The sequence below is a fragment of the Escherichia sp. MOD1-EC5990 genome (genome assembly GCF_002965285.1).
GTDB lineage: Bacteria > Pseudomonadota > Gammaproteobacteria > Enterobacterales > Enterobacteriaceae > Escherichia > Escherichia coli_F.
Genome location: NZ_PTRV01000015.1, coordinates 57672 through 105768, shown reverse-complemented (window position 1 = coordinate 105768; position 48097 = coordinate 57672). Strand labels below are relative to the sequence as shown.

40 protein-coding genes and 4 pseudogenes (1 of these 44 running past the window's edge) are annotated in these 48097 nt (G+C 53.3%); 22 read left to right on the top strand and 22 right to left on the bottom strand.

The genetic code is table 11. The features are described 5' to 3' along the window. The 5 genes from BEB42_RS17550 to cusR form a co-directional block, all read right to left on the bottom strand. Positions 1–2738 (bottom strand): PAAR domain-containing protein (locus BEB42_RS17550; RefSeq protein ID WP_172954550.1); only part of this gene is annotated, 2738 nt, incomplete at its 3' end. A gap of 19 nt (positions 2739–2757) precedes the next feature. After that, a complete protein-coding gene (locus tag BEB42_RS17545) occupies positions 2758–3219 on the bottom strand; it encodes a DcrB-related protein (protein ID WP_001160804.1) in 462 nt (153 codons plus the stop codon). Positions 3220–3246: 27 nt separating this feature from the next. Beyond that, positions 3247–5148, bottom strand: a complete 1902-nt coding sequence (locus tag BEB42_RS17540; protein ID WP_000103438.1) for a type VI secretion system Vgr family protein — start codon at positions 5146–5148, stop codon at positions 3247–3249. Positions 5149–5892: 744 nt separating this feature from the next. Then, entirely contained in the window at positions 5893–7341 is a 1449-nt protein-coding gene (gene cusS, locus BEB42_RS17535; RefSeq protein ID WP_000157207.1) for a Cu(+)/Ag(+) sensor histidine kinase CusS, read from the bottom strand. Then, positions 7331–8014, bottom strand: coding sequence for a copper response regulator transcription factor CusR (gene cusR, locus BEB42_RS17530; protein ID WP_000770945.1), 684 nt, complete (start codon positions 8012–8014; stop codon positions 7331–7333). Before cusR ends, cusS begins: the two co-directional genes overlap by 11 nt. Before the next feature lie 156 nt (positions 8015–8170). Between cusR and cusC the strand changes: the two genes are divergently transcribed. The 5 genes from cusC (at position 8171) to pheP (ending at position 15781) form a co-directional block, all read left to right on the top strand. Next, entirely contained in the window at positions 8171–9553 is a 1383-nt protein-coding gene (gene cusC / locus BEB42_RS17520) for a Cu(+)/Ag(+) efflux RND transporter outer membrane channel CusC (RefSeq protein WP_000074258.1), read from the top strand. 23 nt (positions 9554–9576) lie between these two features. Continuing rightward, the gene (cusF, locus tag BEB42_RS17515) at positions 9577–9909 is read left to right on the top strand and encodes a Cu(+)/Ag(+) efflux RND transporter periplasmic metallochaperone CusF (RefSeq protein ID WP_000709876.1); all 333 of its coding nucleotides are present in this window, start codon (positions 9577–9579) and stop codon (positions 9907–9909) included. Between the two features lie 15 nt (positions 9910–9924). Continuing rightward, entirely contained in the window at positions 9925–11148 is a 1224-nt protein-coding gene (cusB, locus tag BEB42_RS17510) for a Cu(+)/Ag(+) efflux RND transporter periplasmic adaptor subunit CusB (RefSeq protein WP_000717101.1), read from the top strand. A gap of 11 nt (positions 11149–11159) precedes the next feature. After that, entirely contained in the window at positions 11160–14303 is a 3144-nt protein-coding gene (cusA, locus tag BEB42_RS17505) for a Cu(+)/Ag(+) efflux RND transporter permease subunit CusA (protein WP_000573895.1), read from the top strand. A gap of 101 nt (positions 14304–14404) precedes the next feature. Next, positions 14405–15781 (top strand): phenylalanine transporter, encoded by a 1377-nt coding sequence (gene pheP / locus BEB42_RS17500; protein ID WP_000786299.1) that lies wholly within the window; start codon positions 14405–14407, stop codon positions 15779–15781. A gap of 79 nt (positions 15782–15860) precedes the next feature. On the opposite strand, the gene ybdG is transcribed toward pheP, so the two are convergent. The 5 genes from ybdG to BEB42_RS17475 all read right to left on the bottom strand — a co-directional run bounded on the left by ybdG (position 15861) and on the right by BEB42_RS17475 (position 19829). Beyond that, a complete protein-coding gene (gene ybdG / locus BEB42_RS17495; protein ID WP_001153126.1) occupies positions 15861–17108 on the bottom strand; it encodes a mechanosensitive ion channel YbdG in 1248 nt (415 codons plus the stop codon). Positions 17109–17215: 107 nt separating this feature from the next. Continuing rightward, on the bottom strand, positions 17216–17869 hold the full coding sequence (gene nfsB, locus BEB42_RS17490; RefSeq protein ID WP_000351457.1) for an oxygen-insensitive NAD(P)H nitroreductase: 654 nt from the start codon (positions 17867–17869) through the stop codon (positions 17216–17218). A gap of 94 nt (positions 17870–17963) precedes the next feature. Further along, the gene (locus tag BEB42_RS17485; RefSeq protein WP_000360966.1) at positions 17964–18332 is read right to left on the bottom strand and encodes an MmcQ/YjbR family DNA-binding protein; all 369 of its coding nucleotides are present in this window, start codon (positions 18330–18332) and stop codon (positions 17964–17966) included. Positions 18333–18396: 64 nt separating this feature from the next. Then, a complete protein-coding gene (locus tag BEB42_RS17480; RefSeq protein WP_000682512.1) occupies positions 18397–18645 on the bottom strand; it encodes a DUF1158 domain-containing protein in 249 nt (82 codons plus the stop codon). A gap of 65 nt (positions 18646–18710) precedes the next feature. Then, a complete protein-coding gene (locus tag BEB42_RS17475) occupies positions 18711–19829 on the bottom strand; it encodes a YbdK family carboxylate-amine ligase (protein WP_001122261.1) in 1119 nt (372 codons plus the stop codon). Positions 19830–19887: 58 nt separating this feature from the next. On the opposite strand from BEB42_RS17475, the gene BEB42_RS27050 reads away from it, so the two are divergent. Next, positions 19888–20016: a hypothetical protein gene (locus tag BEB42_RS27050; RefSeq protein ID WP_001225241.1), complete on the top strand. Its 129-nt coding sequence runs from the start codon at positions 19888–19890 to the stop codon at positions 20014–20016. A 35-nt stretch (positions 20017–20051) separates the two neighbouring features. Here BEB42_RS27050 and BEB42_RS27215 read toward each other — a convergent pair. Beyond that, a pseudogene (locus BEB42_RS27215) lies at positions 20052–20311 on the bottom strand (hypothetical protein). Between BEB42_RS27215 and hokE (BEB42_RS17460) the strand changes: the two are divergent. After that, the gene (gene hokE, locus BEB42_RS17460) at positions 20280–20432 is read left to right on the top strand and encodes a type I toxin-antitoxin system toxin HokE (protein WP_000956465.1); all 153 of its coding nucleotides are present in this window, start codon (positions 20280–20282) and stop codon (positions 20430–20432) included. The pseudogene BEB42_RS27215 and the gene hokE (BEB42_RS17460) sit on opposite strands and share 32 nt — an antisense overlap. A gap of 119 nt (positions 20433–20551) precedes the next feature. Here hokE (BEB42_RS17460) and BEB42_RS27110 read toward each other — a convergent pair. Beyond that, positions 20552–20814 (bottom strand): annotated as a pseudogene (locus tag BEB42_RS27110) (hypothetical protein); the annotation flags it as partial. Here BEB42_RS27110 and hokE (BEB42_RS26500) point away from each other — a divergent pair. Next, positions 20783–20935 carry a type I toxin-antitoxin system toxin HokE gene (gene hokE / locus BEB42_RS26500; RefSeq protein ID WP_000956467.1) on the top strand — a complete coding sequence of 51 codons (153 nt, stop codon included), beginning with the start codon at positions 20783–20785 and terminating at the stop codon, positions 20933–20935. The pseudogene BEB42_RS27110 and the gene hokE (BEB42_RS26500) overlap by 32 nt on opposite strands. A 107-nt stretch (positions 20936–21042) precedes the next feature. Here the strand turns inward: hokE (BEB42_RS26500) and BEB42_RS27105 are convergent. After that, positions 21043–21316, bottom strand: a pseudogene (locus tag BEB42_RS27105) (hypothetical protein). Between BEB42_RS27105 and hokE (BEB42_RS17450) the strand changes: the two are divergent. Next, positions 21285–21437: a type I toxin-antitoxin system toxin HokE gene (gene hokE / locus BEB42_RS17450; protein WP_000956467.1), complete on the top strand. Its 153-nt coding sequence runs from the start codon at positions 21285–21287 to the stop codon at positions 21435–21437. The pseudogene BEB42_RS27105 and the gene hokE (BEB42_RS17450) overlap by 32 nt on opposite strands. Before the next feature lie 121 nt (positions 21438–21558). Here the strand turns inward: hokE (BEB42_RS17450) and entD are convergent, their stop codons facing one another. Together entD and fepA are read right to left on the bottom strand one after the other, a co-directional pair. Continuing rightward, on the bottom strand, positions 21559–22179 hold the full coding sequence (gene entD, locus BEB42_RS17445; protein WP_077627114.1) for an enterobactin synthase subunit EntD: 621 nt from the start codon (positions 22177–22179) through the stop codon (positions 21559–21561). Between the two features lie 174 nt (positions 22180–22353). After that, complete coding sequence (fepA, locus tag BEB42_RS17440) at positions 22354–24594, bottom strand: siderophore enterobactin receptor FepA (protein ID WP_001034928.1); 2241 nt, start codon at positions 24592–24594, stop codon at positions 22354–22356. A gap of 242 nt (positions 24595–24836) precedes the next feature. Between fepA and fes the strand changes: the two genes are divergently transcribed. From fes to wzz(fepE), 4 genes are all read left to right on the top strand, one after another. Beyond that, positions 24837–26039 carry an enterochelin esterase gene (fes, locus tag BEB42_RS17435; protein WP_105267480.1) on the top strand — a complete coding sequence of 401 codons (1203 nt, stop codon included), beginning with the start codon at positions 24837–24839 and terminating at the stop codon, positions 26037–26039. Between the two features lie 2 nt (positions 26040–26041). Next, on the top strand, positions 26042–26260 hold the full coding sequence (locus tag BEB42_RS17430; RefSeq protein WP_000885808.1) for an MbtH family protein: 219 nt from the start codon (positions 26042–26044) through the stop codon (positions 26258–26260). Continuing rightward, a complete protein-coding gene (entF, locus tag BEB42_RS17425) occupies positions 26257–30138 on the top strand; it encodes an enterobactin non-ribosomal peptide synthetase EntF (RefSeq protein ID WP_000077686.1) in 3882 nt (1293 codons plus the stop codon). The genes BEB42_RS17430 and entF overlap by 4 nt, the downstream gene beginning before the upstream one ends. A gap of 214 nt (positions 30139–30352) precedes the next feature. Beyond that, positions 30353–31486: an LPS O-antigen length regulator Wzz(fepE) gene (gene wzz(fepE), locus BEB42_RS17420; RefSeq protein WP_000096733.1), complete on the top strand. Its 1134-nt coding sequence runs from the start codon at positions 30353–30355 to the stop codon at positions 31484–31486. Here wzz(fepE) and fepC read toward each other — a convergent pair. Genes fepC through fepD form a run of 3 tightly spaced genes read right to left on the bottom strand, consistent with a single transcriptional unit; the run spans position 31483 to position 34288 of the window. Further along, complete coding sequence (fepC, locus tag BEB42_RS17415; RefSeq protein ID WP_000140629.1) at positions 31483–32298, bottom strand: iron-enterobactin ABC transporter ATP-binding protein; 816 nt, start codon at positions 32296–32298, stop codon at positions 31483–31485. The two genes, wzz(fepE) and fepC, sit on opposite strands and share 4 nt — an antisense overlap. Next, entirely contained in the window at positions 32295–33287 is a 993-nt protein-coding gene (gene fepG, locus BEB42_RS17410) for an iron-enterobactin ABC transporter permease (RefSeq protein WP_000640941.1), read from the bottom strand. Before fepG ends, fepC begins: the two co-directional genes overlap by 4 nt. Beyond that, positions 33284–34288: a Fe(3+)-siderophore ABC transporter permease gene (gene fepD / locus BEB42_RS17405; protein ID WP_001295314.1), complete on the bottom strand. Its 1005-nt coding sequence runs from the start codon at positions 34286–34288 to the stop codon at positions 33284–33286. The genes fepG and fepD overlap by 4 nt, the downstream gene beginning before the upstream one ends. 110 nt (positions 34289–34398) lie before the next feature. Between fepD and entS the strand changes: the two genes are divergently transcribed. After that, entirely contained in the window at positions 34399–35649 is a 1251-nt protein-coding gene (gene entS, locus BEB42_RS17400; protein ID WP_001041797.1) for an enterobactin transporter EntS, read from the top strand. A gap of 3 nt (positions 35650–35652) precedes the next feature. On the opposite strand, the gene fepB is transcribed toward entS, so the two are convergent. Beyond that, complete coding sequence (gene fepB, locus BEB42_RS17395; protein ID WP_001234298.1) at positions 35653–36609, bottom strand: Fe2+-enterobactin ABC transporter substrate-binding protein; 957 nt, start codon at positions 36607–36609, stop codon at positions 35653–35655. Between the two features lie 188 nt (positions 36610–36797). On the opposite strand from fepB, the gene entC reads away from it, so the two are divergent. From entC to BEB42_RS17360, 7 genes are all read left to right on the top strand, one after another. Further along, positions 36798–37973: an isochorismate synthase EntC gene (entC, locus tag BEB42_RS17390; RefSeq protein ID WP_001353366.1), complete on the top strand. Its 1176-nt coding sequence runs from the start codon at positions 36798–36800 to the stop codon at positions 37971–37973. Between the two features lie 9 nt (positions 37974–37982). Further along, the gene (gene entE, locus BEB42_RS17385; RefSeq protein ID WP_000026819.1) at positions 37983–39593 is read left to right on the top strand and encodes a (2,3-dihydroxybenzoyl)adenylate synthase EntE; all 1611 of its coding nucleotides are present in this window, start codon (positions 37983–37985) and stop codon (positions 39591–39593) included. Positions 39594–39606: 13 nt separating this feature from the next. Further along, a complete protein-coding gene (gene entB, locus BEB42_RS17380; protein WP_001007152.1) occupies positions 39607–40464 on the top strand; it encodes an enterobactin biosynthesis bifunctional isochorismatase/aryl carrier protein EntB in 858 nt (285 codons plus the stop codon). Next, the gene (gene entA, locus BEB42_RS17375) at positions 40464–41210 is read left to right on the top strand and encodes a 2,3-dihydro-2,3-dihydroxybenzoate dehydrogenase EntA (protein WP_000347645.1); all 747 of its coding nucleotides are present in this window, start codon (positions 40464–40466) and stop codon (positions 41208–41210) included. Before entB ends, entA begins: the two co-directional genes overlap by 1 nt. Before the next feature lie 2 nt (positions 41211–41212). Further along, positions 41213–41626 carry a proofreading thioesterase EntH gene (gene entH, locus BEB42_RS17370; protein WP_000637946.1) on the top strand — a complete coding sequence of 138 codons (414 nt, stop codon included), beginning with the start codon at positions 41213–41215 and terminating at the stop codon, positions 41624–41626. Between the two features lie 180 nt (positions 41627–41806). After that, positions 41807–43912: a pyruvate/proton symporter CstA gene (cstA, locus tag BEB42_RS17365; RefSeq protein ID WP_001043156.1), complete on the top strand. Its 2106-nt coding sequence runs from the start codon at positions 41807–41809 to the stop codon at positions 43910–43912. A gap of 141 nt (positions 43913–44053) precedes the next feature. Further along, positions 44054–44251 (top strand): YbdD/YjiX family protein, encoded by a 198-nt coding sequence (locus tag BEB42_RS17360; RefSeq protein WP_000460431.1) that lies wholly within the window; start codon positions 44054–44056, stop codon positions 44249–44251. Positions 44252–44260: 9 nt separating this feature from the next. On the opposite strand, the gene hcxA is transcribed toward BEB42_RS17360, so the two are convergent. After that, positions 44261–45349: a hydroxycarboxylate dehydrogenase HcxA gene (gene hcxA / locus BEB42_RS17355; RefSeq protein ID WP_105267479.1), complete on the bottom strand. Its 1089-nt coding sequence runs from the start codon at positions 45347–45349 to the stop codon at positions 44261–44263. A 108-nt stretch (positions 45350–45457) separates the two neighbouring features. On the opposite strand from hcxA, the gene ybdL reads away from it, so the two are divergent. Further along, positions 45458–46618 (top strand): methionine-oxo-acid transaminase, encoded by a 1161-nt coding sequence (ybdL, locus tag BEB42_RS17350; RefSeq protein WP_105267478.1) that lies wholly within the window; start codon positions 45458–45460, stop codon positions 46616–46618. Here the strand turns inward: ybdL and BEB42_RS17345 are convergent, their stop codons facing one another. Both BEB42_RS17345 and BEB42_RS17340 read right to left on the bottom strand, forming a co-directional pair. After that, positions 46619–47248, bottom strand: coding sequence for an IbrB-like domain-containing protein (locus BEB42_RS17345; RefSeq protein ID WP_000528558.1), 630 nt, complete (start codon positions 47246–47248; stop codon positions 46619–46621). Beyond that, positions 47221–48097, bottom strand: a pseudogene (locus BEB42_RS17340) (phosphoadenosine phosphosulfate reductase); it runs 334 nt beyond the window's last position. The gene BEB42_RS17345 and the pseudogene BEB42_RS17340 overlap by 28 nt, the downstream one beginning before the upstream one ends.

Genomic DNA, 48097 nt, shown 5'->3' with positions numbered 1-48097 from the left:
TTATCATAGCGGTACTGCCAGCGGTGACCTTCGCCGTCCGTTCGCGCCACCGGCAAATCGAACGGGCCGTATTCCATTGTCCAGTCCACACCGTTACCGTCCGTGTACGCCAGCAGGTTGCCGTGGCGGTCATAGCGGAATCCTTCCGCCCCGGTTCCCGCCCGCTCAAGACCGCTCAGTTTATGGTGTTTCTGCCACTGAAGAGTGGCTGACTGCCCGCCAGGACCGCGCATTTTCACCGGCAGGTCGTGGCCGCTGTATTCGGTGTGGTGTTCGCGGCCCATCACGTCGGTGAGTGTTTCCGGCCGGTTGTGGTGGTCGTACTCTATGCCCAGACGCCGTTCATCCTGGCGGAATATCCCCGACAGCAGCCCCTGAGCGGTGTACGCCAGCCGGGTCTCTTCGCCCTGTGGCGATACCAGACTCACCGGCAGGCCGCGTTCATCGCACTGCTGCGTCCACGTCTGCCCGGCAGGGTCGGTGATGTTGCTGAGCAGGCCGCGCTCATCATAGCGGTACTGCCACACCGCGCCGTCTGCCGCCGTATAGCGGCTTAACTGACCGTGTGCGGCGGCGTATTCAAATTTCTCCACCCGCCCGGCAGGGGAGTGGCGGGCCAGCAGGTGATGGAATTCATCCCATTCATACGTGGTGGTACTGCCGTCCGGCGCTGCTTCCCGCAGAATATTGCCGTCAGGATCATAGTAATAACGGTGAATGCCCTTGCCGTCCGTCATGGTGGTGCAGCCGTCACCATAGTCCAGCGTGGTGTTGTAATAGCCCTCCGCCCCGGTGACGGTCACACACCGGCCCTGTTCATCGTAGGTGAAACGGCTCCACGTCTGGTCGTTATCGGACCAGCGGATGATCCGGTCCGCAGCGTCGTACTCATAAAACAGGTGGTAGTCCAGCCGCGCATCCGCTTCTGTCAGCCGCCCCCGCGCATCCTGTTCGTAGGTCGCCAGCGTCTGTATGCCGTTATCCGTGCGGTGAATGGCTTTCAGGTAGCCGCTGGCGTGGTACGTCAGTTTAAGCCGGATCCCGTCGGTGTGACTGACACCCGTGATCCGGTACTGGCTGTCGCGCTCAAACGTGATGCGGTTGCTGGCGGTGTCGCTCATCCCGCCTAGCATGTACATCCGGTCTGCGGGGCTGTGTGCCAGACGGTCATCGCAGGTATCGTCAGTCACCGGGTGGCGCAGGCGCATCCCCAGAAAGGCGTCATAAAAGAACCGACTGCTCAGGGCATCCCTGTCGAATAACTCCAGATAATCGTCACGGCGGCGCAGGATGTACTGTGCGTGATATGGGTTAACTGCCGTATCACTGGCGCCGTCGAAGGCAAAGTTCAGCGTGGTTCCCTGGCTGATGATATCCACCCGGTTTCCCTGTTCACGCACCCAGGCGTATTCGCTCCAGGAGTCGCTCCAGCCCACGCCCGTCAGGCCGTGCAGCGGCAGTACAGAACTGTGGAAACGGGTGAAAGAGAGGGGGAGTGTCTGGCCCAGGGTGAAGTCAGTACGTTCGTCGCAGTACGCGCCGGTTACCGGGTCAACCGGATCTTTGATAAACTTTTTCAGGACGTTATACGTATTTTTCAGGGCATTTTTTGTTCTGCTCAACAATGCGCCGAGCTTTGCCCCCAGCAGCTTCCCGCTTTTCCCCAGCAGGTTTCCCAGTTTGCCGAGTTTCGCCAGATTCCCCAGTTTTCCCAGCAGTCCCGCGGGCGGCAGAAGATAGCTGGCTATCGTTATTCCCCCCAGGATCATTCTCTGCCACGGCGGGAACTCCGGCTGGATATCCAGATAGGTCACCTGTTCACCGCCAATAAAGACGTCCGGCGAACCTTCCACGATTGCCGCGCTGCACTCCAGTTTGTCGCCCTTGCGCGCGGCGGGCTGATTGTTGATAAAGACGTTGCTGCTGCCCTGGGCTATCCTCGGTGGTTTGTTCTCCTTGTCGCAGAGCGCCGTGTCCTTACCGGCTTCCGGGAAATCTACATCTTTTTTGATTTCGCCACGCCCGCCCACCATGGTGGCAAACTCCATTAATACCGGACCGGCGGGAAACAGAAGCGATGCGCCGGCGCTGACTCGATCCATAATACCGGCATTGCTGTCAGTCAGGGTGATAACAGCGTTCCCCCAGGCCTTCGCCAGTGGTACTGCTTTTTCCGCTGCCGATTCAAGCAGGTCAGTGGCAATATCACCCCATGAGGGATCCCCCTGTGGGACTTCAGGTATTGCTCCAGGTGGGGGAGGAGGGGGAAGGGTGACCGCTGCACGTGCGGCCAGCTCGCCGTTAATTTTTACGTTTTCAGAACCGGTATTGATGGCGCCGTCCGTGTCACAAAAGCTGTTTATCCATGATTCAAGCTGGTTCTGTTTCTCCTCCACATAATCACTCGCCTTATAGCTGGCATACATCAGTGCAGGCACCAGAACCAGCGCATAAGGGCCGGTGGCACAGGCGGCCATAATCAGGCAACCTTCTGCGATGGTCACTATCGCCCCCAGCACGGCCCCTGCCAGCGCCCCCAAAAAACTCTTGTGCTGAATTTCATCGCCCAGCCTGGCGGCGGGGGGGCCAGACTTTTTTGATGCCAACATCTGTGCAATGGCTTTGTCGTTGGCTGCCCGTTTCATCTGGCTGGCGACCATCGCCTGCTGTGACAGCATTCGCATTGCCAGCGTACCGCCTGCGGTCGCTCCCTGTGGCCCGCCTGGTCCTTCACTCATGTGTTATCCCTCGTTTATGTCAGCGCGGCTGGTCCTTTTGGATGTCATTCTCCGGTGGCAACGGGGTGAAGCTCTTTATCACCTCCAGCAGCATCGTCTTTTGACTGTTCTTCAGGGATAAGGAGGTGCTGAAAGTGAAGGTCAGCAGCGTATCTCCACGCCGCTGGAATACGGCTATCTGGCTAATCCGCCCCTGATTCCCTTCATCTTCCGGGCCGTTCCAGGAATAATCCAGCAGCCAGGCCGGGGCCTCTGCCAGAGTGATTTCCCGGCAGGCATGTTCGGTGTACCCATCAAGTTTGCCCTGGTACAGCGCCAGCGTTTCCTGGTACAGCTCTGGTGTCAGGGTTCCCTGTGGAACGGCTTCGCGGGTAATGACCAGGTTGATGCCACTGTTATCTGTGGACACCAGGACCTGCATTGACTGATCCTGCCATTGAGACGGCAGTTGAATGTGGCCTTCATTAAAAGTGAACTGCATAAAATACTCCCTGTTAATCTGAGTGAATCAGTTGATGAAAACAGAACCGCCCACGATGGTGATGCCATCCTTCGACAGCCTGATTACCGTCGATTCCCCGACCTGTAGCTGTATGCCATCCGGCGTCAGCGCAATTTTGCTTTCCTCCACGGCCAGCAAAATTTCCTTAATCGCCGTATAAGCCTGGATACCGTCGCCTTCGCCACCATTGTTTACAGCGTCAACATGCACCGAACCGGCAATCGTGCCTCTGTCCTGAAAAACATCCTCAGATAAAGACCCTTTCAGTACTCCGGTGATTTTGTGGCCTTTTTCCACCGTAAGAAGGCGGTTACCTTCCTGGATCGTGACCGTCTGGTCATTTTTTACGGTTTCGCGATGATCGTGTTTTACGGTGGTGGTACGGTCGTTGAGTACCTCGGTATCCATGTTCTTCTGGGCGTGGATGTAGACCTGTTCTTTCCCTGTCGCATCGTCAAACTTCAGCTCGTTAAACCCGCTGCCCATATATGTTTTGGAGCGGATGGTCATCTGCGTCTTCGTTCCCGGCAGGCTGCCCGGCGAGCGGTTATCTTCGTGGTAGGTGCGCCCCATAATGATCGGCTGGTCCGGATCGCCGTTGAGGAAGTCCACAATCACCTCTTGACCCACGCGCGGTATCGCCAGGTTGCCAAATCCCGGCCCCGCCCACGCCTGCGCCACCCGTATCCAGCACGAGCTGTCCTGATTGGCCGGGTTATAGCGGTCCCAGTTGAATTTCACCCGCACCCGGCCATGCTCGTCGCAGAAGATTTCCTCTCCCGCAGGCCCCGTCACGACGGCGCTCTGCGGACCGTCCACTGACGGCTTTGGCTTCGGCTGAGGTCGCCACGTCCGGTCTGCCGGGATTACCACAAACTGGTTCTCCAGCGCCGTCCCCGCGCCCCGCCGCCCCGGCACCGCCTGCGGCTGTTCGCCGTGCAGTTCGCTCGCCACCACCTGCCATTCCCGGTTCAGGTTCGCCTGCGGATGCTCCGTCAGCACAATTCGCCGTCCCGGCCATATCTCCGGCGAGCGGCTCATTCCCCGCGCGGTTTCGGCGTTGTTTCGCCAGCCGTCCATCTGCCAGCGGGCAAAGTTCTGCCCGTGGGCGCTCTTGAAACGCCCGGGCCAGTCATACACTTCATACTGTGTGCGCTGGTAATCCTGATGCTGGCCTTCCTGGTCAAAACGTCCGGCCCAGCCGGGGCGTTTAAAGGTGTAGTCTTTGGTCACCACAGAGGAAGGACGGATTTGTGCGCTGTAGCGGAACTGGCTGATGCAGAGGGTGCTCACCTCGGTACGGGTGTTCGGGTTCCAGGGGATTTCAAAGGATTCCGGCAGATAGCGGACCGTGTCGCACAGCACCAGACTCTGGTCGGTACTTTTCTGCGCGTGCTCCTCATAGAAGAAGATGCCTTCCTCCGCTGCTATCCGGCAGAGAAAGTCGTAATCGGTTTCACCGTACTGGACACAAAACTCACGGGAAGGATGCGGCTCACTGAACAGCGGGCTCCACTCCGTGACGTCATTTTCCTGCAGTATGGTGCCGAGGATGCTTCTGATGTCCTCGTTCTGGAATATACGGAAGTTCTGACGCAGTCCTGCCCGCCACAGCGGCGGGCGCACCTTCATGCTGTACAGCATCTGGTTTTTGTCGTTCTCCCCGAGTTCAAACCAGGTCACCACGCCTTTCACCCGGCGCTGTACGTCATCGCCCTGCCATACCGTCAGGTAGGCCATTTTGTCCAGCACCTGCGCAAATTCAAGGGAGAGAAACTGCTGACTGACCAGAGAAAGGTCAAGGGAAAAAAGTGAAGAGAGTGACTGGGTGAGATGAAAGGAGACCACCGCAAAAGCGTCCGGTGGCAGGCCGTCCACTTCCAGTGTGAAACGTAATCCGGTTGACATAGCAACCTCCGTGAAAATGAATAATAATCCGCATATATTGCATGTACAACATGTCGGGTAATGAGATAAGCGGGCAGGCTTCAGGCGTTACCGGGGAATATCAGAAAAGTGTCATGGTTATGTGATGATTTTGTCCGGGATTTTACTTCAGAGAAACAGGGGGCTGTTGACTCAACAAAATAATCACAAACTCAACTGACGGGTTCACGATGTTATTAAGGACAGGCTCGTATATTACATCGAGTAACAAAAAAAACACCTGATATGCAAAGTCAAACCAATATTTGTAATGTCTTTTTATTCACAATAATAAATAACTCAATAAACATTATTGAAATGAATGATGGTTTGTATAAGGAATATACGCTACCGCCCCACCCTGATAACATGATCTGCACATTGCCATCTTAACGTCGTTAGACGCTGGCTTAATAGTGAATATTTTAAATTAGGAATTTATCAAATTCACTTGATAAATAGATTGTGTGAATAATATAGAGATTAATGATGCCTGACTGCGCTTTATATTATAGCCGATTCTTTTATAGTGATGAAAATTTAGTAATAGCATTGTGCTCTACAATTGGTAGAAACACGAATTTGATTAAATTGCATATCTAAATATCTCGTAAATATCCGAAAATGAATAACCGTCGATTTCAGACGACCAATAAGGTCTTCCCTGTTTTATTGATAAATAATAACAGAAGGCGATACATCACTCTTTGAGTTTGAACTAACTAATTAACCTTTCTCCGGTAGTTTGATCATAAACCTTGTTCCCCGCGCATCTGACGTTACTGCAACCGTGCCTTTATGCGCGACAACAATCGATTTCACTATCGCCAGCCCAATGCCGCTACCTTCACCTTTTCGCTGGCGGGAAGGATCAACGCGGTAGAAACGGTCAAACAAACGCGGTAAATGCTCGGGCGCAATGGGCGTACCGGGGTTTTCGACGGTAACTTGCACCTGGTGATCGACCGTCTGGCAGCGCACTACAATTGCCTCTCCGGGCGGCGTATAACGCAGAGCGTTAGAAAGCAGGTTGCTTAGCGCCCGACGCAGCATCAGCGGATCGCCCGCAACCTGACATTTGTCGCCAACAAACCGTAGTGCTACGCCGCGATCTTCCGCTAACGCCTCGAAAAAATCGAACACTTTGCCAACTTCATCCGCCAGGTTGAGCATTTTCTTTTCGGGGATTAACTGGTTGTTATCGGCCTGAGCGAGAAACAGCATATCGCTGACCATTTTCGCCATTCGCGTCAGCTCTTCGAGATTAGAGTAGAGCACATCTTCCAGCTCCTTCTGGCTGCGCGACTGGCTGAGGGCGATTTCCGTTTGCGTAATGAGATTCGTAATTGGCGTACGAATTTCGTGAGCGATATCCGCTGAGAAATTGGACTGGCGGGTAAAGACATCCTCAATACGCTCGATCATATGGTTGAACGACAGTACCAGCTGTTCCAGCTCAATCGGCACGGTCTGCGGGTCAAGGCGAACGTCGAGATCTTTCGAGGTAATGTTCTGGATTTGACGGCTGACGCTGCGAATTGGCGCGTGGCCTTTATGTACCGCCAACAGCACGATAAAGACGATCAGGATGCTGATGATCGATGCGGTCATAATAAGTTTATTCATCAAATCATTAATGTAATGAAGATGAAAATCGATAGACAGCGCGATGTAGAGCGTATAAATCGGTTTGCCGTCCACCAACGGGCCAACCGGCAAGTTAATCATCCGCCAGTTGCTGTGTTCCATATGCCCGTGACCGTGGCCTGGCATCATCATTGTCGGGCCGGAAAGGAGATACACCTTGCCGCCCCGAGCGTCTTTATCGGGTATGGCATCACGTGCAAACTCGCGGATATCCGGCGCACCGGGGGAGTGATACACCGTTTTACCGTGGCTATCTGCCAGAGAAATCAACACGTTGGAATAACCACTGACGATATCTTCCAGCGTCATTAAGCGTCGGGCTTGTGTCTCTTCGGGATGATTAAGAACACGCCTGAATGTGGCGCTAATCTCTTTTAAATCATTAATATCCTGCTCGGCAAAATGCACTTTTACCGAGTGGATCATGATCCAGGCAAAGACGAAAAACGCTGCAATGGTGGCAAGGCTGATAAAAAAGGTCAGGCGGGTTGCCAGCGAAAACGGGCGCTGAAACGGCTTACTGGCCATCCGGCACCTCAAGCATGTAACCTACGCCGCGTACGGTCTGAATTAACTTTGGCTCGAAATCATTGTCGATTTTGCCGCGTAGCCGCTTCACCGCCACATCAATAGCGTTAGTGTCGCTGTCGAAATTCATGTCCCACACCTGCGAGGCGATAAGCGAGCGGGGCAGCACTTCACCCTGATGGCGGAGGAAAAACTCCAGCAGAGTAAATTCTTTACTGGTCAAAGTGATGCGCGTGCCGCTGCGGGTGACTTTGCGGCTGACCAGATCAACTATTAAATCGGCAACCTGAAACTGACTTTCGATAATTACCGCCGCCCCGCGCCGCAGTAGAGTGCGCACCCGTGCCAGCAGTTCAGCAAAAGCGAACGGCTTCACCAGATAGTCATCCGCTCCCAGCTCCAGCCCCTTGACGCGATGTTCAATGGTGCCAAGCGCGGTAAGCAACAGAATCGGCATCCCTTTATTGGCGGAACGCAACATGCGCACAATATCCCAGCCGTTCACGTCCGGCAGCATAATATCGAGGATTATCAGGTCATAATCACCTGTCATCGCCAGATGATATCCATTCAGCCCGTTATCGGCCAAATCAACCACAAAACCGGCCTCGGTTAACCCTTTGGTTAAGTATTCGCCGGTTTTCTTTTCATCTTCGACAATCAACAGTTTCATATTTCCTCCGCATGTTGCCCGGGCAATTCTAGAGTAGCGGGATCAGATGGCAATCGCTTATTGGCAAAATGACAATTTTGTCATTTTCCTGTCACCGGAAAATCAGAGCCTGGCGTGTAAAGTTGGCGGCATAAAATCACCAGAAATTATGTGCCTATGTCTCCTTGTAAACTTCTGCCATTTTGTGTGGCCCTTGCGCTAACCGGTTGTTCACTGGCACCGGATTATCAGCGTCCGGCAATGCCCGTGCCGCAGCAGTTCTCACTCAGCCAGAACGGCCTGGTTAACGCGGTAGATAACTACCAGAACGCGGGCTGGCGCACCTTTTTTGTTGATAATCAGGTGAAGACGCTGATTAGCGAGGCGCTGGTGAATAACCGGGATTTGCGCATGGCGACACTGAAAGTGCAGGAGGCACGGGCGCAATATCGTCTGACCGATGCCGACCGCTACCCGCAGCTCAATGGCGAGGGTAGCGGCAGCTGGAGCGGCAATCTTAAAGGCGATTCAGCCACGACGCGGGAGTTCTCGACTGGCCTTAACGCCAGCTTTGATCTCGATTTTTTCGGTCGCTTAAAGAACATGAGCGAAGCCGAGCGACAAAATTATTTAGCCACTGAGGAAGCTCAGCGCGCGGTGCATATTCTGCTAGTTTCTAATGTCGCGCAAAGCTATTTCAATCAGCAACTGGCTTATGCGCAATTACAAATAGCCGAAGAAACGCTGCGTAATTATCAGCAGTCATATGCGTTTGTTGAAAAACAACTGTTGACCGGTAGCAGCAATGTTCTGGCGCTGGAACAGGCTCGCGGGGTGATAGAAAGTACCCGCAGTGATATCGCTAAACGTCAGGGGGAACTGGCGCAGGCGAATAATGCATTGCAACTGTTATTGGGAAACTACGGCAAGCTGCCGCAAGCGCAGACAGTAAACAGCGACAGCCTGCAAAGCGTTAAATTACCGGCGGGCTTGTCGTCGCAAATCTTATTGCAGCGCCCGGATATTATGGAAGCTGAACACGCGTTAATGGCGGCCAATGCCAATATTGGTGCTGCGCGTGCGGCATTTTTCCCGTCTATAAGCCTGACCAGTGGAATATCAACCGCCAGCAGCGATCTGTCATCATTATTTAACGCCAGCAGCGGGATGTGGAATTTTATTCCCAAAATTCAGATCCCCATTTTTAATGCCGGACGCAACCAGGCCAATCTGGATATCGCCGAAATTCGCCAGCAGCAGTCGGTGGTGAATTATGAACAGAAAATTCAGAACGCCTTTAAAGAAGTGGCAGATGCGCTGGCATTACGTCAAAGCCTGAACGATCAAATCAGCGCCCAGCAGCGTTATCTGGCGTCGCTGCAAATTACGTTGCAACGGGCGCGGGCATTATATCAGCACGGCGCGGTAAGTTATCTGGAAGTGCTGGATGCCGAGCGTTCCTTATTTGCAACCCGACAAACTTTACTCGACCTGAATTATGCCCGTCAGGTTAACGAAATTTCTTTATATACCGCCTTAGGGGGCGGTTGGCAGCAATAATTTTTAACTTCAGGAGAGAATAAATGAAAAAAGCACTGCAAGTCGCAATGTTCAGTCTGTTTACTGTTATTGGCTTTAATGCCCAGGCTAACGAACATCATCATGAAACCATGAGCGAGGCACAACCACAGGTCATTAGCGCCACCGGTGTGGTAAAAACTATTGATCTGGAAAGCAAAAAAATCACCATCCACCACGATCCGATTGCCGCCGTGAACTGGCCGGAGATGACCATGCGCTTTACCATCACCCCGCAGACGAAAATGAGTGAAATTAAAACTGGCGACAAAGTAGCGTTTAATTTTGTCCAGCAGGGCAACCTTTCTTTATTACAGGATATTAAAGTCAGCCAGTAACCCAGGTTTAATGAGATGAAAAAAATCGCGCTTATTATCGGCAGCATGATCGCGGGCGGTATTATTTCTGCGGCAGGTTTTACCTGGTTTGCAAAGGCTGAACCGCCCGCAGAAAAAACGCCGACCGCAGAACGTAAAATATTATTCTGGTACGACCCGATGTATCCCAATACGCGGTTCGATAAACCAGGTAAATCGCCGTTTATGGATATGGATCTGGTGCCGAAATATGCCGATGAAGAGAGTTCTGCGTCTGGTGTGCGCATTGACCCGACCCAGACGCAAAATCTGGGGGTGAAAACGGCGACCGTCACGCGCGGGCCGCTGACTTTTGCCCAGAGTTTCCCAGCGAATGTCAGTTACAACGAGTATCAGTTTGCCATTGTGCAGGCCCGCGCCGCCGGGTTTATCGACAAGGTGTATCCGCTCACCGTGGGCGATAAAGTGCAAAAGGGCACACCGCTTCTCGACCTGACCATTCCCGACTGGGTGGAAGCGCAGAGTGAGTATTTACTGCTGCGCGAAACCGGCGGTACGGCGACCCAGACTGAAGGCATTCTTGAACGCCTGCGGCTGGCGGGAATGCCGGAGGCGGATATTCGCCGCCTGATCGCCACGCAAAAAATCCAGACTCGCTTTACGCTCAAAGCGCCCATTGATGGCGTGATCACCGCGTTTGATCTGCGTGCGGGAATGAATATCGCCAAAGATAACGTGGTCGCGAAAATTCAGGGTATGGACCCGGTGTGGGTCACTGCAGCGATCCCGGAGTCCATCGCCTGGCTGGTGAAAGATGCCTCGCAGTTTACGCTCACCGTTCCGGCACGACCGGATAAAACACTCACCATCCGCAAATGGACGCTGCTACCTGGCGTGGATGCCGCGACCCGCACGCTACAACTGCGTCTGGAAGTCGACAACGCCGACGAGGCGCTAAAACCGGGAATGAACGCCTGGTTGCAACTCAACACCGCCAGCGAACCGATGCTGCTCATTCCGTCACAGGCACTGATTGATACTGGTAACGAACAGCGGGTGATTACCGTTGATGCCGACGGGCGCTTTGTACCGAAACGCGTTGCTGTTTTCCAGGCGTCGCAAGGCGTCACCGCGCTACGTTCTGGTCTGGCGGAAGGTGAAAAGGTGGTTTCCAGCGGCCTGTTCCTGATTGATTCTGAAGCCAATATTTCTGGCGCACTGGAGCGGATGCGCTCTGAAAGTGCTACCCATGCGCATTGAGGGAATAACCAATGATTGAATGGATTATTCGTCGCTCGGTGGCGAACCGTTTTCTGGTGCTGATCGGCGCGTTGTTTCTGAGTATCTGGGGCACCTGGACTATCATTAACACGCCAGTGGATGCGCTGCCGGATCTCTCCGATGTGCAGGTGATTATTAAAACCAGCTATCCCGGTCAGGCACCGCAAATCGTTGAAAATCAGTTGACTTATCCACTAACCACCACCATGTTGTCAGTACCTGGCGCGAAGACTGTGCGCGGTTTCTCGCAGTTTGGCGACTCTTATGTATATGTCATTTTCGAAGATGGCACCGATCCGTACTGGGCGCGCTCGCGGGTGCTGGAGTACCTCAACCAGGTACAGGGTAAGCTGCCTGCGGGAGTCAGCGCCGAGTTGGGGCCAGATGCCACGGGTGTTGGCTGGATCTATGAATACGCGCTGGTGGATCGCAGCGGTAAGCACGATCTGGCCGATTTACGTTCATTGCAGGACTGGTTTCTCAAATATGAGCTGAAAACCATCCCTGACGTTGCGGAAGTGGCGTCGGTGGGCGGTGTGGTGAAAGAGTATCAGGTGGTTATCGATCCTCAGCGCCTGGCGCAGTATGGCATCAGTCTCGCCGAAGTGAAAAATGCGCTGGATGCTTCAAACCAGGAAGCGGGCGGTTCGTCGATCGAACTGGCGGAAGCGGAATATATGGTGCGCGCCAGCGGCTATCTGCAAACGCTCGACGACTTTAATCACATCGTTTTAAAAGCCAGCGAAAATGGCGTGCCCGTTTATCTGCGTGATGTTGCGAAGGTCCAGATTGGCCCGGAGATGCGCCGGGGCATTGCCGAACTCAATGGTGAAGGCGAAGTGGCGGGCGGGGTGGTGATCCTGCGCTCCGGCAAAAACGCCCGTGAAGTGATCGCCGCCGTGAAGGACAAACTGGAAACGCTGAAAAGCAGTCTGCCGGAAGGCGTGGAGATAGTTACAACATACGATCGCAGCCAGCTCATTGACCGCGCCATCGACAACCTCAGCAGCAAGTTGCTGGAAGAGTTTATTGTGGTGGCGGTTGTCTGCGCGCTGTTTCTCTGGCATGTGCGCTCGGCACTGGTGGCGATTATTTCGTTGCCGCTGGGGTTGTGTATTGCTTTTATTATCATGCACTTCCAGGGGCTGAATGCCAATATTATGTCGCTGGGCGGTATTGCGATTGCCGTCGGGGCGATGGTCGATGCCGCTATCGTCATGATCGAGAATGCGCATAAACGGCTGGAAGAGTGGCAGCACCAGCATCCTGACGCCACGCTGGATAATAAAACGCGCTGGCAGGTGATCACCGATGCATCTGTTGAAGTGGGGCCAGCGCTGTTTATCAGTCTGCTGATTATCACGCTGTCGTTTATCCCGATCTTCACCCTGGAAGGGCAGGAAGGGCGTCTGTTTGGCCCGCTGGCGTTCACCAAAACGTATGCGATGGCGGGCGCGGCGCTGCTGGCGATCGTAGTGATCCCCATCCTGATGGGCTACTGGATCCGTGGCAAAATTCCACCAGAAAGCAGTAATCCGCTCAATCGCTTTTTGATTCGTGTTTATCATCCGCTGTTGCTGAAAGTACTGCACTGGCCTAAAACCACGCTGTTGGTGGCGGCGCTTTCGGTACTGACGGTTCTCTGGCCGCTCAATAAAGTTGGCGGAGAATTTTTACCGCAGATCAATGAAGGCGACTTGTTGTATATGCCATCGACGCTGCCGGGGATTTCCGCAGCAGAGGCGGCGAGTATGCTGCAAAAAACCGACAAGCTGATTATGAGCGTGCCGGAAGTGGCGCGGGTGTTTGGCAAAACCGGGAAAGCGGAAACCGCCACCGATTCTGCTCCGCTGGAGATGGTAGAAACGACCATTCAGCTTAAGCCACAGGATCAGTGGCGGCCAGGCATGACGATGGACAAAATCATTGAGGAACTGGACAACACCGTGCGTCTGCCGGGGCTGGCGAATCTGTGGGTGCCGCCAATCCGTAACCGTATCGATATGCTCTCGACTGGCATTAAAAGCCCCATCGGCATTAAAGTTTCCGGCACTGTGCTGGCGGATATCGACGCGATGGCGGAGCAAATTGAAGAAGTGGCGCGAACGGTGCCAGGCGTGGCTTCAGCCCTTGCTGAACGTCTGGAAGGTGGGCGCTATATCAACGTTGAGATCAACCGTGAAAAAGCCGCCCGTTACGGTATGACGGTGGCGGATGTGCAGTTGTTTGTGACATCTGCGGTGGGCGGGGCGATGGTTGGTGAAACGGTGGAAGGGATTGCCCGTTATCCAATTAATCTGCGTTATCCGCAAAGCTGGCGCGATAGCCCACAGGCGCTGCGCCAGCTACCGATCCTGACGCCGATGAAGCAGCAAATCACCCTGGCGGATGTGGCCGACGTTAAAGTCTCCACTGGACCGTCGATGCTGAAAACCGAGAATGCGCGCCCGACGAGCTGGATTTATATCGATGCCCGCGATCGTGACATGGTGTCGGTGGTTCACGATTTGCAAAAAGCGATTGCCGAGAAAGTGCAGTTAAAACCGGGCACCAGCGTGGCATTCTCCGGGCAGTTCGAGCTACTGGAGCGCGCCAACCATAAGCTGAAACTCATGGTGCCGATGACGTTGATGATCATCTTCGTGCTGTTGTATCTGGCGTTCCGTCGCGTGGGCGAAGCGTTGCTGATTATCAGCAGCGTACCGTTTGCGCTGGTGGGCGGCATCTGGTTGCTGTGGTGGATGGGCTTTCATCTTTCCGTGGCAACGGGCACTGGCTTTATCGCCCTCGCGGGAGTCGCCGCCGAATTTGGCGTGGTGATGCTGATGTATTTACGTCACGCCATAGAGGCAGAGCCATCCCTGGATAACCCGCAAACATTCAGCGAGCAGAAGCTGGATGAAGCGTTATATCACGGCGCGGTACTGCGCGTGCGCCCGAAAGCGATGACGGTGGCGGTGATTATCGCGGGTCTGCTGCCGATTTTGTGGGGAACGGGGGCAGGTTCAGAGGTGATGAGCCGGATTGCCGCGCCGATGATTGGCGGCATGATCACCGCACCTTTGCTGTCGCTGTTTATTATCCCGGCGGCGTATAAGCTGATGTGGCTGCACCGACATCGGGTACGGAAATAAAAGCAGGATACCCGGTTTAACCGCGTGGATTGTGTCTTGCGACGATGGGCACTAAATGTTAAAAGGTGCCCCTCAACAAAAAAGACACACAGGGGAAAGGCGTGAAAAACGCGTCAACCGTATCGGAAGATACTGCGTCGAATAAAGAGCCGACGCTTCATCGCGGATTACATAACCGTCATATTCAACTGATTGCGCTGGGTGGCGCTATTGGTACTGGTCTGTTTCTTGGCATTGGCCCGGCGATTCAGATGGCAGGTCCGGCTGTATTGTTGGGCTACGGCGTCGCCGGGATCATTGCTTTCCTGATTATGCGCCAGCTTGGCGAGATGGTGGTTGAGGAGCCGGTATCCGGTTCGTTTGCCCACTTTGCCTATAAATACTGGGGACCGTTTGCGGGCTTCCTCTCAGGCTGGAACTACTGGGTGATGTTCGTACTGGTGGGGATGGCTGAGCTGACCGCTGCGGGCATCTATATGCAGTACTGGTTCCCGGATGTTCCAACGTGGATCTGGGCTGCCGCCTTCTTTATTATCATCAATGCTGTTAACCTGGTGAACGTGCGCTTATATGGCGAAACTGAGTTCTGGTTTGCGCTGATTAAAGTGTTGGCGATCATCGGTATGATCGGCTTTGGCCTGTGGCTGCTGTTTTCTGGTCACGGCGGTGAGAAAGCCAGTATCGACAACCTCTGGCGCTACGGTGGTTTCTTCGCCACGGGCTGGAATGGGCTGATTTTGTCCCTGGCGGTGATCATGTTTTCCTTCGGCGGGCTGGAGCTGATTGGGATTACTGCCGCTGAAGCGCGCGATCCGGAAAAAAGTATTCCAAAAGCGGTAAATCAGGTGGTTTATCGCATCCTGCTGTTTTATATCGGTTCACTGGTGGTTTTACTGGCGCTCTATCCGTGGGTGGAAGTGAAATCTAACAGTAGCCCGTTTGTGATGATTTTCCATAATCTTGACAGCAATGTGGTGGCTTCTGCGCTGAACTTCGTCATTCTGGTGGCATCGTTGTCGGTCTATAACAGTGGGGTTTATTCCAACAGCCGCATGCTGTTTGGCCTTTCTGTGCAGGGTAATGCGCCGAAGTTTTTGACTCGCGTCAGCCGTCGCGGCGTGCCGATTAACTCGCTGATGCTTTCTGGGGCTATCACTTCGCTGGTGGTGCTGATCAACTATCTGCTGCCGCAAAAAGCGTTTGGTCTGCTGATGGCGCTGGTGGTGGCAACGCTGCTGTTGAACTGGATTATGATCTGTCTGGCGCATCTGCGTTTTCGCGCGGCGATGCGACGTCAGGGGCGAGAAACACAGTTTAAAGCGCTGCTCTATCCGTTCGGCAACTATCTCTGCATTGCCTTCCTCGGCATGATTTTGCTGCTGATGTGCACGTTGGATGATATGCGCTTGTCGGCAATTTTGCTGCCGGTGTGGATTGTATTCCTGTTTGTGGCGTTTAAAACGCTGCGTCGGAAATAAGGCGTTCACGCTACATCCGACAAAACGATGTCAACCATCCTAAACCGCTCTCATCCATTCGATGAGAGCGGTTTTTTAATTACTGCTTAAATGCACCTGCCAGGGAGCGAATATCATTGCCGGTTGGTGACTGATGAAGCCGCAGACCAAACTCTTCGACAATCGCAAATATGTGGTCGAATATATCAGCCTGAATACTTTCATATTCCAGCCACACCACGGTGTTGGTAAACGCATAGATCTCAAGCGGTAAACCATTATCTCCCGGTGCCAGTTGGCGCACCATTAAGGTCATATCTTTACGAATCCGCGGATGGTTACGTAGATATTCGTTCAGATAGGCGCGAAAGGTTCCAATATTGGTCATTCGACGCAGGTTTAATACTGACTCCGTAGAACCTTGCTGGCGATTCCACTCATTAATTTCCTGATGGCGGCTGGTTAAATAAGGTTTTAACAAATGCGCTTTATTCAGACGTTGCATTTCGTCTTCATCAAGAAAATGAATACTGGTGACATCAATGCTGATACTGCGTTTAATACGTCGCCCGCCGGATGCTGACATCCCGCTCCAGTTTTTAAAGGAGTCAGAAACCAGAGACCAGGTGGGAATAGTGGTAATGGTATTGTCCCAGTTACGCACTTTGACGGTGGTTAACCCAATATCGATCACCGCGCCATCCGCGCCGTATTTCGGCATCTCCAGCCAGTCGCCCAGTTTCAGCATATCGTTCGCGGAAAGCTGAATACCTGCCACCAGACCAAGAATCGGATCTTTAAATACCAACATCAGCACGGCAGCCATTGCACCAAGACCGCTGATCAGAATCGCTGGCGATTGACCAATCAGCAGCGAGATCATCAAAATGCCGACCAGAATCGCGCCGATCAGTTTAATCCCCTGAAATATCCCTTTCAGCGGTAACTGAGACGCCGCCGGGAATTTCTGCGCCAGATTCAAAATAACATCCAGCAACGAGAAGACTGAAAGCAGTGCATACATCATGATCCACAACTGCGCGCAGGTGGTCAGAATATCAGCCGCTTCGGTGCCTTTTTGCAGCCAGAATACCGCCTGAATATTGACGATAATCCCCTGCAAGGTGAAAGCTAAACGGTGGAAGAGTTTATTCTGGGTAATGATTTGCAACCATAGCCGTGAACTGGCGATGGCACGTTTTTCGAAGGTCCGTAGTACTACCCAGTGCAAAATAATATGCACTACAACGGCAGTCAGAAAAATAATACCGAAAATCATCACCATCGAGGTGGTGTGATCAAACTCAATACCCGCTAAATCTTCAACCTGGGATATTAAATCCTGCATAACGTCTCCTTTATACAACAGTAGCCTATGATGACGGCTGAAACAGGGTTATGCAAATCAGGATAATCTGAGGGGAAATAGCCGGGCGGATGCCCGGCAAAGGAGAATTACACTTCGGTTAAGGTGATACTTTGCGGCAGACGAGATTTCGGCAGAGTCGCGTTAAAATCCTCTACGCTATGATGGCCCACTGGAACCACCACCAGGCTGGTGTAGCCTTTCTCTTTCAAACCGAATTCTTCATCGAGGATTGCGGCGTCAAAACCTTCGATGGGTACCGCGTCCAGACCCAGCGCCGCAACGCCCAGCAGGAAGTTACCGACGTTGAGGTAAACCTGTTTTGCCATCCACTCAGCATCATCTTGCAGATCTTTACGGTGCATATCGGCGAAGAATTTGCGACCTTTATCGTTCGCGGCTTTCGCTTCCTGCGTGGCAAAGCGGCCATCGGCATCTTCCTGGTCAACAACCTGTTTCAGCCAGGCATCGTCCATCGCGGTTTTCGCGCAGAACACCACGACGTGCGAGGCATCAAGCATTTTGCGCTCGTTGAACACGTAATTATCGGCAGCGGATTTGGCAACACGCGCTTTGCCTTCTTCCGTGCTGGCAACAATAAAATGCCACGGCTGGGAGTTGGTGCTGGATGGGCTGTACTGCAGCAGCGTTTTGATCTGCTCGGCCTGTTCCGGGGTAAGTTTTTTGCTGGCATCAAATGCCTTAGTGGAATGACGCTTTAAGGCGACAGAAATGATATCCATAAAGACTCCATGTGTAAGTAATTTTGCGTGCCAGCAGATTACAAGGTTCAACGAGAAATGGTAAGCGAGAAAAATGCGCTATAGATTTTCGCTTTTAGTCTGGGCGCACTCTTTTTTGATCGCGTTTAGATAAGCCATCAACCACCAGATTCCACGAATCGTTGATCAGATCGCTAAGTAACGCTTCGGAGATTTCCTCGCCGGGATACACTGAAATCCAGTGCTTCTTATTCATGTGATACCCTGGCTTAATGCTCGGGTATATCTGCTGATTTAACAGGGATTTTTGTGGATCGGACTTCAAATTGATAAAGGGGACGCCGCGCAGCTCCGACGACAGCATAAAAATCTTGCCGCCAACTTTAAAGACATCGAACTCCGGGCCAAAAGGCCAGCAAAGCTCGACAAAGGGTAACTCAAGGGCCAGGCGTTTCGCCGTTTCGTGCAGTGATTGCTTATCCATAAACGTTCCTTTAGGCGAAGGAGAATAAGCAAAGTATGCCGTGAAGTACGGTGATAATCGACGTTTAGTCCGCCGCAGAGAACCAGCGTCGCCAGATAAAGCGCAGAACAAAATACTCAATTGCGCCCAGCACTAAAAACCACAGGCAAAACAATAAAGTGTAAAGCTGGCTAAGATCCATCAGATGGAACGTGTTCACCAGTTTTTGTGCCAGCGTCAGTCCCAGTGCGGGGGCGGGCAGCAGCAGGCAAGAGAGGAAAGCCATCAGCAAAATGCCTGCTGCGGTGGTTAAGGTTTCTAAAGGGTGTTTCATAACATTGTTAAATGTAAGTTAAAACACCATTGTCAGGGATATTCTTCTGTAAGGCAATTCCCGACTTATTCTCCGGCCCAAATCTCACAATGCTTTTTCACCAGTCCAATCAGCGAGCCGCCATCGGCGACGAAATCACGCATCAGCTGCGCTTCATTCAGACCGCTGACGACCTGGCGATGCAGGGCCTCAATCGCGCTCGATGCGCCAATTTTATCTGCGGAAGGGGCGATTTTTTCCAGTAAACGTAAGGTGTCTTCCGTTAGTGGCCGACGATCGCCAGTGTGCGGATCGGTAATGGCACCTTCCAGCCCATAACGGCAGGCCTGGAAGCGGTTGAATTTATACAGCAGGTAATCTTTTTCCTGATGTTTGAACGGGCGTTCCGTCAGTAACCAGTGGGCGGTAGCCTGAATCAATCCCGCCATATTTACCGCGTGGCTAAGAGTTAATGGGGTATCCATCACCCGAACTTCCACCGTGCCAAAATGGGGGCTGGGGCGAATATCCCAGTGCAGATCTTTAATGCTGTCGATCATCGTGGTGTAACTCAGACAACGAAACAGGGCTTCAAATTGTTGCCAGTTACTGACCCACGGCATTGGGCCATTGTCGGGAAAGGCGGAAAAAATATTCGGTCTTGAGGAAGCAAAGCGTGTATCCGTTCCCTGCATATACGGCGATGCGGCAGAAAGGGCGATAAAGTGCGGCACAAACCGCGACAAGCCGTGCAGCAAATAAATGGCGTCATCGCCACTGGCGCAGCCAACATGGACATGCTGACCAAAAACGGTCGCCTGCTGAATGAGATAACCAAAGTTTTCCAGCGTTCGTTGATAGCGTTCGTTATCGCATACCTCCTGACGCTGCCATTTCTGAAACGGGTGCGTGCCCCCGCCGCAAATTTCCAGATGATGGTCTGCGGCTGCCTGCAATACGACTTTCTGCATCGCTGAAAATTGCCCGGCAGCCTGGTTGATATCACGACAAACATCCGTCGCCAGCTCCAGCATGCTTTCGGTGATATCGTGCTTTACTTCCCCGGCAGTGATCTGATTTTTAACCGCGTCAATCAGCGTTGAAGAGTCCTGGCTTAAGTCATAGCCCGGTGGATTAACCACCTGCATTTCCAGTTCAATACCGAGGGTAAAAGGTTCAGAGACTTGAAAATCGGGTATTGGCATAGGTTTCTCTTATGTTGGCGTTTTCATTTCAGTATAGAAGTGGGAGCGGCCGGGGGAGATGCGGAAGTTCTGGAATATTTCTTTTTTTGGAGATGGTGAACTGATTGTGACTGAAGAAGTTTGGCTACTTTTGCAATGTGCCAAGTTATGGCAGAGCTGGCTGGCGGCGGAGAATTTTGACGATTGAGGGGCGAAGGAAAAACTGGCTTAGTTTCGGTTGATCTAATGCGTAGTGAGAAGTCCGAAATAAGACCAACTGTATAAATAAACAGCCATTTTGCTAAGGAAGGGTAAGATAACGGCGGGTGCCTGAAGCTTTCCGGTTTCAGGTTTACTCTGAGGACTGGAAAGATGAAGCCCCAGGAGATATTTCTATCAACCCTGGGGCTGCCACTCCAAACCCGAACAATTTGGATGGTAGTCCCTTCTTCGCATGGAGGCAATATAAACATGCTGACGAAATATGCCCTTGTGGCAGTCATAGTGCTGTGTTTGACGGTGCTGGGATTTACGCTTCTGGTCGGAGACTCGCTGTGTGAGTTTACGGTGAAGGAACGTAATATTGAGTTTAAGGCTGTTCTCGCTTACGAACCGAAGAAGTAGCCGTTGTGCGGGGAGCAATCCCCGCATATCCGGTTGTCAGGTCAGGATGGTAAGGCATCTGCTTTACACTTTCGCCCGCGGTCAGTGATGGCTGCGGGCGATGTCGTTTTAAGGGCAATGATCAGTTTTGCCAACAGAAGTCCGAAACAGGATTTACTGTATAAATAAACAGCTATTTTGCTAAGGAAGGGTAAGATAACGGCGGGTGCCTGAAGCTTTCCGGTTTCAGGTTTACTCTGAGGTCTGGAAAGATGAAGCCCCAGGAGATATTTCTATCAACCCTGGGGCTGCCACTCCGAACCTCAACAACTCGGATGGTAGTCCCTTCTTCGCATGGAGGCAATATAAACATGCTGACGAAATATGCCCTTGTGGCGGTCATAGTGCTGTGTTTGACAGTGCTGGGATTTACGCTTCTGGTCGGCGACTCGCTGTGTGAGTTCACCGTAAAGGAACGTAATATTGAGTTCAGGGCTGTTCTCGCTTACGAACCGAAGAAGTAGCCGTTGTGCGGGGAGTAATCCCCGCATATCCGGTTGTCAGGTCAGGATGGTAAGGCACCTGCTTTACATTTTCGCCCGCGGTCAGCAATGGCTGCGGGCGATTTCGTTTAACTGGCATGGGCGATAATACTAATGAAAAGTCCGGAACAGGATTTACTGTATAAATAAACAGCCATTTTGCTAAGGAAGGGTAAGATAACGGCGGGTGCCTGAAGCTTTCCGGTTTCAGGTTAACTCTGAGGTCTGGAAAGATGAAGCCCCAGGAGATATTTCTATCAACCCTGGGGCCGCCACTCCAAACCAGACAATTTGGATGGTAGTCCCTTCTTCGCATGGAGGCAATATAAACATGCTGACGAAATATGCCCTTGTGGCGGTCATAGTGCTGTGTTTGACAGTGCTGGGATTTACGCTTCTGGTCGGCGACTCGCTGTGTGAGTTCACCGTAAAGGAACGTAATATTGAGTTCAGGGCTGTTCTCGCTTACGAACCGAAGAAGTAGCCGTTGTGCGGGGAGTAATCCCCGCATATCCGGTTGTCAGGTCAGGATGGTAAGGCACCTGCTTTACACTTTCGCCCGTGGTCAGTGATGGCTGCGGGCGAATCGTACCAGATGTTGTCAATTAATCGTGTTGGCACAGCGTTATGACTATTTTTTCTTTTATCTGCCAGTGCACAGCAAACTGCTCATCCTCTAGTCGAATGATGATCTGCTGTTTATTCCAGCTAATTATCTGATAATCCAGAAAACCTTGAGCGGCCTGTATCTTGCTTGCCTTAAATGCGCTCTCTTTGGCGGAAAATGCCAGTGTCAGCGCCAGAGAAAAGGTTAAACCGCATTCTGCGAGTCGCTCGTGTTCTGCTGGTGTAATAATGTTGTCTGTCAATTCTCTTGCGGTTTGTACAGAGAAAATCTCTTCGATATCAATGCCAATGGGTTGACGGGATACCACTGCCAATGCCGTAGTCCCGCAGTGGCTGATACTGCCAAATACCCCCGCAGGCCACATAGGTTGGCGTAGATCGCCGATTGCGGGCACACATTTAAGGCCACATTCCCGCAAGGCATAAACAGCAGCGATCCGTCCGGCTAAATGCTCTGTTTTGCGTTTCTGTCCAGTGTGTTGCAGTTGAGCGTAGTGCGGCAGCCAGAGTAAATCCTGTTCGTGAAAACTTGCTGGATCGAACTCAACAAAATGCAGCGTATGTCCGGCAAAGGGGAGGGAGGTATGCGTAGTTTTCATATCGACCATATTAGAGACTGATGACAAACGCAAAACTGCCTGATGCGCTACGCTTATCAGGCCTACACTATCCTGCAATATATTGAATTGGCAAGATTTTTGTAGGCCGGATAAGGCGTTCACGCCGCATCCGGCATGAACGACGCGCACTTTGTCAACAATCTGACGTTAGCATCAGAAGTGAGTGTTTACGCTCATATACCACGTACGTCCCGGCTCGTTATAGGTATACGCGCCGGCACCCGCGATATAGTTGGCTCCTGCCAAATCGCCCGTGGTCTGGGCATTACCCGCACGCCACAAACGCTTGTCGAACAGGTTGTCCACGCCGCCGGTCAGACTGACATTCTTCGTCACATCCCAGGTCGCGCTCAGGCCAACAATGCTGTAAGGGCTAATTTCTTTGGTTTCCGGTCCAACCGCTGGCTGGCCTTTATAGTTGTACTTCTTCGGCTGCTGCTTGCCGTACCAGGTGAAGGTCGTTTGCATCGACAAATCTTCCCGCGCCTGCCAGCTCAGCGTTGAGTTCAACGTATACTCCGGGATGATCGACAAACGGTCGCCCGTGGTTTTGTTTTCACTCTTCAGCATATAAGTGATGTTATTGGTCCACATCACCGTTTCGCTAACCGGTACGTTTAACGATCCTTCCAGACCTTCAACCACCGCTTTCGGCACGTTATCCCACTGATAGAGATCGGTGCCGACTGCGTTTTGCCCTACAGCCACATAGCCCGCTTCAATCTTATTGCGATAATCGTTACGGAACCAGGTGACGCCCGCCAGCCAGCCGTCGCGTTTGAACTCCAGACCAATCTCTTTGTTGATGCTGGTTTCCGCTTTCAGGTCATCATTACCTTGCAGATAGCAGCCGCCCGCGCTGGCATAGCAGCCCTGACCTTTACTGTAGAGAATGTAGTTCGGGTTAGTCTGGTACAGGCTCGGCGCTTTATAAGCACGGGCGATGCCCATTTTCAGCGTGAAGTCATCGCCTAAACCTTGCGATATATTCAGCGCCGGACTCCAGTTATTGCCGACAATGCTGTGATGATCGAAACGCAGCCCCGGCGTTACGATGGTGCTGTCAGTCAGCTCCATGTTGTTTTCGGCAAATAGCGAGAAAATTTCTGCCTTTGAATATGGGCTACGGTCGGTGGCACTCACACCATCAATAGCACCGCCGGTATTCGTTCCGGTCAGCGCCTGGGTGTTGGAACTTAAGTCCTTCATCCGCTGCTGATTCCACTCAGTCCCCAGCGTCAGCGTCTGGTTAACGAGGAAATCAATCGGCAGGTTAACTTCGCTGTGCAACATCACGTCATCAAGATCGATATCGACGAAATCTTGTGTCGCTTTTTCGTTAAATTTCCCTTCGGTGCCGCCCGCCAAACCTTCCGGTATACGCGAGTTACGGGTGTGTTCGTACTGCACCCAATTGCTGGTGGTCACGCCGTTATCCCAGCCACCGTTCCAGGTCAGCGAGTAGTTCTGGCGATACAGGCGGTTGGTTTCATCGCCATATTTCGAGCGCGTATAGGAATCGGAGTTGGTGTTTTGGGTATCACCTGCATACAGGTTACCCTGGCGGCTGTAGCCCGCTTCAAGTTCGAGTGATTGCATAGGGGCGAAGTCCCAACGCACCACGCCATTGATATCTTTGTTGATCACCCCTTCGCGCCCGGCTGGTAACGTCGTGGCATACGTTCCGGCACGCGCTGACTGATGGCCCTGGTTAATATCCCATGCATCAGCCTGAGTTTTGTCGAGGTTGCCATATAAACGGAAGCTGAATTCGTCGCCCAGCGGACCGGTCAAGCTGAAGTTGGTGCGTTTGGTGGCACCTTCCTCTTTATGCTCTGGCGCATTGAAATAAGCATCCCATGAGCCGTGCCACTCGCCGCTGCCTTTTTTGGTAATGATGTTAACCACGCCGCCCGCCGCGCCGTTGCCATAACGCGCAGCTGCCGGACCACGCAGAACTTCAATACGTTCAATCATTTCAGGCGGCACCCAGGAGGTATCACCACGGGTATCACGCTCGCCACGCCAGCCCTGACGCACCGAGTTACGGCTGCTGACAGGCTTACCGTCAATCAAAATCAGCGTGTTTTCCGGACCCATGCCGCGAATATCAATCTGGCGGTTATTACCACGCTGACCACTGGTGGAGTTACCTGTCAGATTAACGCCAGGCATGGTACGAATGATCTCCGATACATCGCGGGCAACCGGGTTTTTGCGGATTTCATCTGCGGTGATGGTCGAAACGCCAGGCGCCTGCAAGTTCTGCTCGGCGGCGGTAACGACAATAGTATCGTCATGTGAAACAGGAGTATCGGTTGGCTCTTGTGCCTGCGCTACCCCATAAATCCCCAGATTGACCAACAAGGCCAGGGAATGAATCTTCTTGTTCATTGTTTTATTCCTGCATTTTTGCCACGAATTGCAACTGTCGGGCGTAGTCGTCATCAATACGACGTATCCCGCTACCGCGAAAACCTTTGATCCTGAAAGACACGCAGTGCAGTTGGTTAATTAATGTCCGCGCTTCCCACGGCGCGCCATTACGCTATTGCAAATGCAAATAGTTATCAATAATATTATCAATATATTTCTGCAATCAATGAAAAATTGCACAGTAAACATGGGGTTATGGTGTGATGGCGTTAAAAGTAGGAAGTGAGAGCTGGTGGCAGTCGAAACATGGCCCGGAATGTCAGCGTCTGAATGACGAAATGTATCAGGTCACTTTCTGGTGGCGTGATCCACAAGGTTCTGAAGACCACTCGACGATAAAGCGCGTATGGGTCTATATCACTGGCGTGACCGATCACCATCAGAACAGCCAGCCCCAGTCGATGCAGCGAATTGCAGGGACCGATGTCTGGCAGTGGACGACACAACTCAATGCCAACTGGCGCGGCAGCTACTGTTTTATTCCTACCGAACGTGATGACATTTTTTCTGCACCATCACCTGATCGCCTCGAATTGCGCGAAGGCTGGCGAAAACTATTACCCCAGGCGATAGCCGATCCGCTAAATCCACAAAGCTGGAAAGGCGGGCGAGGGCACGCTGTTTCTGCACTCGAAATGCCGCAAGCGCCCCTGCAACCAGGATGGGATTGTCCGCAAGCGCCAGAAACGCCTGCCAAAGAAATTATCTGGAAAAGTGAACGGTTGAAAAATTCACGCCGTGTATGGATTTTTACCACCGGCGATGCAACAGCAGAAGAACGTCCGCTGGCAGTTTTACTTGATGGCGAATTTTGGGCGCAGAGTATGCCCGTCTGGCCTGTGCTGACTTCGTTGACCCATCGTCAGCAACTTCCTCCCGCCGTGTACGTGTTGATCGACGCTATCGACACCACGCAACGTGCCCACGAACTGCCATGTAATGCGGATTTCTGGCTGGCAGTACAGCAAGAGTTATTACCCCAGGTGAAAACTATCGCCCCCTTTAGCGATCGCGCCGATCGCTCCGTGGTCGCAGGGCAGAGTTTTGGTGGACTTTCCGCGCTGTATGCCGGACTGCGCTGGCCTGAACGCTTTGGCTGTGTATTAAGCCAGTCGGGATCGTACTGGTGGCCGCATCGGGGCGGGCAGCAAGAGGGCGTGTTACTTGAACAGCTCAAAGCTGGTGAAGTTAGCGCCGAAGGTCTGCGCATTGTGCTGGAAGCAGGTATTCGCGAGCCGATGATCATGCGGGCCAATCAGGCGCTGTATGCGCAATTAACCCCCCTAAAAGTATCCATTTTCTGGCGTCAGGTTGACGGCGGACATGATGCGCTTTGTTGGCGCGGTGGCTTGATGCAGGGGCTAATCGACCTCTGGCAACCACTTTTCCATGACAGGAGTTGAATATGGCATTCAGTAATCCCTTCGATGATCCGCAGGGCGTGTTTTACATTTTACGCAATGCGCAGGGGCAATTCAGTCTGTGGCCGCAACAGTGCGCCTTACCGGCAGGCTGGGATGTTGTGTGTCAGCCGCAGTCACAGGCGTCCTGCCAGCAGTGGCTGGACGCCCACTGGCGTACTCTGACACCGGCGAATTTCATCCAGCAGCAGGAGGCGCAATGAGCCAGCATTTACCTTTAGTTGCCGCACAGCCCGGCATCTGGATGGCAGAAAAACTGTCGGATTTACCCTCCGCCTGGAGCGTGGCGCATTACGTTGAGTTAACCGGAGATGTTGATGCGCCATTACTGGCTCGCGCGGTGGTTGCCGGATTAGCGCAAGCAGATACGCTGCGGATGCGTTTTACGGAAGATAACGGCGAAGTCTGGCAATGGGTCGATGATGCGCTGACGTTCGAACTGCCAGAAATTATCGACCTGCGAACCAACATTGATCCGCACGGTACTGCGCAGGCATTAATGCAGGCGGATTTGCAACAAGATCTGCGCGTCGATAGCGGTAAACCTCTGGTTTTTCATCAACTGATACAGGTGGCAGATAACCGCTGGTACTGGTATCAGCGTTACCACCATTTGCTGGTCGATGGCTTCAGTTTCCCGGTCATTACCCGCCAGATCGCCAACATTTACTGTGCATGGGGGTGTGGCGAACCAACACCGGCTTCGCCGTTTACGCCTTTCGCTGAGGTAGTGGAAGAGTACCAGCAGTACCGCGAAAGCGAAGCCTGGCAGCGTGATGCGGCATTCTGGGCGGAACAGCGTCGTCAACTACCACCGCCCGCGTCACTTTCTCCAGCCCCTTTACCGGGGCGCAGCGCCTCGGCAGATATTTTGCGTCTGAAACTGGAATTTAACGGCGGGGAATTCCGCCAGTTGGCTACGCAACTTTCAGGTGTGCAGCGTACCGATATAGCCCTTGCGCTGGCGGCTTTGTGGCTGGGGCGATTGTGCAACCGCATGGACTACGCCGCCGGATTTATCTTTATGCGTCGACTGGGCTCAGCGGCGCTGACGGCTACCGGACCCGTGCTCAACGTGTTGCCGTTGGGTATTCACATTGAGGCACAAGAAACATTGCCGCAACTGGCAGCCCGACTAGCGGCACAACTGAAAAAAATGCGTCGTCATCAACGTTACGATGCCGAACAAATTGTCCGTGACAGCGGGCGCGCGGCGGGAGAGGAACCGCTGTTCGGTCCGGTGCTCAATATTAAAGTATTTGATTATCAGTTAGATATTCCGGGGGTACAGGCGCAAACCCATACCCTGGCAACCGGTCCGGTTAATGACCTTGAACTGGCCCTTTTCCCGGATGAAAACGGTGATTTGAGTATTGAGATCCTCGCCAATAAACAGCGTTACGATGAGCCAACGCTAATCCAGCATGCTGAACGGCTGAAAATGCTGACGGTGCAGTTTGCCGCGGATCCGGCGCGGTTGTGCGGCGATGTCGATATTATGCTGCCAGAAGAGTATGCACAGCTGGCGCAGATCAACGCCACTCAGGTTGAGATTCCAGAAACCACACTGAGCGCGCTGGTGGCAGAACAGGCGGCAAAAACGCCGGATGCTCCGGCACTGGCAGATGTGCGTTACCAGTTCAGTTATCGGGAAATGCGCGAGCAGGTGGTGGCGCTGGCGAATCTGCTGCGTGAGCGCGGCGTTAAACCTGGCGACAGCGTAGCGGTGGCACTACCGCGCTCGGTCTTTTTGACTATGGCGCTACATGCGATAGTTGAAGCAGGTGCGGCCTGGCTACCGCTGGATACGGGCTATCCGGACGATCGCCTGAAAATGATGCTGGAAGATGCGCGTCCGTCACTGTTAATCACCACCGATGATCAACTGCCGCGCTTTAGCGATATCCCCAATTTAACCAGTCTTTGCTATAACGCCCCGCTTACACCGCAGGGCAGTGCGCCGCTGCAACTTTCACAACCGCACCACACGGCTTATATCATCTTTACCTCCGGTTCCACCGGCAGGCCGAAAGGGGTAATGGTCGGGCAGACGGCTATCGTTAACCGCCTGCTTTGGATGCAAAACCACTACCCGCTTACAGGCGAAGATGTCGTTGCCCAAAAAACGCCGTGCAGTTTTGATGTCTCGGTGTGGGAGTTTTTCTGGCCGTTTATTGCCGGGGCGAAACTGGTGATGGCTGAACCGGAAGCGCACCGCGATCCGCTCGCTATGCAGCAATTCTTTGCCGAATATGGCGTAACGACCACGCATTTTGTACCGTCGATGCTGGCGGCGTTTGTTGCTTCGTTGACGCCGGAAACCGCTCGCCAGAGTTGCGCGACGTTGAAACAGGTTTTCTGTAGCGGAGAAGCCTTACCAGCCGATTTATGTCGCGAATGGCAACAGTTAACCGGCGCGCCGTTACATAATCTTTATGGCCCGACGGAAGCGGCGGTGGATGTGAGCTGGTATCCAGCCTTTGGTGCTGAACTTGCAGCGGTACGCGGCAGCAGTGTGCCGATTGGCTACCCGGTGTGGAACACGGGCCTGCGCATTCTCGATGCGATGATGCATCCGGTGCCGCCGGGTGTGGCAGGCGATCTCTATCTCACCGGTATTCAACTGGCGCAGGGGTATCTTGGACGACCCGATCTGACAGCCAGCCGCTTTATTGCCGATCCTTTCGCGCCCGGTGAACGCATGTACCGTACCGGAGATGTTGCCCGCTGGCTGGATAACGGCGCGGTGGAGTATCTCGGGCGTAGTGATGATCAGCTAAAAATTCGTGGTCAGCGGATTGAACTGGGCGAAATCGATCGTGTGATGCAGGCGCTGCCGGATGTCGAGCAAGCAGTTACCCACGCTTGTGTGATTAATCAGGCGGCAGCCACCGGAGGGGATGCACGTCAACTGGTGGGCTATCTGGTGTCGCAATCGGGCCTGCCGCTGGATACCAGCGCATTGCAGGCGCAGCTTCGCGAAAAATTGCCTCCGCATATGGTGCCCGTGGTTCTGCTGCAACTGCCACAGTTACCACTTAGCGCCAACGGTAAGCTGGATCGCAAAGCCTTACCGTTGCCGGAACTGAAGGCACAAGCGCCGGGGCGTGCGCCGAAAATGGGCAGTGAAACGATGATCGCCGCGGCGTTCTCGTCATTGCTGGGTTGTGACGTGCAGGATGCTGACGCTGATTTCTTCGCGCTTGGCGGTCATTCGCTACTGGCAATGAAACTGGCAGCACAACTTAGTCGACAGTTTGCCCGTCAGGTGACGCCGGGGCAGGTGATGGTCGCGTCAACCGTCGCCAAACTGGCAACGGTTATTGATGGTGAAGAAGACAGCACCCAGCGCATGGGATTTGAAACCATCCTGCCGTTGCGTGAAGGTAATGGCCCGACGCTGTTTTGTTTCCATCCAGCATCTGGTTTTGCCTGGCAGTTTAGCGTGCTCTCGCGTTATCTCGATCCTCAATGGTCGATTATTGGCATCCAGTCTCCGCGTCCTCATGGCCCCATGCAGACGGCGGCAAACCTGGATGAAGTCTGCGAAGCGCATCTGGCAACGTTACTTGAACAACAACCGCACGGCCCTTATTACCTGCTGGGGTATTCGCTGGGCGGTACGCTGGCGCAGGGGATTGCGGCACGGCTGCGTGCGCGTGGCGAACAGGTGGCATTTCTTGGCTTGCTGGATACCTGGCCGCCAGAAACGCAGAACTGGCAGGAAAAAGAAGCTAATGGTCTGGACCCGGAAGTGTTGGCGGAGATTAACCGCGAACGTGAAGCTTTCCTGGCGGCACAGCAGGGAAATACTTCAACGGAGCTGTTTACCACCATTGAAGGCAACTACGCTGATGCAGTGCGCTTGTTGACCACTGCCCATAGTGTTCCGTTTGATGGAAAAGCGACGCTGTTTGTTGCCGAACGCACGCTTCAGGAGGGGATGACTCCCGAACGGGCCTGGGCACCATGGATTGCGGAGCTGGATATCTATCGTCATGATTGCGCGCATGTGGATATTATCTCGCCGATGGCGTTTGAAAAAATAGGGCCAATTATTCGTGCGGCGCTAAATAAGTAAATTTATATTATCTATAAACCCATAATTACAATAAATGATTATGGGTTTATTATTTATTTAATTTATCAATTTAACGGATATTTCTCTGAAATAGAGTGAATGTTGCATTCAGTGGGAGGAATTTACAAACTTCAGCTTCGGATAAATCTCACCAACTGGTAAAGTGGGGGCCGTGGAGATTTACTCTTATTGGACCCATTTCAGGTTATACCGCATGTCATCACTGAATATTAAACAGGGAAGTGACGCTCATTTCCCCGAGTATCCTCTGGCGTCGCCCAGTAATAATGAAATTGATTTACTTAATCTAATCGGCGTTTTATGGCGAGCAAAAAAAACGGTCATGGCGGTCGTTTTTGCGTTTGCCTGCACAGGATTGCTGATCTCTTTCATCCTGCCGCAAAAATGGACCAGCTCTGCCGTCATTACTCCCGCTGAGGCTATTCAGTGGCAGGACCTCGAGAAAAACTTTACTAAACTGCGCGTTCTGGATCTTGATGTTAATCTCGATCGTAATGGAGTATTTAATCTATTTATCAAGAAGTTTCAGTCTATTAGCTTACTGGAAGAGTACCTGCGCTCATCACCTTATGTGATGGACCAATTAAAAGAGGCGAAAATCGACGAACTGGATTTGCATCGCGCAATTGTCGCATTGAGCGAAAAAATGAAAGCGGTTGATGACAATGCCAGTAAGAAAAAAGATGAACCGTCACTGTATACCTCCTGGACGCTAAGTTTTACCGCGCCAACCAGTGAAGAGGCGCAGACCGTTTTGAGCGGGTATATCGATTATATCTCTGCGTTGGTGGTGAAAGAGTCGCTAGAAAACGTCCGTAATAAACTGGAAATCAAAACCCAGTTTGAAAAAGAAAAACTGGCTCAGGATCGCATTAAAACGAAAAACCAACTTGATGCAAACATTCAGCGCCTCAATTATTCACTCGACATTGCCAACGCGGCAGGAATTAAAAAGCCCGTTTATAGCAATGGTCAGGCAGTTAAAGATGACCCCGACTTTTCTATTTCTCTCGGCGCAGACGGTATTGAACGTAAACTGGAAATTGAAAAAGCGGTCACTGACGTTGCGGAGCTGAATGGTGAATTACGTAATCGTCAGTATCTAGTCGAGCAATTAACAAAAACAAATGTCAACGATGTGAATTTTACGCCGTTTAAATATCAGTTGCGTCCGTCATTACCGGTAAAAAAAGACGGTCCGGGTAAGGCGATTATCGTGATCCTTTCTGCGTTGATCGGCGGTATGGTGGCTTGTGGTAGCGTGCTGTTGCGCCATGCCATGGCATCCAGAAAACAGGATGCCATGATGGCAGACCACTTAGTTTAAATCTTCGCGGTTGAAGGTGCCGTTCGTCCGAGCGGCACCACAAGCGGAGTTCCGGCTACCGGATCGTCAATGATCATGCAACGCAAACCATAAATACGCTCGATCAATTCAGCAGTGACAATCTCTTTCGGTGCTCCCTGAGCGACAATTTTCCCTTCACGTAATGCAATCAAATGACTAGCGTACCGACAGGCCTGATTAAGATCGTGCAGTACCGCCGCCAGGGTATAGCCTTTCTCGCGGTTCAGTTCGCTTAACAATTCCAGCAAATCAATCTGATGACTGATATCCAGCCAGGTGGTGGGTTCGTCGAGTAGCATAATTGCCGTTTCCTGGGCCAGCACCATCGCGATCCACGCTCGCTGACGTTGCCCACCGGAGAGGGTATCAACGCTTTGATTTGCCAGATGAGTTATTCCTGTGGCCTGCATCGCTTTCGTTACCGCTTCTTCATCTTCTTTACGCCAGCGGGTAAACAGCGGTTGATGCGGGTAACGCCCGCGCGCTACTAACTCCTGCACGGTGATATCTCCCGGCGTGGTGGCGTTTTGCGCCAGTAAACCAATCCGGCGTGCGACCTCTTTACTGGCGTAATGTTGAATGTGCTCGCCATCCAGCCAGACATGCCCGTGAGCAGGCGTCATCAGGCGGCTTAAGGTACGCAGTAACGTGGATTTACCGCAGCCATTTGGCCCGATAATTGCCGTGAAGTGACCATCAGGAATTTCTACAGTCAGATTTTCCGCAACGATATATTTGCCATATCCGAGGGTTAACTGTTCGCCGCGCAAACGGGCTACTGATTCGGTCATTTTTTGCGAGACTCCTGAATTAACAAGACGATAAGGTAAATACCGCCGAGGCTGACGGTAACGACGCCAACCGGAAGTTGATACGGCATAAACAGTTGCTGAGCACAGAGATCGGCTGCCAGCAGTAACAGCGCACCGCACAGCGCCGCCTGGGTTAGCCCCCAGCGAGCGGTGCCGCTGATGCGGCGGGCAATGTGTGGCGCGACTAAAGCAATAAAGGAAATCGGTCCGGCAAGGGCCGTTGCTGCAGCGGTAAGCACCACCGCCACCAGCATCATTAACAGCCGTGAACGTTCGACGCTGACGCCTAACGCACACGCGGTGTCATCACCCATCTCCAGCAAGCGCATCCGCCTTACCAGTAAGGCGGCGGCAATTAGCATCAATATAATGATGGGCGCGGAGGGCGAGGTTTTTGCCCACGTCAGGCCATTGAGCGATCCGGCATTCCACAAACCCGCTGTTAACGCCGTTTCTAAAGACGCTTTCAGCAACAGCCAGGTATTAAAGGCCACCAGCATGGCGCGAACGCCGATGCCGATAATAATCAACCGAAAGGTGTCGATACCGTTACGCCAGGCAAGCAACCAGACCAGCAGCGAAGTGATAATGCCGCCCGCCATTGCTGCCAGCGCGATAGCCGTCAGGTCCTGACCAAACAGCACCATCGCCACCAGCACGCCGCTCCACGCTCCGGTGTTAAAGCCCATTACGTCAGGGCTGCCGAGTGGGTTACGCATCAACGACTGAAAAATCGCGCCGCTGACGCCCAGTGCCGCACCAATCAACAGTGCCATTAGTACCCGCGGTAAACGCCATTCGGTGACCACCATTGTCATACTGCGCGGCGCGTCACCCATCAGCGCGGCAAATACCTGAGAGGTTTCCAGCGTGACGGCACCGCTGCGTAATCCCCACACGCTTGCCATCACACAAGCTATTAGCAACAGCAGACAGGTGATAATTAATCGACGAGAGACGTAAATCATGCGCCACCTCGCGTTTTACGTCGTACAAGGAAGATCAGCACTGGTGCGCCAATAAAGGCACTGACTACAGAAACGCGCAGTTCGCCGGGAACAATCACCCGCCCGATAATATCGGCAAACAGCAGCAGGGCAGGTGTGGCGAGCAGCGTGACGGGCAGCGACCAGCGATGATCGGCACCTACCAGCCAGCGCGCCATATGCGGCATCATCAGGCCAATAAAGGCAATCGGGCCAACTACCGCCGTCGCACTACCACAAAGCACGGTAATCGCCAGTAGGCCAATCAACTGCGTGCGTGCTACGCGACTGCCCAGCGCCGTCGCGGTGTCACTGCCGAGGCTTAAACTGTTCAGTGCGCGGCTCAGTAATAGCGCAGTTGCTCCGGCGATCAGCACCGGGATCAGCACCACTTTTAAGGTGTGTAAATTACGAATATCCAGCGAACCGGCTTGCCAGAAACGCAGTTGATCGTAGACGTCGGGATTAAGCAGGGCGATGCCGCTGGTCAGCCCTTCCAGCACCGCCGCCAGTGCCACGCCCGCCAGGGTTAAACGCACCGGACTTAACTGCCCGCCGCCCTGGCTGCCGGTAAAGGCAACAATCAACGAGGCCACCAGCGCCCCGGCGAAGGCCATCGCCAGTTGTTCCTGCGCGGATGAGTAACCAAACAGCGCCGCGCCCAGCACAATGGCAAAGCTGGCTCCGGCGTTCACGCCAAGCAAGCCGGGGTCGGCAAGTGGGTTTCGGGTGAGGGTTTGCATTAACGCCCCGGCAAGGCCAAGCGCGCCGCCTGCCAGTAAACCGGCAAGGGTACGCGGCAGTCGCGCGTCGAGCACGATGGTGCAGTCGGCGCTCTGGCAGGTGCCGGAGAGGGCCTCCAGCACTACGGAAGCGGGGAGTGATTTTGCTCCAATGAGCAGGCTTAATGCCGTCGCGATAATCAGTAATAACAGCAATCCGGGCACGGCAATGGCGCGTGTCACGGCAACAGAACCAGACATACGAACTTCCATGATAATGAAATTAATTATCGTTATCGATCTTATTTGGATATGTTAGCATGTGCAGCCTAAGAATAGGTATTTAAAATATTTGATGGCAAGGCATTGTAATGAATAAACAATCCTGGCTGCTTAACCTCAGCCTGTTGAAAACGCACCCGGCGTTTCGCGCAGTATTCCTCGCTCGTTTTATCTCTATTGTTTCTCTGGGTTTGCTCGGCGTCGCGGTGCCAGTGCAGATCCAGATGATGACGCATTCTACCTGGCAGGTGGGGCTTTCGGTGACGCTGACCGGCGGGGCGATGTTTGTCGGCTTGATGGTCGGCGGTGTGCTGGCGGATCGCTATGAGCGCAAAAAAGTGATTTTGCTGGCGCGCGGCACCTGTGGCATTGGCTTCATTGGTCTGTGCCTGAACGCGTTGCTGCCGGAGCCGTCTTTGCTGGCAATCTATTTACTCGGATTATGGGATGGCTTTTTCGCGTCACTTGGCGTTACGGCGCTGCTGGCGGCGACTCCGGCATTAGTTGGGCGTGAAAATTTAATGCAGGCCGGGGCAATCACCATGTTGACTGTGCGGCTGGGATCGGTAATTTCGCCCATGATTGGCGGCTTACTGCTGGCGACTGGCGGCGTAGCCTGGAACTACGGGCTGGCGGCGGCGGGCACGTTTATTACCTTGCTGCCATTGTTAAGCCTTCCGGCGCTACCTCCGCCACCGCAACCGCGTGAGCATCCGTTGAAATCATTACTGGCAGGATTTCGTTTTCTGCTTGCCAGCCCGCTGGTGGGAGGGATTGCGTTGCTGGGTGGTTTATTGACGATGGCGAGCGCGGTACGGGTACTGTATCCGGCGCTGGCTGGCAACTGGCAGATGTCGGCGGCACAGATTGGTTTTCTCTATGCGGCGATCCCGCTCGGTGCAGCTATTGGCGCGTTAACCAGCGGGAAGCTGGCACATAGCGCGCGACCAGGGTTATTGATGCTGCTCTCCACGCTGGGATCGTTCCTCGCCATTGGTTTGTTTGGCCTGATGCCGATGTGGATTTTAGGCGTGGTTTGCCTGGCGCTGTTCGGCTGGCTGAGCGCGGTTAGTTCGTTGCTGCAATACACAATGCTGCAAACGCAAACCCCGGAAGCGATGTTAGGGCGGATTAACGGTTTGTGGACGGCACAAAACGTGACGGGCGATGCTATAGGCGCAGCGCTGTTGGGCGGTCTGGGAGCGATGATGACGCCGGTGGCCTCCGCAAGCGCGAGTGGTTTTGGTTTGTTGATTATCGGCGTGTTGTTGTTGCTGGTACTGGTGGAGTTGCGTCGTTTTCGCCAGACGCCGCCGCAGGTGACAGCGTCTGACAGTTAATGCTTAGAACAGCGCCTTAAGCCGATCCAGCACTTGCATGGCGCTGTAGTAATCCAGTCGGAACGTCTCGGTTCCCAGCGCATAAACCTGCTTGTTTTGTACTGCAGGCAGGTGCGCGAGCAGTGGATTGGCATAAATCGCATCGGCGTCTTTCTGATCACCGGCGAACAGGAATAGCGACTCGCCATTTAACCCTGCCGCCAGATTTTCCCCACCAAGCTGAATGATGTCATGGCGTTTGCCCTGGCTTTGGCTGGCGTTTAAGCCTGCGGGCAACCTGGCCAGCGTAAAGCCGAGTTGTTCCAGCATCTGCCCTTGTGCTGATTCAGCTGTCCAGAGATTGGCACTGTGCGCGGCGGCGGTATAGACAATGGCAGTGACCGGCTGCGGCGGTAATTTGATTTGCTCTTTCGCCGCCGTCAGTTGCTTATCAAACTGTGCAATCCGCTCTGCCGCTTGTTTCTCATGCCCGGTAATTTCGCCAAGTTGCGTTAACAGCGACTGCCAGCTTTTATCGTCGTAATTGATGATTAACGTTGGTGCGATAGTGGAAAGCTGATCGTATAGCGCCAGCGCTGAATCGCCGCCGGTCGCGCTAATTAAAATCAGATCTGGCATTTGTGCGGCTACTGCTTCGGCGTTCGGTTCGCCGATATAGAGACGTTGCAGTTTGCGTTCTTTCGCTACCTTGCTCCACTGGCGTAAAAAACCCTGGTCATCCGCTACGCGGTTATTCGGCGTGGTCGCGCCGCTGGCGATCACTGGTGCATCAATCGCCAGCAGTGAGCCGGTCAAGGTGACGCTGGTGGAAACAATACGTTGCGGCTGGCTTTCCAGGGTATGAGTACCACGACTGTCAGTAATCTGACGCGGCCAGTCGGCAGCCTGAACTGCGGATATTCCTGAAAGCAAAATTCCGGTTAAAAGAAGGGCGTTGCGGTAGAGCGGGGCGAGTCTCACAAATCAGCTTCCTGTTATTAATGAAGTTAATGCTTCTCATTTTCATTGTAACCACAAGCAGATGCAACCCCGACTTGCAGATTGCGTTACCTCAAGAGTTGACATAGTGCTCGTTTGCTTTTAGGTTAGCGACCGAAAATATAAATGATAATCATTATTAAAGCCTTTATCATTTTGTGGAGGATGATATGGATACGTCACTGGCTGAGGAAGTACAGCAGACCATGGCAACACTTGCGCCCAATCGCTTTTTCTTTATGTCGCCGTACCGCAGTTTTACGACGTCAGGATGTTTCGCCCGCTTCGATGAACCAGCTGTGAACGGGGATTCGCCAGACAGTCCCTTCCAGCAAAAACTCGCCGCACTGTTTGCCGATGCCAAAGCTCAGGGCATTAAAAATCCGGTGATGGTTGGGGCGATTCCCTTCGATCCACGTCAGCCTTCGTCGCTGTATATTCCCGAATCCTGGCAGTCGTTCTCCCGGCTGGAAAAACAGACTTCAGCCCGCCGTTTCACCCGCAGCCAGTCGCTGAACGTGGTGGAACGTCAGGCAATTCCTGAACAAGCTACGTTTGAACAGATGGTTGCCCGCGCCGCCGCACTTACCGCCACGCCGCAAGTCGACAAAGTGGTGTTGTCACGGTTGATTGATATCACCACTGACGCCGCCATTGATAGTGGCGTATTGATGGAACGGTTGATTGCGCAAAACCCGGTTAGTTACAACTTCCATGTGCCGTTAGCTGATGGTGGCGTCCTGCTGGGAGCCAGCCCGGAACTGCTGCTGCGTAAAGACGGCGAGCGTTTTAGCTCCATTCCGTTAGCCGGTTCCGCGCGTCGTCAGCCGGATGACGTGCTTGATCGCGAAGCGGGTAATCGTCTGCTGGCGTCAGAAAAAGATCGCCATGAACATGAACTGGTGACTCAGGCGATGAAAGAGGTACTGCGCGAACGCAGTAGTGAGTTACACGTTCCATCCTCCCCACAATTGATCACCACGCCGACGCTGTGGCATCTCGCAACACCCTTTGAAGGCAAAGCGAATTCGCAAGAAAACGCACTGACTCTGGCCTGTCTGCTGCATCCGACCCCCGCGCTGAGCGGTTTCCCGCATCAGGCCGCGACCCAGGTGATTGCTGAGCTGGAACCGTTCGACCGCGAACTGTTTGGCGGCATTGTCGGTTGGTGTGACAGCGAAGGTAACGGCGAGTGGGTGGTGACCATCCGCTGCGCGAAGCTGCGGGAAAATCAGGTGCGTCTGTTTGCCGGAGCGGGGATTGTGCCTGCGTCCTCACCGTTGGGTGAATGGCGCGAAACGGGCGTCAAACTTTCTACCATGTTGAACGTTTTTGGATTGCATTAAGGAGCGAGGATGAGCATTCCATTCACCCGCTGGCCGGAAGAGTTTGCCCGTCGCTATCGGGAAAAAGGCTACTGGCAGGATTTGCCGCTGACCGACATTCTGACCCGTCATGCCGCAAGCGACAGCATCGCGGTCATCGACGGCGAGCGTCAGTTGAGTTACCGGGAACTGAATCAGGCGGCGGATAATCTCGCCTGTAGCTTGCGTCGTCAGGGCATTAAACCCGGTGAAACCGCACTGGTACAACTGGGTAACGTCGCTGAATTGTATATTACCTTTTTTGCGCTGTTAAAACTGGGCGTTGCACCGGTGCTGGCGCTGTTCAGCCATCAGCGTAGTGAACTGAACGCCTATGCCAGCCAGATTAAACCGGTGTTACTGATTGCCGATCGCCAGCATGCGCTATTTAGCGGGGATGACTTCCTTAATACGTTTGTTGCAGAGCACTCCTCCATTCGCGTGGTGCAACTGCTGAACGATAGCGGCGAACATAACTTGCAGGATGCGATTAACCATCCGGCAGAGGATTTTATTGCCACACCGTCACCTGCCGATGAAGTGGCCTATTTTCAGCTTTCCGGCGGAACCACCGGTACACCGAAACTGATCCCACGCACTCACAATGACTATTACTACAGCGTACGTCGTAGCGTCGAGATTTGTCAGTTCACGCAACAGACACGCTACCTGTGCGCGATTCCTGCGGCTCACAACTACGCCATGAGTTCGCCAGGATCGCTGGGCGTCTTTCTCGCTGGCGGCACGGTCGTTCTGGCTGCCGACCCTAGCGCCACGCTCTGCTTCCCATTGATTGCAAAACATCAGGTGAACGTCACCGCGCTGGTGCCACCAGCAGTCAGCCTGTGGTTACAGGCGCTGACCGAAGGTGAAAGCCGGGCGCAGCTTGCCTCGCTGAAACTGTTACAGGTCGGTGGCGCACGTCTTTCTGCCACGCTTGCGGCGCGTATTCCCGCAGAGATTGGCTGCCAGTTACAGCAGGTATTCGGCATGGCGGAAGGGCTGGTGAACTACACCCGTCTTGATGATAGCGCGGAGAAAATTATCCATACCCAGGGCTATCCAATGTGTCCGGATGATGAAGTGTGGGTTGCCGATGCTGACGGAAATCCACTGCCGCAAGGGGAGGTTGGACGCCTGATGACGCGCGGGCCGTACACCTTCCGCGGCTATTACAAAAGTCCACAGCACAATGCCAGCGCCTTTGATGCCAACGGTTTTTACTGTTCCGGCGATCTGATCTCTATTGATCCAGAGGGGTACATCACCGTGCAGGGGCGCGAGAAAGATCAGATCAACCGTGGCGGCGAGAAGATCGCTGCCGAAGAGATCGAAAACCTGTTACTGCGCCATCCGGCGGTGATCTACGCCGCCCTGGTGAGTATGGAAGATGAGCTGATGGGCGAAAAAAGCTGTGCTTATCTGGTGGTAAAAGAACCACTGCGTGCGGTACAGGTGCGTCGTTTCCTGCGTGAACAGGGTATTGCCGAATTTAAATTACCGGATCGCGTGGAGTGCGTAGATTCACTTCCGCTGACGGCGGTCGGGAAAGTCGATAAAAAACAATTACGTCAGTGGCTGGCGTCACGCGCATCAGCCTGAAGGAGAGAACACGATGGCTATTCCAAAATTACAGGCTTACGCACTGCCGGAGTCTCACGATATTCCGCAGAATAAAGTCAACTGGGCCTTTGAGCCGCAACGTGCCGCGTTGTTAATCCATGATATGCAGGACTATTTTGTCAGCTTCTGGGGCGAGAACTGTCCGATGATGGAGCAGGTGATCGCGAATATTGCGGCACTACGCGACTACTGCAAACAGCACAATATCCCGGTTTATTACACCGCCCAGCCGAAAGAGCAGAGCGATGAAGATCGGGCGCTGTTGAATGATATGTGGGGGCCGGGCCTGACCCGTTCACCGGAACAGCAAAAGGTGGTGGATCGCCTGACGCCAGATGCCGACGACACGGTGCTGGTGAAGTGGCGCTACAGCGCGTTTCATCGTTCTCCGCTGGAACAAATGCTCAAAGAGAGTGGACGTAACCAACTGATTATAACCGGGGTGTACGCCCACATTGGCTGTATGACCACCGCAACCGACGCATTTATGCGCGATATTAAACCGTTTATGGTGGCAGATGCGCTGGCCGATTTCAGTCGTGACGAGCATTTGATGTCGCTGAAATATGTAGCCGGGCGCTCTGGCCGGGTGGTGATGACCGAAGAACTATTACCTGCACCGATCCCTTCAACTAAAGCGGCGCTGCGAGAGGTGATCCTGCCGTTGCTGGACGAGTCCGATGAGCCGTTCGATGACGACAACCTGATCGATTACGGTCTGGATTCGGTGCGCATGATGGCGCTGGCGGCGCGCTGGCGCAAAGTGCATGGCGATATCGATTTTGTCATGCTGGCGAAAAATCCGACCATCGATGCCTGGTGGAAGCTACTCTCCCGCGAGGTGAAATGATGGATTTCAGCGGCAAAAATGTCTGGGTAACCGGCGCGGGGAAAGGTATTGGCTACGCCACGGCGCTGGCATTTGTTGAGGCCGGAGCGAAAGTTACAGGTTTTGATCAAGCGTTCACTCTGGAGCAATATCCCTTTGCGACCGAAGTAATGGATGTAGCCGACGCTGCGCAGGTGGCGCAAGTGTGTCAGCGACTGTTAGCGCAAACGGAGCGACTGGACGTGCTGGTCAATGCGGCGGGAATTTTGCGCATGGGCGCGACCGATCAGCTCAGCAAGGAGGACTGGCAGCAGACTTTTGCGGTTAACGTCGGCGGTGCGTTTAACCTGTTCCAGCAGACCATGAACCAGTTTCGTCGTCAGCGGGGCGGGGCGATTGTTACTGTGGCGTCCGACGCCGCACACACGCCGCGTATTGGTATGAGTGCTTACGGTGCGTCGAAAGCGGCGCTGAAAAGCCTGGCGTTGAGCGTCGGGCTGGAACTGGCGGGTAGCGGTGTACGCTGTAATGTGGTTTCCCCGGGGTCCACCGACACCGATATGCAACGCACGCTGTGGGTGAGTGATGACGCCGAAGAGCAGCGTATTCGCGGCTTTAGCGAGCAGTTTAAACTCGGCATTCCACTGGGGAAAATCGCCCGTCCACAAGAGATCGCCAACACGATTTTGTTCCTCGCCTCTGACCTCGCCAGCCATATCACCCTACAGGATATTGTGGTAGATGGCGGCTCAACACTGGGGGCATAAGCATGATCTGGAAACGCCATTTAACGCTCGACGAACTGAACGCCACCAGCGATAACACAATGGTGGCGCATCTTGGAATTGTGTATACCCGTCTGGGCGATGATGTGCTGGAAGCCGAAATGCCGGTTGATACCCGTACTCATCAGCCGTTTGGCCTGCTGCATGGCGGCGCGTCGGCGGCGCTGGCGGAAACCCTGGGATCGATGGCCGGATTTATGATGACTCGCGACGGACAGTGCGTGGTGGGCACGGAGCTTAACGCCACACATCATCGCCCGGTGTCTGAGGGAAAGGTACGCGGCATCTGCCAGCCGCTGCATCTTGGGCGGCAAAATCAGAGCTGGGAAATCGTTGTTTTCGATGAACAGGGGCGGCGTTGCTGCACTTGCCGGCTGGGTACGGCGGTTTTGGGATGAACCCGACAGAATTAAATGAGATTGCAGGAAAACTCAGTTAACGAAGTGATCAAGTTAACATTGTTAAGTTAAATATTGGTTTCAACTCCGATTTACATAGTTGCTGTGTTGTTAAATTGCACAAAGATGTTATAGAAACAAAATGTAACATCTCTATGGACACGCACACGGATAACAACTATGAACAAATCAGGGAAATACCTCGTCTGGACAGTGCTCTCTGTAATGGGAGCATTTGCTCTGGGATACATTGCTTTAAATCGTGGGGAACAGATCAACGCGCTGTGGATTGTGGTGGCGTCGGTCTGTATCTATCTGATCGCTTACCGTTTTTATGGTCTTTATATCGCCAAAAATGTATTGGCGGTTGACCCGACGCGTATGACGCCAGCGGTGCGCCATAACGACGGGCTGGACTATGTGCCGACGGACAAGAAAGTGCTGTTCGGTCACCATTTTGCGGCCATTGCCGGAGCAGGCCCGTTGGTGGGGCCGGTACTGGCAGCGCAAATGGGCTACCTACCGGGGATGATCTGGCTACTTGCCGGGGTGGTTCTCGCCGGTGCGGTGCAGGATTTCATGGTGCTGTTTGTTTCCACGCGCCGTGACGGTCGCTCGCTGGGCGAGCTTGTTAAAGAAGAGATGGGGCCAACCGCCGGGGTGATTGCGCTGGTGGCCTGCTTTATGATCATGGTCATTATTCTTGCAGTACTGGCGATGATCGTGGTGAAAGCCCTGACTCATAGCCCGTGGGGAACGTATACCGTTGCGTTCACCATTCCGCTGGCGCTGTTCATGGGGATTTACCTGCGCTATCTGCGTCCAGGCCGCATTGGGGAAGTGTCGGTGATTGGCCTGGTATTCCTTATTTTCGCCATTATCTCTGGCGGCTGGGTGGCAGAAAGCCCGACCTGGGCACCGTACTTTGACTTTACCGGCGTGCAGCTGACCTGGATGCTGGTGGGTTACGGTTTTGTGGCGGCGGTTCTGCCGGTGTGGTTGCTGCTGGCTCCGCGTGACTACCTCTCTACCTTCCTGAAAATCGGGACTATCGTCGGTCTGGCGGTAGGCATTTTGATTATGCGTCCGACGCTGACCATGCCTGCGCTGACCAAGTTTGTAGATGGCACTGGCCCGGTATGGACCGGTAATCTGTTCCCGTTCCTGTTTATTACTATCGCCTGTGGCGCGGTGTCTGGCTTCCATGCGCTGATCTCTTCCGGCACCACACCGAAGATGCTGGCGAACGAAGGTCAGGCGTGCTTTATCGGCTACGGCGGGATGTTGATGGAATCCTTCGTGGCGATTATGGCACTGGTTTCTGCCTGTATCATCGATCCGGGCGTGTACTTCGCGATGAACAGCCCGATGGCGGTGCTGGCTCCGGCGGGGACGGCGGATGTAGTGGCATCTGCTGCGCAGGTAGTGAGTAGCTGGGGCTTTAGCATTACGCCAGATACGTTAAATCAGATTGCCAGCGAAGTGGGTGAACAGTCGATCATTTCCCGTGCGGGCGGTGCGCCGACCCTGGCGGTGGGGATGGCCTACATTCTGCACGGCGCGCTGGGTGGCATGATGGATGTGGCGTTCTGGTATCACTTCGCCATTCTGTTTGAAGCACTGTTTATTCTGACGGCGGTGGATGCGGGTACGCGTGCTGCGCGCTTTATGTTGCAGGATCTGCTGGGCGTGGTTTCTCCGGGCCTGAAACGGACCGATTCACTGCCTGCTAACCTGCTGGCAACGGCGCTGTGCGTGCTGGCTTGGGGTTACTTTCTGCATCAGGGCGTGGTCGATCCGCTGGGCGGTATTAACACTCTGTGGCCGCTGTTTGGTATTGCCAACCAGATGCTGGCAGGGATGGCGCTGATGCTCTGTGCCGTGGTGTTGTTCAAGATGAAACGTCAACGTTACGCCTGGGTGGCGCTGGTACCAACGGCCTGGCTGCTGATTTGTACCCTGACCGCAGGCTGGCAGAAAGCGTTTAGCCCGGATGCGAAAGTCGGTTTTCTGGCGATTGCTAACAAGTTCCAGGCAATGATCGACAGCGGCAATATTCCGTCGCAGTATACTGAGTCACAACTGGCGCAACTGGTGTTCAACAACCGTCTGGATGCCGGATTAACCATCTTCTTTATGGTGGTTGTGGTGGTTCTGGCGCTGTTCTCGATTAAGACGGCACTGGCAGCATTGAAAGATCCGAAGCCAACGGCGAAAGAAACGCCGTATGAGCCAATGCCGGAAAATGTCGAGGAGATCGTGGCGCAGGCGAAAGGCGCGCACTAAAGTCAGAGTGAGGGGGATGTTGGCGTAGTGCCTGGGGTTCCCCCTCACCCTAACCCTCTCCCCGGTGGGGCGAGGGGACTGACCGAGCGCGTTGATAGCTATTAATGCACTCTCTCAGCAACCTGATTACCGGAGGTATTGATGTTTGATTCACTGGCAAAAGCCGGAAAATATTTAGGTCAGGCGGCGAAGCTGATGATTGGTATGCCTGATTACGACAACTATGTCGAACATATGCGGGTTAACCATCCCGATCAAACGCCGATGACCTACGAGGAGTTTTTCCGTGAGCGGCAGGACGCGCGCTACGGTGGAAAAGGCGGCGCGCGCTGCTGCTAAATTTGTACGTCAGGCTTTAAACGATTCCACTTTTTCGAACGCTGCACGCAACGTATCTGGTGTCAGCGTGACCGGCAGGTAATGAATGGATTCCGCCGGACGCAAGGTGTGCGCAATCACTTTGTCGATCTCTGCCTGATTATTGATATCCACTTCCAGCTCCGCCAGCGTGGTCGGCAGATGAAAACGCTGATACGCCCCGGTTAATTGCGCCAGCACATCATCCTGACCCAGCAAGGCGCTTTGTACCAGAATACCGTAAGCGACTTTGGTGCCGTGGAGAAATTTCTCGGTTTGTGGCAGTACAGTCAGACCGTTATGCACGGCATGGGCCGCCGCCACACGCGTAAAACGATCGCCCAGACCACCGACCATTCCGCCTCCGGCGATAATCGCATCGACCACATCGCAAAATGATTGCGTTAACTGCTGATTTTGCTGATCGGCAAGCGCCTGTTCGCTACTGTTTAACAAGACGTCGCGAATGACCTGCGCATTATTGATTCCCAGCCGCACGGTTAGTGGCAACGTTTCTGGCTGAGGAGCCAGCACCACCGCTTCATACCATTTCGCCAGCGTGTCACCGATTCCTGCCAGCAGATATTCTTGCGGCGCATTGAGGATTATCTCCGGTTCCACCAGCACCATAAAATTGGCGTCGTCAAAAATCTCATAATGTAGCGCCTGTCCGGCATCGTTGTACCAGACAGAGAGTGGTGTCCAGGCAGCGCAGGTAGCGGCAATCGTTGGAACGGCAACAAACGGCAGACCGAGACGGCGGGCGAGGGCTTTCGCGGTGTCGAGCAGTGCGCCGCCGCCGACGCCAATCACCACGCTGCGATCGTCACCGGACTCAGCCGCCAGTTGTTGCACATTGCTTTCACTGCAATGACCGCGAAACAAAATATGCTTTGCTCCTGGCAGTTCAAACGCCGTTGGAAGTTTGGTTTGCGCCGCGGCAAGTGCACGTTCACCGTAGATCCACACTGCGCAAGAAAGCTGTTCATCAGTGAAAAAATCATGCAGGTGATTGAGACTGCCGGGATGAGAAAAGTAGTTAGCAGGGCCAACGACGACGCGGATAGGATTGTGAGGCATGTTGTGTTGTCCTTATTGTTTTATTTAGACATCTAAACGTCTTGATTGCCAAATACTAGCATCGTGTTATAGTGGCTTCAACACGCAACTTTGTCAGGCACAATAAAAATGACAAATAACTCTCTGATTCCACAAAGCAAACTTCCACAACTTGGCACCACTATTTTCACCCAGATGAGCGCACTGGCGCAGCAACACCAGGCGATTAACCTGTCGCAAGGCTTTCCTGATTTTGATGGTCCGCGCTATTTGCAGGAACGGCTGGCGTACCACGTTGCCCAGGGAGCAAACCAATACGCACCCATGACCGGCGTGCCGGCATTACGCGAGGCGATTGCTCAGAAAACGGAACGGCTGTATGGCTATCAACCAGATGTCGACAGCGATATCACCGTAACAGCAGGGGCGACGGAAGCGCTGTACGCAGCGATTACTGCATTGGTGCGCAATGGCGATGAAGTGATTTGCTTTGATCCCAGCTATGACAGTTACGCCCCCGCCATCATGCTTGCGGGTGGAATAGTGAAACGTATTGCACTGCAACCACCGCATTTTCGCGTGGACTGGCAGGAATTTGCCGCATTGTTAAGCGAGCGCACCCGACTGGTGATCCTTAACACCCCGCATAACCCCAGTGCTACTGTCTGGCAGCAGACTGATTTTTCCGCTTTGTGGCAGGCAATTGCCGGGCACGAGATTTTTGTTATTAGCGATGAAGTTTACGAGCATATCAACTTTTCACAGCAGGGCCATGCCAGTGTGCTGGCGCATCCGCAACTGCGTGAGCGGGCGGTGGTGGTGTCATCGTTTGGCAAGACTTATCATATGACCGGCTGGAAAGTGGGTTATTGTGTTGCGCCTGCGCCCATCAGCGCCGAGATCCGCAAAGTGCATCAGTATCTGACTTTTTCGGTGAATACCCCGGCGCAGCTGGCCCTTGCCGATATGCTGCGAGCAGAACCTGAACACTATCTTGCGTTACCGGACTTTTATCGCCAGAAGCGCGATATTCTGGTGAACGCCTTAAGTGAGAGTCGGCTGGAGATTTTACCCTGCGAAGGCACTTACTTTTTGCTGGTGAATTACAGCGCGGTTTCTTCGCTGGATGACGTTGAGTTTTGCCAGTGGCTGACGCGGGAGCATGGCGTGGTGGCGATCCCGCTGTCGGTATTTTGCGCCGATCCCTTCCCCCATAAGCTCATTCGTCTCTGTTTTGCCAAGAAGGAATCGACGTTGCTGGCGGCAGCTGAACGCCTGCGCCAGCTGTAATTATTTTACTGTCCAGGCGCGGGAATATTGACGGTCAGCAAATAACTCTTGCAGGCCGTTAATTTGTTTCAGGCGCAACACTTCGTCGCTGTCCATACCCAGCTCTTTGCCGATTTTATTGTCGTCCCATCCCAACTGGCTGAGTTCACGAACGATTTCTGACATGGCTGTGATTTGGTGGCGTCCACGAGCGCGGTTATGACGAATAGTCGCGGCGATGCGTTCGTTACGTGTTCCTTCCAGACAGGTAACCGGTAAATATCCTTTTAATCGCATTTTTAACGTGTTAGAGCCTTTACCAATTTCATGACGGTGAAAGCCATCCACGATTTCCAGAGCATTTTTATCTGTGTGCGTGACCACAATAGGTTGGGTAAAACCATCTATCTCAATGGATTTTTGTAACAGTTTTTTCTCGGGCGGTGCCACATTGTTTGGGTTGTAATCATTTGGCATAAGTTGGCTGTTTTTAACCCACAGAACACAATCTACTGGCTCTTCACGAAAGGGGCTAACCTGATGGATCGCCAGGCGGATTTCGTTAATCGCTTTGATGCGATCGTCTTCCGGCAAGCTGGCGAGAAATTGGGTTAAATCCTGCGTTAATTGTTGTTGCATAGTATTCCCCACTCCTGACGTTTTACTTTTATCCGTTCGTTATAACGCTGATAATTCTTCGCTTTGGTTGGGCTAAATGATAATGCCCGACACCAGTAATCGTTATTCAGTAACACCTTGCAAATTCGCCGCCAGGAGGGGATATCTTTCGCGCCAATGTCCCCGTGCTGGGTCTGTGGCACCTCGACACCTTTTTTCTGATACCAATGCAAGTAAATGGCAATTTTGTTGCGGTAATGCTCAGCCGTTTTCTCCGGCATGCTATCAAGCAGCAATAATGCATACTCTTGCCAGTCTAAATGCTCTGGTTTGAGGATTTTCCGATGACCATAAAAATGATTGTCATGTCCGGCGTAAATGCCGCCACTTTTTACCCCGCTAACTCGTGCGCACATAGCAGCCCAGCGATCCGGTTCGATAACGTGATAGAGCCATAATCCTTGCCGTTGCTCCGGGCCAAAAGGTTCGCAAATTCGCATATGACGCCTGCCTGATACATGATATTATACAATGGGTTACATAGGGCTTTATGATTAGCATACCAGGTCCAGATATCAGCTACTTTCCAGTCGTAGATGGGGTAAATGTACCAGCTGTGACCGCCTGGTGCGGCTGTGGTCCAGGGCTTATCATCGGCAAAACGTTGTTTACTTAAACTGGCGATGGCGACAAAACGGTTGTAGGACTCATCCGCACGGATGCCGATCATCATCGCCGCCGGACGTTTTTGTGAAAACCATTCGGCAAACTCACGTACAAATTGTTCGAAGGTCATGCCTGGCTGGTAAAAGGAGAAAAAGTCAGGATCGGTTATCGCTTCTTGCGGGGGCTGACGCACCCATTCGACATCAGATTCCCAGC

Bases quoted from the DNA above. Each gene is read 5' to 3' on its own strand.
- BEB42_RS17545 (WP_001160804.1), bottom strand. From the start codon at position 3,219: ATGCAGTTCACTTTTAATGAAGGCCACATTCAACTGCCGTCTCAATGG.
- BEB42_RS17540 (WP_000103438.1), bottom strand. From the start codon at position 5,148: ATGTCAACCGGATTACGTTTCACACTGGAAGTGGACGGCCTGCCACCG.
- cusS (WP_000157207.1), bottom strand. From the start codon at position 7,341: ATGGCCAGTAAGCCGTTTCAGCGCCCGTTTTCGCTGGCAACCCGCCTG.
- cusR (WP_000770945.1), bottom strand. From the start codon at position 8,014: ATGAAACTGTTGATTGTCGAAGATGAAAAGAAAACCGGCGAATACTTA.
- cusC (WP_000074258.1), top strand. From the start codon at position 8,171: ATGTCTCCTTGTAAACTTCTGCCATTTTGTGTGGCCCTTGCGCTAACC.
- cusF (WP_000709876.1), top strand. From the start codon at position 9,577: ATGAAAAAAGCACTGCAAGTCGCAATGTTCAGTCTGTTTACTGTTATT.
- cusB (WP_000717101.1), top strand. From the start codon at position 9,925: ATGAAAAAAATCGCGCTTATTATCGGCAGCATGATCGCGGGCGGTATT.
- cusA (WP_000573895.1), top strand. From the start codon at position 11,160: ATGATTGAATGGATTATTCGTCGCTCGGTGGCGAACCGTTTTCTGGTG.
- ybdG (WP_001153126.1), bottom strand. From the start codon at position 17,108: ATGCAGGATTTAATATCCCAGGTTGAAGATTTAGCGGGTATTGAGTTT.
- nfsB (WP_000351457.1), bottom strand. From the start codon at position 17,869: ATGGATATCATTTCTGTCGCCTTAAAGCGTCATTCCACTAAGGCATTT.
- BEB42_RS17485 (WP_000360966.1), bottom strand. From the start codon at position 18,332: ATGGATAAGCAATCACTGCACGAAACGGCGAAACGCCTGGCCCTTGAG.
- BEB42_RS17480 (WP_000682512.1), bottom strand. From the start codon at position 18,645: ATGAAACACCCTTTAGAAACCTTAACCACCGCAGCAGGCATTTTGCTG.
- BEB42_RS17475 (WP_001122261.1), bottom strand. From the start codon at position 19,829: ATGCCAATACCCGATTTTCAAGTCTCTGAACCTTTTACCCTCGGTATT.
- BEB42_RS27050 (WP_001225241.1), top strand. From the start codon at position 19,888: ATGCGGAAGTTCTGGAATATTTCTTTTTTTGGAGATGGTGAACTGATT.
- hokE (WP_000956465.1), top strand. From the start codon at position 20,280: ATGCTGACGAAATATGCCCTTGTGGCAGTCATAGTGCTGTGTTTGACG.
- hokE (WP_000956467.1), top strand. From the start codon at position 20,783: ATGCTGACGAAATATGCCCTTGTGGCGGTCATAGTGCTGTGTTTGACA.
- hokE (WP_000956467.1), top strand. From the start codon at position 21,285: ATGCTGACGAAATATGCCCTTGTGGCGGTCATAGTGCTGTGTTTGACA.
- entD (WP_077627114.1), bottom strand. From the start codon at position 22,179: ATGAAAACTACGCATACCTCCCTCCCCTTTGCCGGACATACGCTGCAT.
- fepA (WP_001034928.1), bottom strand. From the start codon at position 24,594: ATGAACAAGAAGATTCATTCCCTGGCCTTGTTGGTCAATCTGGGGATT.
- BEB42_RS17430 (WP_000885808.1), top strand. From the start codon at position 26,042: ATGGCATTCAGTAATCCCTTCGATGATCCGCAGGGCGTGTTTTACATT.
- entF (WP_000077686.1), top strand. From the start codon at position 26,257: ATGAGCCAGCATTTACCTTTAGTTGCCGCACAGCCCGGCATCTGGATG.
- fepC (WP_000140629.1), bottom strand. From the start codon at position 32,298: ATGACCGAATCAGTAGCCCGTTTGCGCGGCGAACAGTTAACCCTCGGA.
- fepG (WP_000640941.1), bottom strand. From the start codon at position 33,287: ATGATTTACGTCTCTCGTCGATTAATTATCACCTGTCTGCTGTTGCTA.
- fepD (WP_001295314.1), bottom strand. From the start codon at position 34,288: ATGTCTGGTTCTGTTGCCGTGACACGCGCCATTGCCGTGCCCGGATTG.
- entS (WP_001041797.1), top strand. From the start codon at position 34,399: ATGAATAAACAATCCTGGCTGCTTAACCTCAGCCTGTTGAAAACGCAC.
- entC (WP_001353366.1), top strand. From the start codon at position 36,798: ATGGATACGTCACTGGCTGAGGAAGTACAGCAGACCATGGCAACACTT.
- entE (WP_000026819.1), top strand. From the start codon at position 37,983: ATGAGCATTCCATTCACCCGCTGGCCGGAAGAGTTTGCCCGTCGCTAT.
- entB (WP_001007152.1), top strand. From the start codon at position 39,607: ATGGCTATTCCAAAATTACAGGCTTACGCACTGCCGGAGTCTCACGAT.
- entA (WP_000347645.1), top strand. From the start codon at position 40,464: ATGGATTTCAGCGGCAAAAATGTCTGGGTAACCGGCGCGGGGAAAGGT.
- entH (WP_000637946.1), top strand. From the start codon at position 41,213: ATGATCTGGAAACGCCATTTAACGCTCGACGAACTGAACGCCACCAGC.
- cstA (WP_001043156.1), top strand. From the start codon at position 41,807: ATGAACAAATCAGGGAAATACCTCGTCTGGACAGTGCTCTCTGTAATG.
- BEB42_RS17360 (WP_000460431.1), top strand. From the start codon at position 44,054: ATGTTTGATTCACTGGCAAAAGCCGGAAAATATTTAGGTCAGGCGGCG.
- hcxA (WP_105267479.1), bottom strand. From the start codon at position 45,349: ATGCCTCACAATCCTATCCGCGTCGTCGTTGGCCCTGCTAACTACTTT.
- ybdL (WP_105267478.1), top strand. From the start codon at position 45,458: ATGACAAATAACTCTCTGATTCCACAAAGCAAACTTCCACAACTTGGC.